Raw genomic sequence first — 57,671 nt, forward strand, 5'->3', positions numbered from 1 at the left:
GTGCAGTGTTGGCGACTTCCTCAAACGGAATGGAGTCGGTGGCGTCGAAAAGCACTGGCTCTTCTCCACCAAGCTCATTCAAGGCATCCTCGACCCAAGGCAGCATGCCGTTGTCGTCATCATCGCCCCACGTGACCTTTTCAAAACCAACCGGAACTTGACCCAAGGCAAGCGGAACTTCATGGTTCGACCAACCAATGGTGGCGATGCGCTCTGGCTTTGCTTCGATGGTGGTCTCACCGAATGCATGCTCGATGGTGACAGGGAAGGCCTCATTGGATACATCAGATCCAGCTTCGGAGCTCTGTGACGTCTGCGAACTTGTAGAATCCTGAGAACACGCAGCTAGGGACACAGTGAGGGTGGCGGCAAGGATGCCAGCTAAAACGCGAGTAGATCGCATAATGAGTATCACTTTCTCGAACATGGTTAGGTTAGGCTGTCCGACAGATTAGCACTGCTTTAGGCGTAGATAAAATGTCGCAAGTCACAAACTTTTGTATGGTGGCTACGTACGCACATTTGTTGCCTGCAATTGTGCCGGTGGAAGCGTTCTCCGATACTGTGTGCATACATGCACGAATCTGGAAAAAATCCCGTAAAGGTTGTCAACACCCAGACACCGCAAGGCAAGAGCGGACATATGAAACGTCGTCCGATTCCACGCCAAACGGAAATTTCCGAGATTCGTCGATATATCGTCATGACAGCCCTTGCACTTGGTGGCTTCGCCATCGGAGTCACAGAATTTGTCTCCATGGGCTTGCTCAGTGCAATTGCCTCCGACTTTGCGATCTCTGAAGATCAAGCCGGCCACATCATCACCGTCTATGCACTTGGCGTTGTGCTGGGTGCACCACTGATCACGGCATTTACAGGAAAACTTCCACGCAGAAGACTGCTGCTTATCTTGATGGCGTTCTTCGTGGTTGGAAATGCACTATCCACACTCAATGCCTCCTATGAAGTGCTCCTGCTGGCCAGGTTTATTGCAGGCCTTCCACACGGAGCGTATTTCTCTGTCGCTGGATTAGCCGCAGCATCCATGGCACCTGAAGGACAACGTGGTCGGGCGATCGCTTTTGTGGGAATGGGACTGTCAGTAGGCACCGTTGCCGGTGTGCCAGCAGCCCAAGCACTAGGCGATGCCTTTGGGTGGTCCATGGCTTATGTCCTTGTCACCGTCCTTGGCATACTCACCTTGGCTGCCCTGTGGTTCCTCATGCCACACATGTCAGAGATGCCCCCAACCAGTCCACTAACAGAATTAAGCGCACTGAAAAACAGCCAAGTGTGGTTAACGCTTGGAATTGGTGCCATTGGATTTGGTGGCATGTTTGCTGTTTATACCTATATCTCCTGGACAATGACCGACCAAGCCGGGATGCCAAGTTCCCTGATTTGGATTGTGTTGATGGCCTACGGTCTGGGCATGATCTGCGGAAACTACGTGGGTGGCCGTATGGCCGATTGGAATGTTGATAGAGGAATCCTACTGGCCTTAATCTGCATCGTGATTGCTTTGACCAGCTTCTATTTCTCCTCCAACAATGCGATTCTGGGCACCATCAACTTTGGCCTCGTGGGATTCTTTGCTTCTACACTGATCCCATCGCTTCAAATCCGACTCATGGATGTCGCTGGACGCGCACAAACCCTTGCTGCCTCACTGAACCACTCCGCACTCAACACAGGTAATGCCCTCGGTGCGGCACTCGGCGGTGTTGTCATCGGCGCTGGATACTCCTACAGCACCCCCGCACTAGCAGGAGCCGGCCTAGCTCTGCTTGCCATCTTGGTGTGGTTCCCCATGGTGGCATTGCGCAAACGTAAGTAGGGGTTTTAATAAGTAACCAACTAGTCTGACAGGCATGAGTTTTCACATCACTTCCGTCAATGTCAACGGCATCAGGGCAGCGGTCAAACAGCGGAGCGAAACAAATCTAGGTTTCCTTCCATGGCTTGAAGAAACTCGCCCGGACGTTGTTCTCCTTCAAGAAGTTCGCGCCAGCGAAAAAGACACTGCCACAGCACTGCAGCCTGCCTTAGACAACGGCTGGCATTATGTGGGGGCTCCAGCAGCCGCGAAAGGTCGCGCAGGAGTGGGAATCCTATCCCGACATGAACTAGACGATGTGAACATTGGTTTTGGATCCTTCCTTGATGCAGGTCGCTACATCGAAGCCACCATTAAAGAAACGACACTGGGTGTTCCAGTTACCGTGGCTTCTCTCTACCTGCCATCCGGATCAGCAGATACTGCAAAACAAGATGAGAAATACCACTTCCTCGACGAATTCGAAGAGTTCCTAGACTCCCGAGCCAAAGAACGCTCCCACATGGTCATCGGTGGCGACTGGAACATTTGCCACCGCCGTGAAGACCTAAAGAACTGGAAATCCAACCAAAAGAAATCCGGATTCTTACCCGACGAGCGCGCCTTCATGGACGCAGTGTTTGGCACATTCCCCGATGATGTCACCCAGGTAGCTGGCGCCGGTGACTTTATGGGGGCGGTGGATTATGAAGGTACAGGGGGGCGTCGAGAAGCAGCTACGGACCCTGCGTGGTTCGACGTGGCACGTCGCCTACAACCTGAAGGCGACGGTCCCTACACCTGGTGGACCTACCGCGGCCAAGCCTTTGACACCAACGCCGGATGGCGCATCGACTACCAAGCAGCAACCGCCGCGATGCTAGAACGCGCCGAGCGCTCCTGGGTAGACAAAGCCGCAGCCTACGACCTGCGCTGGTCCGATCACTCACCGCTCAACGTGGTCTACGCATAAAATGCTGCTGACAGTACTATGGGCCATCGGTATTACCGCCGAAGGCATGACCGGCGCGCTGGCCGCGGGCCGACAAAAAATGGACCTATTCGGAGTCTCAGTAATCGCATGCGTCACCGCAATTGGCGGCGGATCAATCCGCGATATGCTGCTAGGACACTACCCACTGGTATGGGTTGAAAAGCCGTTATATCTGCTGCTGATTATCGGCGCTGCGATTTTGACGGTATCGATATCCTTCCTCATGCAACACTTCCGCGTACTATTCCTCGTGCTAGACGCAGTGGGCTTATCAGCTTTCGCAGTGATCGGTACACAAATTGCCTTGGAAATGGGCTACGGATTTATCATCGCAGTCGTGGCATCCGTACTCACAGGTGTCTTCGGTGGTGTCATGCGCGACCTTTTGTGCGACCGCATCCCCCTTGTTTTCCAAAAAGAGCTCTACGCATCCATCGCATTCCTAGCCACCTGCGTCTACTTTGCCATGATGTATTTCGGAGCGTCTGAAAACGTCACCGTCATCGTCTCCGTTCTAGTTGCCTTCATCGTGCGCCTTCTGTCCATCTGGCGAGGCTGGAGCCTACCCGTGTTTGACTACCAAGAACGCGAATACAAACGCGACCCAAAGCAACGACTGTGGCGAATGTTCCGCAAATAATTTAGGGAAATCCGCTTCGGGAGAGCTTCTTCTAACCCCTAATTGGGGAACTTCCCCAAATTGCGGGTAAGGTCAAACCGGAAACTTTAATGAGGAACTACCAACTGCTTAAAGTTGGTGCGAAACGTAAGGATTGCATATGGGTAAGTCATTCGCCCTTCTTGTTCTTGGCGCCATCATCTTGGCTGCTGGTGTTTGGTACACAATCGAGGTTGGGCACTCAGTGATGGCCATTGTTGCCGCACTGATCATGGCTGCCGGAGGTGGCATCATCACCTGGGGACTCGCAGTCGCCGCTGATGTGCACTCACCAACCTCGCACAAGATTTAAAGGCCTTTATTTAAGGTATTTGTTTTCAAGGCGCGCGTTTTACTCTGACTTTTGGAGTAACACGTGCGCCTTTTGCCGTGGGTGAGGTGGAGGCCAAACCACGGGGCTTGGTTTTTGGAATTGAGCGCTTGGTTAGATTTGTCAGTCGAGTGCTTTGTTACGCCGAGTCACCCCGCGTCACGCCGAGTCACCCCGCGTCACGCCGCGTCACGTCGCGTCACGTCGCGCACCAAACATACGTGACAAGGTTTCGGATTTTTCGGGATTCTTGTCACGTATGTTTGGTCTCATCTGCGTGGCGGGAATTTAGGTTCCTGACCAAAAAAAATTAAAGGCTCCAGAATCGCCTCTAAGGGCTTATCGCGGACTGGCTCATACAAATGTTCCTCGCGGATTTTCGACGCCTTAAAAACGCTGTGAGGGCGTTGTGGTTAAAGTGCGATTTCTTAAGTTCGAGATCGCACTTTCGATACCTTGCGCTCAATTTCTTAAGCTCAATTTCAGTCGGTTTTTCGTCCAAAGCCGACTGGTATCGGTAGTGAGAAATTGAGTTTGCGGTATCGGAGTCGTGATCTCGGCGTCGTGATATCGAAAGTGCGATATCGAACTTAAGGGACTCAAAGGCTGGCCACACCACCCCGGGGCTGCATAAGTGCTATCGGGCGACTTCACGCTGGCGACTTTGCGTACTCAACTTCTCAACAGGCGACTTCAGTAGGGAAATCCAGGAAACCAGAGCAAAGTCGCACCATGAGAGGTCGCACCACGTGAAGTCGGTGTCCCACGTCACAAATCGTCCGCAGCCCTTAACTCAGCATCTCAGCGACTTGTTGCAAACCAGTGGTGATGTCAGTACCTGCGGTGACACCGGTGGTGACTGTGTCGGCGTAGAACACTTTGTTGTTTGCAATTGCAGGGACACTGGCTAGGGCTGGGTTTGCGAGGAAATCGGCGAAGTCTTCTCGGCCTTTACCTTGGAAGTCCTGGATGATGATGATCTCTGGTGCCATGGCGACAACTTGTTCAGGGTCGGCGGTGATGGTGCCTACTGCGCCGAGGGAATCTACAACTGGGGTGCCGCCGGCTTCGCGGATCAATCCGTTGATCATGGCGGATTCGGGCATGATCATTTGTCGTGGTCCGCGCTGCATCAAGGTCAACACGCGTGGTGAGGTTTTGGGTTTGGTGATTTCTACTCGGTTGGTGTCGATTTCTTTGATTGCTTCGGCGGCTTTTTCTTCTTCGCCTACTAATTCGCCAACAATCTCCAGGTGTTTGGTGATGGCATCGATATCGCTCCAAGCATCGGCGTCAAAGTTAACCACTGGAACGTTGAGGCCTTCCAAAATGTCAATGGTGCCTTGTTCGGTGTCGAAGCGTGCGCTCATGATTACCAAGTCGGGGTCGGCTGCAACGACTTGTTCAGGGTCTAAGCTGCCACCGTTTTTTACTTGGTATTCCACTTGAGAGGCTAGTGCTGCGGTGTCGGTGTCGGCGGTGTCCATTTCTGCGGTCATGACCACGCGGTCTGCGCCTGCAATGGGGAGCACAAGTGATGCTGCTTCGGGGGTGAGGACAGCGATGCGTTCTGGTTTGGATTCGAGGGTGATGGAGGAATCGTCGAGGTCAACGGTGCGCGGGAAGGCGCTATTTTCCGAGGTAACGCTGGTCTCAATCTCATTTGACTCTGTGGAGCAACCACTCAACACAAGAGCACAAACAACAATGGCGATGAATACTTTTTTCATGGGTGATCTTTCTCTAGGTAAAACTCTAAGTAAAATCTGGCTGGGGGATGACTCGAAGTGAGCTGGTTTCGGGGTCATCGCGCACAGCAATCGGCAGACCGTAGACGCGGGTCAACGTGGTGGGTTCTAGTACTTCAGCGATGCTTCCTTGTGAGACCACTTCGCCGTTGGACATGAGTACGGCGTGATCGCACCAGCGGGCTACGTGGTTGAGATCGTGCAGCACAACGATGACCGTGGTGCCGGCATCGGCGCGGTTACGAAGTAGCTGAAGGACTTCTACTTGGTGGCGAAGGTCGAGGGCGGAGACGGGTTCGTCGAGAAGCACTACGGCGGTGTCTTGGGCTAGTGCGCGGCCGATGTGGATGAGTTGCTGCTGGCCGCCCGAAAGTTCGTTGACTGGCTGCGCGGCGATATCTTCCGCGTTGATGGCGCGCAGAGCGGCGTTGGTGGCGCGTCGATCAGCGTCAGTTTCCACAGCAAAGCGGCCGCGGTGCGGGTATCTGCCCATCGCGACGACGTCGCGGGCACTAAAACCGATGCGCAACTCGGTGTTTTGCGGGACGAGTGAGAGCAGGCGCGCACGGGCTTTTGCGCTTGTCGACGCAACCCCCCTCCCACCAACCATGACCTCCCCGGTGGAATTTACCAATCCTGCAATAGCCGATAGTGCAGTGCTTTTCCCCGCACCATTGGGGCCAATTAGAGCAGTAACTTTTCCGGCAGGTGCACTAAAAGAAACATTTTTCACTGCATGTCGGGTAGGAAACTCAACATTGAGGTTTTTAACGTCAACTAATTGAGGCATTTTTTACAACCCCAATCCGCGTCGTTTGCGCATGCTGAGCAGAAGATACAAAAAGATGGGTGAGCCAATGAAGGCTACAACCACACCTGTTTGCAGCACGATGGGGGAGAAGATCATGCGAGCTACCGTGTCTGAGACGATGACAAAAGTTGCACCCAAAATTGCTGCTGCCGGAAGTAGCGCGCGGTGATCTGCTCCCAACACAATTCGAACCAAGTGGGGGACAACTAGTCCAACAAAAGTGATCGTTCCAGACACAGCAACGGCAGTGGCGGTAAGAAGGGCTGCTAAAGCTAACAACACGATGCGCGCTCGATTGACATTGAGCCCTGACGTTTGCGCGGTGGATTCTCCGAGCAACAACAAGTTCAGATCACGCGAGCCGCCGATTGCCAGAATTAATCCCAGGATAATCGGGATGAGAGCAACACCTACGTGCTCCCAGGTTCGAGACACCAGATCGCCGTTGAGCCAAAAAGTTACCGATCGAAGTTCTGAATCCTGTGGCGCATTCGCAGTCGCGCTGGCAATAACGGCACCTAAAAACGCGGTAATTGCCATGCCGACGAGGACGAGCGTGGCAGGATCAGCCCCGCGACCATCCATCGCACGAGAACTAGCGATCAGGTAAACCACGGCAACCGTTACTAATGCACCGACAAAAGCTGCAAAAGGAACAGTCCAGTGGCCAAGGAAGCTAGCACCGGTAACAATTGCTAACACTGCAGCTACCGCAGCGCCAGAAGAGACACCCACGATGCCTGGATCTGCCAAAGGATTATGAAACACCGTTTGCATGATCGCACCAGAGACAGCCAGCGCTGCACCGACTAATGCAGCAATAATAATTCGGGGAGCGCGAATATCGGTGACAACAGGATTTGTGGTCAGCTCATTCAAAGGGATTGTGACCGGACCCATCATGAGGGAGGCGGTGAAAGCGACAATCAACAATATGAGGGTGCCGATGATGACAACAGGAGTGGTGAGCTTTGGTTTTTTCTGTACACCTGTGCGCGACAAAACGACCCTTAATGAAAATTGTTATGACTTGTTTACTCCAGCAATACTAATCAACAGATTGACTAAAACCCTAAACTTTCGGGTGATGGTGCTCGCGATAGTTTCTCTACCCGCACTTTTAACCCTCGCCTAAGCAGAAAACCTCCGCACTAGATGACTAGACTGACTAACCATGACGACGCAGGATAAAGATCTCACCGCACAAACCGCTTCCAGAGTCCTTTCTGGAATTCAGCCCACCGCCGATTCCTATCACCTGGGCAATTATTTGGGAGCAGTCAAGCAGTGGATTGACCTGCAAAATTCCTACGATGCCTTCTACTTCATCCCGGATTTGCATGCGATTACCGTTGATCAAGACCCTGAGGAACTCCGCCAGCGCACTATTTCTGGTGCAGCGCAGCTTTTAGCATTGGGCATTGATCCAGAGCGTTCCACCTTGTTTGTTCAGTCCCATGTCCCAGCTCACGCAGAGCTGTCGTGGGTGCTTACTTGCTTGACTGGTTTTGGCGAGGCCTCCCGCATGACTCAGTTCAAGGACAAGTCATCCAAGCGTGGTGCGGATCGTACCTCTGCTGGCCTCTTTACTTATCCGATGCTGATGGCTGCAGATATTTTGCTGTACCGCCCACACCTTGTTCCAGTTGGTGAGGATCAGCGCCAGCACCTTGAGCTCACCCGCACCCTCGCCGAGCGTTTCAACAACCGTTTCGGCAAGGTTTTTGAGGTCCCAGAAGGTTTCATCCCAGAAGGTGCATCCAAGATTTACGATCTGCAAAACCCAACTGCAAAGATGTCTAAGTCAGGGGAGAATCCTAAGGGCATCATCAACCTCCTTGATGATCCAAGGGTTTCCTCCAAGCGCATCAAGTCTGCAGTTACCGATAACGACGGTGTGATCGCTTATGACCCTGAAAACAAGCCAGGCGTGTCCAACTTGCTGGTCATTCAGTCTGCGCTGACCGGAAAATCCATCGATTCGCTTGTCGACGCCTACCAAGGCGCGGGTTACGGTGCACTTAAGGGCGATACCGCCGAAGCGCTCGAGGCATTTACCACACCATTGAAGGCAAAGTACGACGACTACATGAATGATCGTGCTGAACTTGAGCGAGTTCTGGCGATCGGTGCGGAGCGCGCAACCGAAATCGCTAATGAAACCCTTGCTGATGTCTACGACAAGATTGGTTTCTTAGCGCCTCGCCGCTAGTTACAAAATCACTTTAATTATTACAATCCGGCTACTACCCAAGCGTTTGTAGCCGGATTTTTCTATCCTGGTAAGTATTAATGCTTCTTTAAAGGTCGGAGGATTTCCGTATGTCTACTAGAACAACGCCGCAAGACCGTAACACCGATGAGTACGGTATTGAACGTATCAACCAGGATGAACCCGGATTGGTAGATAAACTTCGGGATAAATACACCTGGTTCGATCACATTATGCGCATGAATGAGCGGTTTGGCTCCAAAGGTGGCAATCAGCTCTCTGCCGGTATTACGTATTTTTCCGTGCTGTCGATCTTCCCGATCGCCATGTTGATCTTCGGTATCGCAGGTGTCGTCTTAGCTGGAAACCCAGAAATGCTGACCAGGATCCAAGATGAGATCAATGGTTCACTGGATGGCGAGATCGGCGAAACCATCAACGGCATCATTGATTCTGCAATCGCCCAACGCGGAACCGTATTGGGCATTGGTGGTTTAACCGCTTTGTGGTCAGGTTTAGGCTGGATGGCTAATTTGCGTTTCGGAGTATCGCGCATGTGGGCTCTGGATCCAACAGATGGCAGCTTTATTAAAAAGAAGCTCACTGACTTAGTAGCTTTGATCGTGTTGATTCTTGCCCTGATCGTTGCGTTCGGTGTCACCGCGATTGGTGCTTCTGGATTAACCAGTAACCTTCTTGAGCTGGTGGGACTAGGGGATATCCCTGGTATCAGCTACATCACGTGGTTTGTTGCCGTCCTGATTGGTGTTTTAGCCAACTTCCTTGTCTTTGTCTGGTTGATATTCTCACTTCCTCGCACCAAAGTTCCTATGAAACCTGGTCTCCAAGCAGCACTTTTAGGAGCAATCGGATTTGAGGTTGTCAAGCAGGTGGGATCCCTTCTGGCATCTAATGCATTAAGTAACCCGGCAGGTGCAGCGTTTGGTCCGATCATCGGAATCATGGTGGTGCTGTATCTGATTTGGCGAATCCTGATGTACTGCTCTGCCTGGGCAGCTACGAGCGAAGAAGCACTACGCATGGCAGTTGTCCCAGCACCAGAACCCGCCGTTATTAGGGTCCGCAACGAAATCGATCCTGGTGGAGACGTATCCCAATCTGCCCGAAAGGTAGGCATTGGCGTGGCAGTTGGAGCAGCAACAGCAGGAGCCGTTGCATTACTGCGAAGAAAATAACGTAAAAAATTTTTAAGGGCATTCCCCGATTCCCAGGGAATGCCACTTTGTTTATGGTGGAGATATGAACACAAACCTACCCAACTTATATGACGCTTTCGGGCTTGACCGAAGCGAATCTTCTGAAGCATTAGGTATCTCACTTTCAGCTCGTGACCTCCGGTTAGAGCAAATGGGCATCTCACAGGAAGACCCACGACGTACCCAAACCGTTCAAGCTTTTGCTGTACTTGCAGATCCTGCAAAACGAGCAACCTACGATGCACAAATAGATGCAGGCACACCCCTTACCTGGGCGCAGATTCAACACTTGGGAAATTTCGGCACTCTGTCTAATTCAGCGCCGCCTCAGCAACCGCAGCCCCAGCCTTCACAGCAGTGGAATAGCGGACAGACCTACGCGTTTGGTGATCCAACAATGGATTATCAACCGCAGCAAAACTACGATCCGATGCAGCACCAAGTGAATTCTTCGATGTACGGGCAGCAACCTTTCGCCAGCGCACCTGCCCACATGTACAACAGCAATCAGGTGTTTAACAGACCACCATCAAGCACTCGTTTATGGATGGCAGTGCTGGATATGTTTTTCGCCAGCGTCGCAGGTTCGATTGTTGCCGGTATTTTCAGCTTCGGCTCAGAAACCTTGTTCGGCATCATCATGTTCCTGTTCACGATTGTCTACATCGTGGGAAGTGAAACTGTCTTTGGTTCCACCCCAGCGAAAAAGATCATGGGATATGAAACCCGCGACGTGGATACCCAGTCCAAGCTTTCTGCTGGAGCGTCAGTCAAACGCAACTGGTGGAAGCTGATCGGCTTTACCGGAATAGGCTTCGTGGTATCACTTGTCATGGCTGCGATTTACGGATCGTCCATTAATGAAAACAACCAAATGCGAGGATCACACGACCGATTGGCAAACGCAGAAGTGGTAAAGAAAAATTCTTAACGCCGCCTCTTTGAAGCTCGGAAAGTCCATGCGAGGGCCGCGATCAACAGCAGCACAATAACCGCGATGGGTACTGCGAGTTTCAGCAGATCGCTTACAGATCCACTGGAATCCTGGGTAGGGGTTTCAGTGGATTCTGGCATTTCGGGGGTTGCTGAGATCGCTTCTTGAGCGTCGTGCACGCCCAGCTGGCCCACGCCGGAGCCCGGGGTGATGGGGAGGGAGGCGTCGATAAGCAATCTTGCTTGTTCCCATGGGCGAATATCGCTGACCGTGGCGTCCAACAGGACAGCGGCGAGGCGGCGACCCTCTCGGTTGAGGCCGCCGACGAAGGTGTGGTTGGCATCATCGGTGAAACCAGTCTTGCCGCCGATGCCGTCGGGATCGTTCATGAACAGCGCGTTGTCATTCCAGACCTGGAATCCTTCGTTTTCGCCCCAACCAGGAAAATCAATGTGGTCGGTAGAAATAATGGCTTCAAAAGTAGGGTTTTGCCACGCATATTGATAGATCAGGGACATATCGTAAGTAGATGTTGACATTCCCGGCGCGTCCAATCCGGAATACGTAGCCGCGAATGTATCTTGGGTGCCTAACTGCTTGGCCAATGCGTTGACCTTTTCCAGCGCGACCTGATCACCGCCGAGCTCTTGAGCCAACAGATACGCAGCGTCGTTGCCACTGGCTAACAACAAACCGTGCAGAAGTTGATCGACAGTGTATTGGCCACCTTCACCAACTCCAACGCGAGATCCTTCGATATTGGCGGCCTCGTCAGAGCCAGTAACCACCGTTGCAGGGTCTAACTCATCAATGGCAACAAGACTGAGTAAAACCTTGATGATGGACGCCGGGCGGTAGCGGCCATGAGGATCTTTCGCAGCCATGATCTCGCCGGAATCAATATCAAACACCATCCAGGCAGAAGCAGTCAGATCATCTGGAAGTTCAAAACCATCAGGTGTAATCACACCACAAGTTGCTAGCTTGTCACCACCAGCTGGAACAGCAGGCACTGCCACAGGCTCCGGGGTGGTGGCACCAGGGGCTACAACCTCTGAAGTACTTTGCGCCGGTGAAGGTGATTCTTTATAAGGGCAAAGGTCTGTGTTGGGAGCTTCAGTTCGGGTGGTAGGTGTTGCCTCGCCGGAAGCTTCCGCGGCTTCTTCTGCTTCTTCGATGATGTCTTGTAGTGACTCTGCGTTACCGGCAGTGACCTCTGGGAGTTCTTCGATTGGCTCTTGTGCTACTGACGTGGCGGGTAAAAGCAGAGCCCACGATGTCAAAAGTGCAGTAAGTCCGTACCGAAGTGTTGTCCTCATGGGTTGGAAATAATACCTTTCCAACTCCGCGACGGTAGGCATCACCTTGTTTAAGGCGTGTCTTTGGCTAGGGGATACAGGGGCAGGTGTGCTGAGCATGAGGCAAATTAAAACCAGACACACGTGCCAAGGATTTCGAATTTCTGGAAACCTTGGCACGTGAGTCCGGTTTGAAGAGACGTAAATCAAACATATGTGCCAAAATTTTGGGATTTGGCGAATCTTTGTCACGCCAGTTTGGTTTACAGTTTGGTTTCTGCAATGAGTTTAGATGGGCATCTGAATCGCGAGGCGTTTATGGCTTGTTTAAGGCCTCGAGTTTTTCGAACAACTATTTGTGTGCAGAAGGTCTTCAAAACCTCTTAGACGCGCTTTTGGGGAGGTATGACTTTTGGGGTTAGCGCTAAAAAGAACACCCGACCAAACCAGGAAACCCAGAATCTGCAAAAATCCGGATGCTGGGTCTCCTGGTTTGGTATTCAGCGCGATACACCAAACCAGGAGACCCAACATCTTCAAAAATCGATTTACTGGGCATCTGTGTTTGGTCCCGAGCCCCAAGCAGAGCCCCGAGTCCCGAGCCGGTTAAGACCCGAAGCACCCCTAGAACTTGCTGAAACGCTTGATCAGAATTTCTTCCAATTCACGCCAGCTTTCAGAGTGGTCGTTGAAAGGTGCGTGAGGAACATAACCTGAGGTGTCGCTTCCACCCAGCATGTAGGAGATGTAATCCTGCATGCGTGGGTTGGCCAGGAAGTAGGAGTTCATGGAATCGTCGTCAGCCCAGTCGGCGGTGTCGGCCATGAGTTCGTAGGCGCGGCCCATTTGTTGGGTGTCGACAGCTTCGACGGAGGTGTTGATGTCTTTGACCAGACCGTTGAAGGAGTAGACATTGTCGCTGTGGACCTGGAGTTCGGTTTCGCCGGCGTTGATGCCAAGCATGAGGTCACTCCAGGTGGAAGCGCGAGCGAGGTCGTGGTCATCGTGTTCGACGAGCCAGCGTAGCAGTGATTTTTGGCTGTTGAAGGTGAAGATTTCGCCGAATTTTCCAAGGAATACTGGTTGTCCGCCGAGGTAGGTGCGCAGGGTGTAGACAGTGCGGCCGTCGATGGAGATTTTGATGGGGTCGATACCTGCAGCTGCCCATGGGGAGTTGTCGTAAGGATCAACCTTTTCGGCTTCTTCTTTGGCAACTTGTTCTTCGGCCTCGCGGGCTGCTTGTGCTGCAGCTTGTGCTTCTTGGATGCGGGTTGCGGCGTCTTCGGTGAAAAGTGAGTTTACTTCTTTGATGGTGATGGCGTCGTCGAGGGCGTCGACCACACCGTTCCAGTTGGTGGCAACTGCGCGTCCAACGGAGGTCCATTCGCTAAGACCGTTGGGGCCTGCGTAGTGTTCGGATCCGCGATCAACATTGTTTAAAACTGAGTGTGAGGAGAAGAAGACGGTTACTGGGGTGGCGGCGGTGACGTTTCCGAGGCTGCGCATGACGGCAAAAATCCGGGAGAGGGTTTTGACGTTGGCGTAGGAGGGGCGATCGGCAAGAAGTGCTGGTGCGCCGATGATGTCTAGTTCTGCGTTGGTGTTTGGGACAACGCGAGCGGCATCGCCTGAGTTGAATTTTTTCCACTCTGGGTGGGAGCTCAAATCGTGTTTCTCATCGGATTCTAGGAAGACTAGGAGTTCTTCGGGGGAGTTGAACACATAAAGGTCATCGTCCGCCCCGAGAAACGCTTGCCATTCATTGCCACCTTCTCGCCAACTTGGTGCCCACAGGGTATAAAAGTCACCTTCTGTGAGTGAGAGTTTAACGGGGACGATTCCTTTTTCAGCCATGGTGATAAATCCTAGCCGGTAGCGGTTTTCTTCGTCACGTATGAGGTAGCGCCTTAAGGATTTTCTTAGCCTGTGGGTCGATAATAGCCATGAAATGACATTCCCATGTTGGAGGTGCGGATGGGGTTTAGTTGCACGGGGTCGCCGGCTTCGATGATTTGCCCACCGCCTGCATACATGGCTACGTGGCCGTCCCAAATCAGCAGGTCGCCTTCTTGAAGTTCGTCGTAGGTTACTTGTCTGCCCACTGCTTGTTGATCGGCAACGCGAGGAATTTCCACCCCTGCTGCCCTCCAGGCCCACTGCGTTAAACCGCTGCAGTCAAAGCCGGAAAGGGTCGTGCCACCCCAGGAATATGGTGTGCCTAAAGCTTGCTTTGCGGCAGCTACTGCCTGTTGCCCCGCGGTCGCATCGCTAGATGAGGTCTGCGCTGCCATATAGGCCGGCGCAGGAGCGGGGGCAGGGTCGGCGGCTTCTTCCACGTGTAGCTCTTGTATCTGCATAAGCTTTTCGACGATCGGTTGCACCTCTTGGGTCATTACCTGCAGACGCTCTGCGGCTTCTGCAAAAAGTAATCCAGGAAGTGAAAGTAATTCAGTTCTTGCAGCAAAAGACTCTGCTGGGTTTAGAGAGAAACTTCGCATCACAAGGTTGGCGGCTTGGTGCAGGTAGTGCTGGGCGGAATTTGCGATGTCAAAACGTGCAGCATCGATGATGGGTGCTGCCTGAGTTAAGGCGCCAACAAGTAGATGATGTTGGTGGGAGGTGGCGTCGAAAAGCGATAAAAGGGTGGTGGGTTCGGCGTTGAACTCGCGCCCGAGCGCGATGGCGGCTGAAATGTCAGGCGCTTGCGGAATGGTTAGCGTGGGCAGTCGTGCAGGTTCTTGCGCGGCAAGGCGGGCAAGTGCGCCTAGTAATCCGATCATGTCAGCTGCTCCAATGCGTGGGCGAGTAGATCATCGGTGCTTTGTATTTCGTCCAAGCTCTTGAGTGCGCCGGTGCCTAGATTTTCCGCAGTTTGAGCAAGCAGTTTTAGGTTGTGGGCATACGCAGCAAGAGACCTGGTCAAAGCCTGATGAATATCAAAATGAGCCCCCGTTTCGGAGGGCAATTGGGGAACTGCAGGGGTGGGCAACATGCATAGTTCATGGGCAAGTTCTGTGGCGTGCGGCAAATTTATCCTCATACCTAGTTGGACTGGAAAACTCGCCATTTGGTTCCCAAAATCTGCAAAATAACCCGCGCGGATTTCTTTGGGCTCGTAATGATTTAACATGAGAGGTTATGGACATCACCATCGTCAACCACCCACTCGTTGCCAGCCGCCTAACCCTGTTGCGTGATGAGCGCAGCGACAACGCCGCCTTCAGGGCAGCAGCCAATGACCTCGGCGCCATGCTGATCTACGAAGCATCCCGCGACCTGGAGGTTGAACATTTCGACACCAAAACTCCCGTTGCCATCGCCGAAGGCACCCGCCTGAAGCAACCCCCAATTATCGTTCCCATCATCCGCGCAGGCCTCGGTATGATTGATCCCGCACTTTCGATGATCCCAGACGCACAAGTTGGCTTCATCGGACTTGCCCGTGATGAAGAAACACACGAGCCCGTTCCATACCTCGAGGCTTTGCCACAAGACTTAAGCAACCAGCCAGTCTTCCTCGTCGACCCAATGCTTGCCACCGGCGGTTCCTTGCTCCACGCCATCCGTTTGCTCGCAGACCGCGGCGCTACCGACATCACCGCTATCTGCATGGTGTCAGCTCAACCTGGCGTGGATGCACTCGCAGAATCTGGCCTGCCAGTACGCCTAGTCACCGCAACCATTGACCCATCTTTGAACGAACAGGCATACATCGTTCCTGGTCTTGGCGACGCCGGTGATCGTCTCTACGGACCACGAAACATCGATCTTTAAAAAACTTCGCAGATTGTTTGCGGAGCGCTCTGGCTGTGCTTTGGCCGAAATTTTTGCCCACTGTAGTGGGCGGTAGTGGGGTTGTTTCGTCGGCATTGTTATTTGTGTGTCGAAGGAAATGTCGGAAAAGCGGTGGTCAAGCTACGGCCACGCTTTTGCGAGCAGACTAAAAAGGCTTCGCACCCTGCGCGGATTTAGCCAAGAAGAGCTCTCAGATATCTCCGGGGTTTCCAGAAACACCATCTCTAACTACGAGCGCAACGAAAACAACAGCGGAAATGCCGTCGATCCGCAGCTTTCAAATATTTACAGGCTCGCCCAAGCGCTCGAAGTGCCACCCATCGCGCTCATGCCCGCAGGAGCCAAACCGGTAGCCAAAATCTGCGTCGATGAAACTGCAGCCATCGATGTCCGCTGGCCATCTGAAAACGATCCATTGCTTTTCGACGCCGACCTCCGCCTTACCCGCAACCGCGATAAGGAACCCGGCCAATAGGGAAATGGCTAAGGCAAAGCGGGCTTTTGTAGTGCATAGGGTGGTGCATTTCTAGAAACCAAACTGGTGTGCCAAGATTTCGGATTTTTATGAATTCTTGTCATGCCTGTTTGATGCAAGGAGCCGTAAACCAAACATAGGTGCCAAGGATTCGGGTTTCTCAGAATTCTTGGCATGCATGTTTGGTCTACCCGAAAATTTGGCATGGAGCCCTCAAAAAGTGACCCCACAGAATCGTTTTTAAGCGCCTTTGGAACCCGAAGTGATACAAATACCTATTCCGGAGAATTCAGACGCTTAAATCGCCCGTCTATAGAGCATCTCTAAAGCTTTGCCAACCAGCTTTGCACCTCATCTTCTAACTGATGCAGTAGTTGCGCAGCCTCATCATGTGAACTGGCCTGCCCAACTTCCAAATACAGCTTGGCTTTAGCCTCAGTGCCAGATACTCGAGCAATCGCACGGATATGTACTGGCCCCACCTGACCATGCAAAGCGATGCCTTGTTTTTCTGGAAGCGCAGTAGGGGTTACGGATACGCCAATGAGTTCCTGTTGAGGGTGGGCAATCCAATGATCAACAAGCTCCCTAGGATTAGTTGTCCGAACAGCAATTTGTGAGGACGCAAAATACCCATAGCGTCGATAAAGCTCATTGAGTTTATGCTGCAAGCTCGCACCTTGAGATTTCAGCTCTGCAGCCCACGCCGCCATAAACAAAGCGGTAGAAATTCCATCTTTATCGGGCACTAGATCTGGTGCTGGACATGTTCCTACCGCTTCTTCATATGCGAAAGTAAGCGGACCGTTGTGATCATCGGCAGCGCGGGAGAGATTCTTAAATCCGGTTAGGGTCTCGGAATAGTCCCAGCCTTTGTCCTCGGCGATGATGCTCAAAAGCTGCGAAGACACCACGGTGGTAGCAACAACGGGACGTACACCCTCGCCGGAATACTCAGGAACTAGGCGCGTGGCCAAAAGTGTGCCAACCTCATCACCAGAGAGCATCCGGTGCCCACCATCAGCTGTTTTAATACCAACCGCACAGCGATCTGCATCTGGATCAAGAGCAAATAAAATATCCGCGTTTTTCTCTTTAGCCCGTTGTAACAACAACTCAATAGCTGAAGGCTCTTCAGGGTTGGGGAAGGGAACAGTGGGAAAAGTAGGATCCGGATACTGCTGAGCCTTCACACCGTGAGTATGCGGGAAACCGGCAAATTGAAATGCGTTAGACATCGCTCGTCCACCCACGCCATGCATCGCGGTGTAGACCACCCTCAGATTTCCTCGCTCGGAATTAACCCGTAACAAGTCAGCCTGATCTGGCGTTACCAAAGCAACCAACTCATCAACGTATCTGCGCAACTGATCAGCCGTGGGACGCACCGTCACGCGAGGTACGCGAATGGGATCCTCAACAGCATCGATATGTGCTTCTAGGTCTGCCTCCAACTCGGAATACAGCTGACGACCATTGGATAAAAACACCTTGTAGCCATTATCTGCAGCACCATTATGGGACGCAGTAATCTGAACACCAGCGTCCAATCCATGTTTTTTCACTAACCACGGAATAAGTGGGGTAGGACCCGGTGCGGGAAGTAACGTGACCTCAAAACCTGCACCAGCAAATACCTCTGCGGTGGTCGCTGCAAAAGTATGCGAACCATACCTGGCGTCATATCCAACAACGACCCGTAGTGGACCATCTTGGGGATAAAGCGCCCGACCAATTCCTGTTTCTTCTTCAGGCACTAAATGCGGCACAGGATTAAGTGCTGCACGTTCGGCTAACCAGCTGGCAAGGCCTGCCGTTGTTCTGGTTACCTGCAAAACATTCATCTGATGGCGCGCCGGGCCAACTGGTGCACGTAACCCTGCCGTGCCGAAACTAAGCTGACGAGACTCGTCCATGGACACCCCGATCCTTTATTTTCGTGGGATCACTATTAGACTCGACTCTACCGCGCTGCAGGTTTTCCTGATATGCCTGCGGACATAACAGAAAGGTATTTCACGTGATGGAAATTGGTGCGCAGGTTGCCTCATGGATGGACCGCCACCATGATGAGGTCATAAAGTGGCGCAGACATTTGCATAGCCATCCAGAGCTCTCCCACATGGAATACCGGACCACGGAGTATTTGGCTTCCGTTCTTGAAGAGCACGGTATGAATCCCCACAGGTTTCCCGGTACTGGGTTGATGGTAGATATCGGCCCAGAAAGTGAATCTCGCCTGGCGTTTCGTGCTGATATTGATGCCTTGCCGTTGGTGGAATCAACAGGTCTTCCATTTGCATCTACCGCCACCGGGGTTGCGCATTCATGTGGGCATGATGTGCACACGGTGATTGCTTTAGCGCTTGCATGCGCTCTTAACACCATTGAGCTTCCCATCGGTATTCGTGTGATTTTCCAACCAGCCGAGGAAGTGATGACCGGTGGCGCAACTGATGTGATTGCTCACGGTGGCCTTGACGGTGTGGACGCGATTTACGCCATCCATGTTGAGCCCAAATTGAAGGTGGGGCGGGTAGGAATACGCGCCGGAGCGATCACTTCAGCCTCAGATGTGATAGAAATCAGAGTCAAGGGCGAAGGGGGACATAGCGCACGTCCACACTTGTCTGCGGATGTTGTCTATGCCTTGAGTAAATTGGTGGTTGATCTCCCCGGGTTGCTGTCCCGTCGTGTGGATCCACGCACCGGTACGGTGTTGGTCTTTGGAACCATCAACGCAGGCTATGCTCCAAATGCGATACCCGATTCTGGAAACGTGTCGGGCACTTTGCGCACCGCCGATATTGCAACCTGGCGGGATATGCGTCCTTTGATCGCTGAGCTGGTGGAACAGGTGCTAGCACCCACTGGAGTCAGCCATGAACTGATCTACAATCCGGGCGTTCCACCAGTGCTTAACGACGACGTAGCCACCGCTTTGTTGGCCAGCGCAGCGCGCGATATGGACACTCAATCAGTTGTTCAAGCGCCGCAATCTTCCGGTGGAGAAGACTTCTCGTGGTACCTAGAACACGTGCCTGGATCCATGGCTCGGTTGGGTTGTTGGTCGGGTCATGGGCCTAAACAAGACCTTCATCAAAGCGACTTAATGGTGGATGAAAGAGCCATTGGAGTCGGTGTCAGGTTGTTTGGATCACTGGTGCAGCAGTACAGCACCCGGTCCGAAGCATTCTTAAACGCCTAATGGGGGTAGTGTGTAGGGCTGGCTCTAAATTGCTGATACGTCACCCAGGCCGACTCAGCTTTAATCATTTAGACTTGAAACCGCGCATCAGAGGTTTCAACAATGCATTCACCCAGCTCACACGTGTGGAGGTGCCTTAATGGCAAAGAGGATCGTAATTATCGGCGGTGGACCTGCAGGCTATGAAGCTGCACTTGCAGGCGCTAAATACGGTGCAGAAGTCACCGTTATTGAAGATGTCGGGGTGGGTGGATCTGCCGTCACCATGGACTGCGTGCCATCCAAATCCTTCATTGCCGGTACCGGAATTAAAACAGACCTCCGCCGTGCTGATGACATGGGATTGAATCGTGGGCTTGGTAAAGCACACCTAGAAATTGACGCGCTCAATATTCGTGTCAAGGACCTAGCTAAAGCGCAGTCCGAAGATATCTTGGGTCAGTTGCAGCGTTCAGATGTCCGCATGATCAACGGTGTTGGACGCTTTGATGATTACAACACCAAGCAGACCACTCACTACATCAAAGTCACCCACAATGATGGCACCGAAGAAACCATTGAGTGCGATCTTGTTTTGGTAGCTACGGGTGCAACACCTCGCATCCTTAAAGGTGCCGAGCCAGACGGTGAGCGCATTCTAACCTGGCGCCAAGTCTATGACATTGACGAACTACCAACCCACCTCATTGTCGTTGGTTCTGGTGTCACTGGTGCGGAGTTTGTCTCAGCTTTTGCTGAACTCGGTGTCAAAGTCACCATGGTTGCATCCCGCGATCGCATTTTGCCTCATGATGATGCCGATGCTGCAGACGTGTTGGAAACGGTTCTGGCTGAGCGTGGAGTTTCTCTAGAAAAGCACGCTCGTGTGGAATCAGTAACGCGCACTGACGACGGTGGCGTGTGTGTCCGCACCTCTGATGGCCGTGAGATCTACGGTTCCCATGCGTTGATGACTGTTGGTTCCATTCCAAATACCGCCGATCTAGGTTTGGAAAATATTGGTGTTGAGCTGGCACCATCTGGCCACATCAAGGTTGACCGCGTGTCCCGCACCAACATCTCTGGTATTTACGCAGCCGGTGACTGCACCGATTTGTTCCCACTTGCTTCTGTGGCAGCGATGCAGGGCCGTATAGCGATGTATCACGCACTTGGTGAAGGTGTTAGCCCCATCCGGTTGAAGACCGTTGCTACTGCAGTGTTTACCCGCCCAGAGATTGCTGCTGTGGGTATTACTCACGCGCAGGTTGATTCAGGCGAAGTATCGGCACGCGTGGTTGTGCTGCCTTTGGCAACCAACCCACGCGCCAAGATGCGTTCCTTGCGCCACGGTTTTGTCAAGCTATTTTGCCGACGCAATTCCGGCTTGATCATCGGTGGTGTCGTTGTGGCACCTACGGCCTCTGAGCTGATTTTGCCGATTGCTGTTGCGGTAACCAACCGATTGACAGTTGCAGATCTAGCGGAAACCTTTGCTGTGTATCCATCCCTGTCCGGCTCTATTACAGAGGCGGCTCGTCAGCTGGTACAGCATGATGATCTAGGCTAAATTTTCTAAAAATACAAAAACCCGGGACCGCTTTCTAGCGTGCCCGGGTTTTTGTATTTGTTAAGCACATACTGATGATTTTGCTAATTTTGCAAAGTTCTGAAAATTCTTAAGACGTCAGATGTCTGCAGGTGGGGGCGGTTAAATGCGTCAAAGTTGGCCAGCTTTGGCAACCTTGGCTAACTCGAATGGGGCGACGGGGTTAGAAATTGGGGGGTTTATTTCATGCGGCATGATGAGTAGTTGTGCAGGTCAGGGGGAGTCTGGGTGGGAAACCTTAAATCCAAAACGGAAATCGATGTTTGATTGGGGGAATCGGGGGTTACGATATGGGGACGAAGTGACTGCTATCACCCTTGGTGGTCTCTTGTTGAAAGGAACAATTACTCTAGTGTCGACTAACACATCTTCCACGCTTCCAGCATTCAAAAAGATCCTGGTTGCAAACCGCGGTGAAATCGCGGTCCGTGCTTTCCGTGCAGCGCTTGAAACAGGTGCAGCCACGGTGGCGATTTACCCTCGAGAAGATCGTGGATCATTCCACCGCTCGTTTGCTTCTGAGGCTGTCCGTATTGGTACTGAAGGATCACCGGTTAAGGCATATTTGGACATCGATGAAATTATCGGTGCTGCCAAGAAAGTTAAAGCAGATGCCATTTACCCCGGTTACGGCTTCTTGTCTGAAAATGCTCAGCTAGCGCGCGAATGCGCTGAAAACGGCATTACCTTTATCGGCCCAACCCCAGAGGTTTTAGATCTCACTGGCGATAAGTCTCGTGCAGTTACCGCTGCGAAGAAGGCTGGATTGCCAGTTTTGGCTGAATCTACCCCCAGCAAAAACATTGATGAGATCGTTAAAAGTGCTGAAGGCCAGACTTATCCACTTTTCGTTAAAGCGGTTGCTGGTGGTGGTGGACGTGGAATGCGTTTTGTGCCAACCCCAGAAGAACTTCCTAAACTAGCTACAGAAGCATCCCGCGAAGCAGAAGCTGCTTTTGGCGACGGGTCAGTTTATGTCGAGCGTGCGGTTATTAACCCTCAGCACATCGAGGTGCAGATCCTTGGTGATCATACTGGAGAAGTTATTCACCTGTTCGAGCGTGATTGCTCGTTGCAGCGTCGACACCAGAAAGTCGTAGAAATTGCACCAGCACAGCACTTGGATCCAGAACTACGTGATCGCATTTGTGCTGACGCGGTGAAGTTCTGCAAGTCCATTGGTTACCAAGGTGCCGGTACGGTGGAATTCCTGGTTGATGAAAAAGGCAACCACGTTTTCATCGAGATGAACCCTCGTATTCAGGTTGAACACACTGTGACTGAAGAGGTCACTGAAGTAGACCTGGTCAAGGCTCAGATGCGTCTGGCAGCTGGAGCAACCTTGAAGGAATTGGGTCTGACCCAAGATAAAATCAAGACTCACGGTGCAGCCTTGCAGTGCCGAATTACCACCGAAGATCCAAACAACGGCTTCCGCCCAGATACCGGAACTATTACCGCATACCGTTCCCCAGGTGGAGCCGGAGTTCGTCTTGATGGTGCAGCTCAGCTCGGTGGTGAAATCACCGCGCACTTCGATTCCATGCTGGTGAAGATGACCTGCCGTGGATCTGACTTTGAAACTGCAGTAGCTCGTGCGCAGCGTGCGCTGGCTGAATTCACCGTTTCAGGTGTGGCCACCAACATTGGTTTCCTCCGTGCTTTGCTGCGTGAAGAGGATTTCACCTCCAAGCGTATTGCTACTGGATTTATTGCAGACCATCCTCATTTGCTCCAGGCTCCACCTGCTGATGATGAGCAAGGTCGAATTCTGGACTACTTGGCAGATGTTACGGTCAATAAACCACACGGCGTCCAGCCTAAGAATGTGGCAGCTCCGATTGACAAGTTGCCAAATATTAAAGATTTGGCGCTGCCTCGTGGTTCCCGTGATCGCCTCAAGCAACTGGGGCCAGAAGCTTTTGCTCGTGACTTGCGTGAGCAGGATGCGCTAGCGGTTACTGATACCACCTTCCGTGATGCACACCAGTCGCTGCTGGCGACCCGCGTCCGCTCGTTCGCGCTGATTCCTGCGGCGGAGGCCGTCGCAAAGCTAACTCCTGAGCTGTTGTCCGTGGAGGCCTGGGGCGGAGCTACCTACGATGTGGCCATGCGCTTCCTCTTTGAGGATCCTTGGGCGCGACTTGATGAGCTGCGCGAGGCAATGCCGAATGTGAATATTCAGATGTTGCTGCGTGGACGCAACACCGTGGGATACACTCCATACCCAGACTCCGTGTGTCGTGCTTTTGTTAATGAAGCAGCTAATTCTGGTGTCGATATTTTCCGCATTTTTGACGCGCTCAATGATGTTTCTCAGATGCGCCCAGCAATCGATGCTGTCTTGGAGACCGGAACTTCTGTGGCAGAAGTGGCCATGGCATACTCTGGTGATCTTTCCGATCCGAATGAGAAACTCTACACCCTTGACTACTACCTGAAGATGGCAGAAGAGATCGTCAAATCTGGCGCTCATATTCTTGCCATTAAGGATATGGCAGGTCTGCTTCGACCAGCGGCAGCAACCAAGCTTGTGACCGCGCTGCGCCGTGAATTTGATCTACCTGTTCACGTGCACACCCACGACACCGCTGGTGGACAGCTAGCAACCTACCTGGCTGCAGCTCAAGCTGGTGCCGATGCAGTAGATGGTGCATCTGCGCCACTGTCTGGTACCACCTCACAGCCTTCATTGTCTGCCATTGTGGCTGCATTCGCACACACTCGTCGCGATACGGGCTTAAGCCTTGAAGCTGTTTCTGACCTGGAGCCATACTGGGAAGCAGTACGCGGACTCTACCTACCATTTGAGTCTGGCACCCCAGGGCCAACCGGACGTGTTTACCGCCACGAAATCCCAGGCGGACAGCTATCCAACCTGCGTGCACAAGCCACCGCGCTGGGCCTTGCAGATCGCTTCGAACTGATCGAAGACAACTACGCAGCAGTAAATGAAATGCTGGGACGACCAACCAAGGTCACCCCATCATCTAAGGTTGTTGGCGATCTAGCTCTGCACCTTGTTGGCGCAGGTGTTGATCCTGCAGACTTTGCCGCAGATCCACAAAAATATGACATCCCAGATTCTGTCATCGCGTTCCTTCGCGGTGAACTGGGTAACCCTCCAGGTGGCTGGCCAGAACCACTGCGCACCCGCGCACTCGAGGGACGTTCTGAAGGCAAGGCACCGTTGACTGAAGTGCCAGCCGAAGAACAACAGCACCTGGACTCGGATGACTCCACTGAGCGCCGAAACAGCCTAAACCGTCTGTTGTTCCCGAAGCCAACTGAGGAGTTCTTAGAGCACCGCCGTCGCTTCGGCAATACTTCAGCGCTTGATGATCGTGAGTTCTTCTACGGTTTGGTTGAGGGTCGTGAAACCTTAATCCGTCTGCCGGATGTTCGCACCCCACTGCTGGTACGCCTGGACGCGATTTCCGAACCAGACGACAAGGGCATGCGCAATGTCGTGGCAAATGTCAACGGTCAGATCCGCCCAATGCGTGTGCGCGATCGCTCTGTTGAGTCAGTTACCGCAACCGCTGAGAAGGCCGATACCTCCAACAAGGGCCATGTTGCTGCACCATTCGCAGGTGTGGTCACCGTGACCGTCGCTGAAGGTGATGAAGTCAAGGCTGGAGATGCAGTGGCAATCATTGAGGCCATGAAGATGGAAGCAACCATTACTGCTTCTGTTGATGGCAAGATTGACCGCGTTGTTGTTCCTGCAGCAACCAAGGTTGAAGGTGGCGACTTGATCGTCGTCGTTGCCTAACCTGTTGGTAAAAGCTCCGTTCCTTCTGTGCAGTCGGCAGAAGGGGCGGAGCTTTTTCTCTGTTTGATATGGTGGTCTGGTTGGGGCAGTTGCCGCCAACCGGCATATACGGCCAAATCCGTGTGTGCTTCCGAGGTGTTTGGTCGCCAGATCAATTTTGTAGGCCGGGAAACGATCGTATTTGACCAAAAGTTTCCACAGCATAAGCCGGTTTGGTCGTCAGATGAAATGAAGCGCGAAACTTATGAAAGAGGCCTAAAAAAGTGACCTCACAGATTCGCGTGTAACCCGGGGTGATGCAAATACCTATCCGGAATTTTCGGCTACTTAAATGACTTGTAAAACATGATTACTGAAAGCCTCTGTTGGTTGGTTTTTGCGATCTGGTTGGGGTAGTTTCCACCAACCGTCAAATACGGCCAAATCCGTGTGTGCTTCCGAGGTGTTTGGTCGCCAGATCAATTTTGTAGGCCGGGAAACGATCGTATTTGACCAAAAGTTTCCACAGCATAAGCCGGTTTGGTCGTCAGATGAAATGAAGCGCGAAACTTATGAAAGAGGCCTAAAAAAGTGACCTCACAGATTCGCGTGTAACCCGGGGTGATGCAAATACCTATCCGGAATTTTCGGCTACTTAAATGACTTGTAAAACATGATTACTGAAAGCCTCTGTTGGTTGGTTTTTGCGATCTGGTTGGGGTAGTTTCCACCAACCGTCAAATACGGCCAAATCCGTGTGTGCTTCCGAGGTTTTTGGTCGCCAGATCAATTTTGCTGGCCGGGAAACGATCGTATTTGACCAAAAATTGTCCTCAGAAAGGCTTGCTTGGTCTCTAGGTGAAATTAGCCGCAAGGTCGGAGAAAGCGGTTAGAAAAAGCGACCTCATAGAATCGTCTCTCAAGGCTTTGTAGATCCCCGATGATGTAAATGCACCCTCTCAAAATCTGGCCGCTTAAACGGGCTGTAAAAGGCGTCAGCCACCATTATTGAAAATCATTACTATTAGCGAGTATGGAAAACCATGTTCACGATTCTTGCTCACCAACATTGCGCCGAGATCTAGAAGTCACCGGCCACATCCCACCACAAGGGGTAGTTGAAATAGCCGCTCCTGAAGAACGGAAACTGGCTGAAATTACGCAGGTGACCTCTGCGAGCCTTAAAACTGCAGTGGAAGATGCATCGCGTTCGATTGATGTGGTGGTGATAATCGGCAATTCGCTGTTGCCCACATTTTCAGAGTTGCAGCGAGATATTGTGCAGTTCCAGCAAAATAACCGCGGCCGGTTTGTCATTGCCATCGTCGATCCAGATCGCAGTGCAGACGTGGTGGCTAGGTTTAAACCACGACAGATCCCGGTGGTGTATGTGGTAAAAGATGGGGCCAGTATTGCAGAATTCAACGTGTTTAACACTCAAGAGGTAGAGCAGTGGCTTGATCATTTCGTGTCAAGGGAAAAGTTGGTGGAGGTGGAGGAGGGAGGCGTCGATAAGCAAAAAGACCCGCGCCTGTGGCGGGCGGCGGAGTTGGTGAACGCCGGCGAGTTTGCAGCTGCGTTGGTGTTGTATGAGCAATTACCGCAGGATGTCACCGTGAAGCGGGCGCACGCGGCGGTGTCGGTGTTGGCGCGGATGGCGGCGGATCGAGCATCAGATCCAATTGAACAGTCGCGCCGGGATCCGGGCAATGTGGGCAAGGCGCTGGCGGCGGCGGATATGTATGTGTTGATGGATCAGCCGGATGCTGCGCTTAAGTACCTCGTTGGATTTTTGTCACAGCCGGAGGCTATCCAGCGGATCGTTGAGCTATTGCATTTGTTTGATCCGCTGGATCCTGTGGCAGTGGAAACCCGGGCGCGGCTAGCGAACGCGATGCATTAAACCAAAGCGGCTACTTCCTCGTCGGTGAGTACTGCGGCTTGCAGCAGTGCGAGGAGGGCTGGGCCGTCGATGTGAGTTCCGATCAACACCAATTCTGTGCCGGGGGTGATCTCTGAATTAGACCAATATGTGGCTGGACGAATGCTTAAATTGGGGCCTGCTTGGTGCCAGACTTGGACGATATCTAGGTGGTCAGTGATCCAGCAATAACCTTTCGACCTCACGAGCCCGGTAGTGGAACGAAGCGCGTGAAGGAGGCGGTCTTTGTGGAAAGGTCGATCGGAGCGAAATACCACGGAACTGATGCCGTATTCTTCGGTTTCTGGGGTGTGCGGGTTTTCTAATTCTTCGGTGTAGCCCTCGTAGATGCGGGCGGTGGCTTCGTCGTAGAGAAATGCGCCAAGGATATCGTCGGTGATCAGGCTGCCTGACGTGCTGAGACCGTCGATGAGCAGGTCGATGCGGGCGCGCGGGTTCATGCTGGCGATCAGTGCCCGGGTTTGCTCAAGGTGGCTGCGATCTACCAGGTCAGATTTGGTGATGTAGATGCGGTCGGCGAATTCAACTTGATCGATAAGAAGGTCTGCGATGGTGCGTTCATCATCTTCGGTTGCGCCCATATCGGCGTCGTTAAGCGTGGTGTTCTTGCGGATTAAATCAATAAATTGGGTGGCATCAACGAGTGTGACCATGGTGTCGATGGGGGCTTTGTCTGCCAGGCGGGTGCCGTCTTCCCATTGCCATTCGAAGGTCGCAGCCACGGGCATTGGCTCGGAGATTCCGGTGGACTCAATGACGATGTGATCAAATCGTCCACTGCTGGCAAGCTCCCCGACGGAATCCACCAGATCTTCACGCAGGGTGCAGCAGATGCATCCATTGGTTAGTTCGACGAAGCGGTCTTCGCCGCGGGTGAGGTGACCTTCGGCTGCGATGAGGGCTGCATCAATGTTGATTTCTGAAAAATCGTTGACGATAACTGCGATCTTTTTCGAGCCTCTGTGCTTGAGAATTTGGTTCAGCAGAGTGGTTTTTCCGGATCCGAGAAAGCCTGAGAGCACTGTCACTGGGGTGGCGCGCAGCATGAGAAACTCCTGTTCTTGGGAATGGTTTTCAATAATCCTTGGGCAAGTGTACTCTTTTATTGCACATTGTTTTCAATAAGGCTGTTTAGGCCTTTCCCTATCTAGGAGCACCCATGTCCTTGGACCTAATTGATGTCGCCATCGTCGGCGCCGGCCCCGCAGGGCTCGCCGCCGCGGTCGCACTTGGCCGGTCGCTACGCAGCGTCACCGTAATCGATGCAGGTCAGCCACGAAACAGATTTGCCCACGCAGCGCACAACACGCTCGGCCAAGAAAGCATCGCGCCAGCCAAGCTGCTAGAAAAAGGACGCGCCGAAGCGCGCTCATATGGGGTGAGCATTAAGCCCGGGCGCGTAGCAAAGGTACAGCGTACTGGTTCCTCCTTCGCCATAACGCTTGACGACGCCTCCCTCCTTCATTCCCGGCGCGTGATTTTGGCACACGGCGCGGTAGATGACATTCCAGATGTTGAAGGTCTGAATAAGCTGTGGGGAAACAAGGTGTTGCACTGCCCGTACTGCCACGGATACGAGGCACGAGATTCGGAGATCGTCGTTCTGGGTACTTCTCCGATGTCTGCACACCAGGCTTTGATGTTTTCGCAGTTGTCTTCAAAAGTCACTTTTGTGGGCACAGTTGAGCTTGATGAACAATCAAAAATCAACCTTGATCGCGCGGGCGTGCGCGTTGTAGGCACTGATGTTGTTCGGGTAGGGGATGCAGGCGAGAAATTGAATGTAGAACTGGCTAGTGGTGATGGTCTGGTGTGCGATCACATCGTGGTTGCTACACGCCCACTTGTCGATCCCACCTTGTACACCCAGTTGGGTGGTGACCTGGAAGAAAATGACTTTGGGCGATTCATTCCGGCTTCGCAAAGTGGGCGCACTCCCATCGAAGGCGTATGGGTTGCCGGAAATGCTCAAGCACCCATGGCCATGGTGTATGGCTCGGCTGCCCAAGGTGTGATGGCTGGGGCAGAGATCAACTTTGATTTAATCCAAGAAGATCTAGCCGGAGGCTCACATGAAAACTAAAGTGATGGGTTTGGTGCTGGTCGCGATTTTTGGGTTGGCTTCATGCTCATCAACACCAGACGGACCGGCTTTAGCAGTCAGTGAAGCAGAAAATATTGTTGCTGAAAATATTGTTGTGCTCTCAGGTGATGCCTCAGTACTCGTAGAAGAACTCGTATCGGCTGAACGCATTGTGGCAACCACCGACCGTGGAGCAGGCACACCAGCAGTTGAAACAGTGCTGCCAGCTGGGGGAACGGTTGATCCGGAACAAATCTTGTCCTTGGATCCTGACTTGGTGCTACTGACATCACGGCATGAATCAGAAGATGATACCGCCGATATCCTTAATCAGGCTGGTGTGCAGGTGGCTAGTTTTGAGTCGAGTAACTGGTCCGATATTGATTCCTTACTGGATACTTTTACTGACATCGCCCAGCTTGTAGGCGAGGAAGATAAAGCCGATCGTTTAGTAGAAGAGATTAAGGCGCAACGAGCTGAAGTAGATACAGCAGTGGATAAAACACGACAACCCAGAGTGCTGAGCTTGATGGCTAGGGGTGGACAAAGATTTTTTGTACCCACATCAGCAATGCTTAACGGTCTGGTTGAAGAAGCAGGCGGTTATTCAGTCAACGGAGAACTGGGGGCAGTGGGAACAGTAGCTGCTGATCCAGAACAGATCCTTGCGCTTCAACCCGATGTGATCTTGGTAGAAGATTTCCGTGGGCAAGGACGAGCAGATTTTGCAGACCTTCTAACCAACCCGGCTCTTGCCGAAGTTCCTGCGATTACGAATGCCAACGTGGCATATCTTCCCCAAAGCGAGATTGGATCAGCTGCGGGACTAAAAATAGTGGATGGTTTGAAGCTTGTTGCAGCCTCGATTGGGACCTTCTCTTAGTGAGATTTGTCTGCGAGATTCAGTCCAAGGAACCCTTCAGCCCACCGAATGATCGTATCGCGGCCCTCTAACACAGCATCACCAATGGTTTTGGGAGCAAGCACCGGATCATTGGGCAGCTGCGTATCCAGGTCACCTGCTGGCAGGACGTCCAGAGTGCGCTTTTTAAGATCCAGTCGTGCAAGGGCTAAAAGCTCGACACTTGTTTGTTCACAAATCGCCCACGTATATTCCCTGTCTTCGTGCCAGGCATCGGCAGCCCCCGCGATGAATTCCGAGGCATCGGGGCGGATTAATGATAGCGCTGGAACGTCGTCGATCCTGTTATCTGAGGTGAGCTTGCGGGCATAAAAGCGCCCACCATTTAAATCCATGGGTTCCATAATGTTATGCGTTTCCTTTAGCGGGGAAGTAGTTGATCAGGGACAGGGCGAATCGAATCCTTCCCCGACGGAGGGAAAGCTCGTTGCACACAGTTTTCTCGTGGGCAGATCCTACACCCAGGGCCGATCTGTGCAGCTGATTCCGGATCCAAATTCAGCCCTTGGGAATACACAAGACCAGGGGCTTCGCTGATATCGCACCCAAGACCAATGGCAAATTCCGCGACAGGATTCCCAAAACCATGCGTGCGGCCTTTAACTGAACGAGCAATCCACAAATAAGTGCGCCCATCGGGCATCCTGGCAACCTGTCGGGTGATATCCCCTTGACGTTCAAATGCGCGGTGCAGTGCCCACAGTGGGCATGTCCCATCCGTCCGTGAAAAATGAAAGGTTGCTGCGGATTGGCGTTTGGAAATATTTCCTGCCCGATCTGAGCGTACAAAGAAGAAGGGGATACCTTCTGCCCCTAAGCGTTGCAAAGTGGATAAACGGTGGCAGGCAGATTCAAAAGACACTCCAAAGGCTTCAGAGATCAAATCGATGTCGTAGTTTTTGTCCCGTGCAAAGTTGAGGAAACGGGTATACGGCATGACCAAAGCTGCGGCAAAATACTGAGACAGCCCAACTTTTGCAAGCCGTACTGCAGCCTCAGTAGGAAGCTCTGGTTGATCGGTGGTGAGCGTATCTAGGAGATCCGAATGAGCTAGGAACGCTAATTCTTCAGCCAATTGGAAACACTGCTGCGCCTCGGTGAGATCTTGTCGCAACAGAATTTGGCGGGACAATGGATCAAAATGCCTTCGGCTGGATAAGTCACTTGCCCGAAACCGTACTGTGATGTTGTAGTCATCATCAAGTAACTGCGCGAACCTGGTGACCCGAAGTCCCGGTTGGCCAATGACTGCCGCTAGTTCTTCCCCAAGACGATCCAAAGAATCGATGTGATTTTTGTGGGTAGAAAAATAGTCCCGAACAAAGTCATGTGCTGAACTGTGTGTGGGATCAACATCTGCGGGTTGGATGATGTGTTGAGCCAACTGAGGGAAACGATCCGTGAAATCCAACAAATCGTCCATCGACATCGTGGGGCCTTGGTTGATTGCCAAAGTTTCAGCGAGCCTGGTAGCAATCGCAGTGTTTCGATCGGGGGAGAAATAACTGGCCTCAACATCAAAAACGTCCATCAGTTGAAGCAGTACTGTTGCGGTGAGCGGACGCCCGTCGTTTTCTAATTGGTTGAGATAGCTCGTGGATAGATCCAACTTTTTTGCCAGTGCTGCCTGCGTGAGCTTTTGGCTTCGACGCAGCGCATTGATCCGAGCCCCTGCATAGAGTTTTGACATTCGTGGCAATCCTCCTCAAAAGCTTCTAGACCTCGAGGTTTAACTATTTCTACATAAACCCTAAGGCCAACACCACACAATTACACAAATTTTAGCTTGTGCTTTCGCCACAGTCTGGTGATTGGCAAAGAAGACCAAAACCGGGTGCCATCTGAAACCTCAGATAGCACCCGGTTTTAATTAAAGTGAGAAAGGGTTACTTGATCTCGAGGAGAACAGCGCCCTTGTTCACGCCTTCACCTGCGGCGACAGCAAGGCCGGTAACAGTTCCGGACTTGTGAGCCTTCACAGGGTTTTCCATCTTCATGGCTTCAAGAACGATGACGGTGTCACCTTCGTTGACTTCTGCGCCTTCTTCAACGTTCACCTTGATCACAGTGCCCTGCATTGGAGCTGCAACAGCGTCACCGGAAACACCAGATTTTGCGCCACCTGCGCGACGCTTCTTGGCCTTCTTCTTTGGACCGGTGGAGCCACCGCCTAGTGCTAGATCACCTGGGAGAGCAACCTCAACGCGACGGCCGTTGATTTCAACAACAACCTTTTGCGCTGGGGTCTTCTCGTCTTCGTCGTCAGCTTCAGAAGCATCAACGTATGGCGCGATTGGGTTGTCCCAGACTTCTTCAATCCACTTGGTGTAGATCTCGAAGCCATCCTCATTACCAACAAAGGCTGGGTTTTCCACGATGTGCTGGTGGAATGGGATAACAGTTGGCATGCCTTCGACAACGTACTCAGCAAGGGCACGGCGGGAACGCTGCAGAGCTTGCTCGCGGGTGTCGCCCCACACGATCAGCTTCGCCAGCATGGAGTCGAACTGTCCAGAGATTTCCGAACCTTCAACAACGCCGGAATCCATGCGGACACCAGGTCCTTGTGGTTCGCGGTAGCCGGTGATCTTGCCTGGTGCAGGCATGAAGTTGGAGCCGGCATCTTCACCGTTGATACGGAACTCAAAAGCGTGTCCGCGAGGTGTTGGATCTTCCTTGATGGACAGCTCATGGCCTTCAGCGATGCGGAACATTTCACGCACCAAGTCAATGCCAGTGGTTTCTTCGGTGACTGGGTGTTCCACCTGGAGACGGGTGTTTACCTCGAGGAAGGAGATTAGTCCGTCAGAACCAACGAGGTACTCAACGGTACCTGCGCCGTAGTAGCCAGCCTCCTTGCAGATTGCCTTTGCAGAGGAGTGCAGACGTTCACGCTGCTCATCGGTGAGGAATGGTGCTGGTGCTTCTTCAACAAGCTTCTGGAAACGGCGCTGCAGGGAGCAGTCACGGGTTCCGGCGACCACAACGTTGCCGTGCTTATCTGCAATGACCTGGCACTCGACGTGGCGTGCCTTGTCCAGGTAGCGCTCCACGAAGCACTCACCACGACCGAAAGCTGCAGTTGCTTCACGAGTTGCGGACTCGAAGAGGTCAGCGACTTCTTCCATCTTGTAGGCAACCTTCATGCCACGTCCGCCGCCACCGAAAGCTGCCTTGATGGCAATTGGAAGACCGAACTCTTCAGCGAAAGCTACAACTTCTGCTGCGTCTTTTACTGGTTCCTTGGTGCCAGGGGCCATTGGTGCCTTGGCGTTGTCTGCGATGTGTCGAGCTGTGACCTTGTCGCCGAGGGAACGGATGGATTCAGGTGATGGTCCAATCCAGATCAGACCTTCGTTGATGACTGCTTCTGCAAAGTCAGCGTTTTCAGCCAGGAAGCCGTAGCCTGGGTGGATGGCGTCTGCGCCGGACTTGCGGGCAGCGTCGATGATCTTGTCAATGACAAGGTAGGACTCGGCGGAAGTTTGACCACCGAGGGCAAAAGCTTCGTCAGCATAAGCAACGAAAGGTGCGTCTGCATCTGGCTCTGCGTAGACAGCGACAGATCCGATGCCTTCATCGCGAGCTGCACGGAACACGCGGATTGCAATCTCACCACGGTTAGCGACAAGTACCTTGGTGATCTTCCTAGTCTCGACTGACACTAATAACTCCTGATTTAAATTGATGACTCAGTGGGTCGGCACATAGTTGCCTGACCAATAGTGATTATTCTTGCACATTCACCCGCGAAGAACTTAACCAGATATGAGGATTTACTCATATTCTGAAGAAATTTTCTGGATTTAGGCAGAAAAATAGGTGGTTGATCAGGCAAAAGACGATATGTGCATTTTACGACACCAAAAAGTTATTTTTCGGTGTTCTCGCCAGTTTCGATCGGCATGCGAACCATATTGCCCCATTCAGCCCATGAACCGTCGTAGTTTCGCACGTTGTCAAAACCGAGCAGATACTTGAGCACGAACCAGGTGTGGGAGGCACGATCACCAACCTGGCAGTAGACAACAGTGTCATCGCTTGGGTTGAGCTCTGCGTACAGCTTGTCTAATTCTGCACGCGTGCGGAAATTACCGTTGGGAAGCACAGCATCGGACCAATCGAGGTTGACTGCACCTGGAATGTGTCCACCGCGAAGGACTCCCTGGCCAGAAGTTGGGTTGCCGTATTCATCCAATCCAGAAAACTCCGAAGCGGTCCGTACGTCGATAAGCTTTAAACCCTTTGACGCCTCAAGCGAGCTGAGCACCTCAGCCACAAACGCGCGCTGGCCTTCGTCGACACGCTCTACAACGGGGTAGTTGGCAGAAGGGTACTCCGGGACCACATAAGAGGTATCGCGTTCCTCGGCCATCCACGCGTCGCGGCCGCCATTGAGCAGGCGAACGTCCGAGTGTCCGAACAGCTCAAAAACCCACAGCGTAAACGCAGCCCACCAGTTGGACTTGTCGCCGTAGACAACAACGGTGTCATCGCGAGCAATGCCCTTGCGGTTCATCAACTCCGCAAACGCCTCGCCGTCAATGAAATCACGGGTGAGGGGATCGTTGAGGTCCTTTGCCCAGTCAATGCGCACAGCTCCTGGGAGGTGTCCAATATCATAAAGGAGGGAATCTTCATTGGACTCCACAACCTTTAGACCAGGTGAACCCAGACGAGCGGAAAGCCACGATGCGGAGACAATCCTTTCAGGGTGTGCATACTCCTCGAACGCGGGAAATGGATCAAATGGTACTGCCATGTGGGGTCGCTGCCTTCCATAAACGGGTGAAACTCTAATACTGTATCCCAGCATATTGCTTAACGTCCTTTGTGTCCTTAATTACTAGTAGAGTGGTTGGGCAGCAAAGAACATGAATCGTGCTTTATTGTCTATCTTGTCAATGTGAAAATACCCAACGTTTAAGCTCACTTTTTGGTGTTTTAAGATTTGAGGGTTTCCCACGTTGAACTAGTAAAACGTGTTAAAAATTCAGTGTTTAAAATTTAGTTTTTAACGCAGCTGATCACCTCTTGAAACGCTCAACCCGCAAACGTTTCAAGTTATGAGAAAGTGAAATCCACCACCCATGAACAAGAGCATCGTTGTTTTTGAAGTCGAAGGCGGCTCCGACAAGTACTTCGACGGACACCGTAAAGACACCATGCCCATCGTCAACTCCATCAAAGATGCCGGATGGCACGCAGAGGTTGTTTACTACCGGCCCGAGTGGACAGAAAACCTCTTTGAGTATGTCTCCGAAAATTTTGATGGTTACATTTCACGCGTAAACCCCGGCAACATCCCCGGCGGCGAGCGCGGCTACTTTGATCTGCTGACCCGTCTGACCGAAGCCGGGCTAGTGGGAATGTCCACGCCTGAGGAAATGATGGCGTATGGCGCAAAAGATGCGCTGGTAAAGCTGTCGCAAACTGACCTCGTTCCAACAGATACCGAGGCCTATTACGATGTGGAAACCTTCCACAAAGTTTTTCCCACGTCACTGTCCTATGGTGAGCGCGTGCTCAAACAAAACCGTGGATCCACAGGTTCTGGTATCTGGCGCGTCCAGCTGGCCGATAAAAAATTAGCCGCATCAATTGAGCCAGGCACAGCACTCCCGCTCGACACCGAAATCAAATGCACGGAAGCAGTGGATAACCACACCGAAATCCGCCAGCTGGGTGAATTTATGGACTTCTGCGACCAATACATCATCGGCGAAAACGGCATGCTGGTTGATATGCGCTTTATGCCCCGCATCGTCGAAGGTGAAATCCGCATCCTCCTAGTCGGCCCGCACCCAGTTTTTGTAGTGCACAAAAAACCCGCCGAAGGCGAAGACAACTTCTCCGCCACACTGTTCTCCGGGGCGCAATACACCTACGACAAACCAGAACAGTGGCAAGATTTGATCGATCTATTCGCCGAAGCGCGCCCCGTCATCGCCGAAAAGCTAGGTGGCGACAACATTCCACTGATCTGGACAGCTGATTTCATGCTCGGCGACGTCGTTGACGGCCAAGACACCTACGTGCTCGGCGAGATCAACTGCTCCTGCGTCGGCTTTACCTCCGAGCTCGATATGGGCATCCAGCAGCTAGTTGCCTCCGAAGCGATCAAACGCATTACGGCTTAAAGATTTTGCTTTTCGACGCCTCCCTCCCACACCTTGCCACTTCAAATCAGCGCATTCGTGTGGTGGGGTTTGGTCGGGTTTGGCTGTCGAGTGCCTTGCACCAACCTTGCACCAAACATAGGTGACAAGAATTTTGATTTCTATGAATTTTTGTCATCCCTGTCTGGTTTAAGTTTGTAAAGTGTCAGCACGTTGTGCACACTCAATATCTACTCTTTGTGCACGTTCTACCTCACTAGGTTGTGCACACACTGATCCGCAGCGGTGTGCACACCAACCCCTGGCTTTAGTACCAGTTTTAGTGCAGTAGATCCCCCGGGCTCGAGTGAGTTGAATCGATGCTTTGCCTCATCACGTTTACGCTGCCACAGCGGTGGCGGGTGGCTTATCCACACTCCACGAATGCTGCAGCAAATTGATGTGAGACCCACCCTTGGCAAGAACAGTAGCCCGCTCATGGAATCGATGGTTCACATTCGCTCAGTGGGCTGACTTGGCCTTGGGAAACTATCCGTTGTGCCAGTCGGGCAGGAACAGCCTTCCGGGGGAGGTTCTAAGCCGACTTCAGAACCCTGTGATTGATGGACTGCGCGGGGTATATGGGTCGAATGTGATGATCGTGTACCTCTGAGCGCCTCAGGTAGGTATCAATCTATTGTCAGCAGCCTGGGATTATGCCTGTGGTGGGGTCTTAGGGTGTGCACAATGTCATGACACTGTGCGTGCATAAGGTCATGACATTGTGCGTGAACAAGGTCATGACCTTAAGCGTGCACAACGTCTTGACCTTAAGCGTGCACAACGTCTTGACACAGAACAGTCTGGTTTAAGTTGAGGTAAACCAAACATACGTGCCAAAAATTCGGGTTTTTGGGATTTCTTGTCACGTATGTTTGGTCGCATCTGTGTGGAGGGAATTTTGGCGCCTGGGCATGAAAATCATGGGGCTCCAGAAGCGCTTCTAAGAGCTTTTTAGGGCCCTACCCATATCAATGCGCGTTGCAGATTTTGGACGTCTTAAAAACGCGGTGAGCGAGTTGGGGTTAAAAGGGCGATTTCTTAAGTTCGATACCAGTTGGATTTCCCCCTAAAACCGACTGGTATCGAAGTTAAGGTGGCGACAAACCCCAAGAATTTTAAGCGTCCAGAAGGATTGCCACGGACTCTGGATCGGCATCGGAAAGCATTTGGCGGCAACGGTCATACTCGTTGGTCTCGCTAATAAGCTTTGCGGCCAATGCGAGGGAAGCGATAGCCCTCAACACACCCTGGTTAGGTTCGTGGGAGTAGGGGACAGGACCCCAACCTTTCCAACCATTTGCCCTCAAACGGTCGAGGCTGCGATGGTAGCCCGTGCGTGCAAAAGCATAGGCTTGGATCTTTTCTTCATCATTTGAGGCAGTTTTGATAAGCTGTTCAGCTCTATGTGCCCACACCAATGGGCTGTCAGGATGTTCCAGTGCGGTGGAGGTAAGAGTTGGATCTGCACCGAGTGCTGGATCCTCCGGAAGTTTCACTGGAGGAGGGGCAAGCATGTCATTAATTTGAACCATGTCCCTAATCCTAACTTCAAAGGCAAATGTGAGAAGATCGTTAAGCTGAGCAGGATAACGAAATGAGGTTTTAGGTGGGACCGGCCAAAGGACTTTCCGAAGTTCTAAAAGAAGCCAGACAACGTGGCAAGCCCACTTCACCTACCCAAAAAGTGCCGAGATCCGGTTACAGATATGACCTCGATGGACTGCGTGGCATTGCTATTGCCTTTGTGGTGTTATTCCACGTTTTCGTAGGAAAAGTTTCCGGTGGCGTTGATGTGTTCTTGCTGCTTTCTGGATATTTCTTCCTTGGGTCGCAGTTGCGTTACGCCGATCGGTCGGATTCCTCCATCAACCCGTGGTGGCCTTTTTGGCGTACCTTGCGCAGGTTACTTCCCGCATTAGTTTTGGTGTTGGGCGTATCCATGGCGGTCATCATGCTGTGGGTACCAAGGCTGCAAAGAATAGAAATAGCTAACCAAGCTGTAGCGAGTATTTTCTATGTTCAAAACTGGGAATTGGCAGCGCAAGGTGCATCTTATGAGGCGGCATCGGCAGAAGTAAGTCCGTTCCAGCATTTGTGGTCGATGGCAGTGCAGGGGCAGTTTTATCTCTTTGCCATTGTTTTAAGCATGGCGATCATCTTGATTCGTCGTTACCGACCGGAGTATTCGGCTGTGCAGTTGGCTACTCCGGTGCTTGCAGTGCTTACGTCGGTCTCGTTTTTTGCTGCGATTGTGTGGTACTTCGTTGATCAATCGGTCAACTACTATTCCACTTTTACTAGGTTCTGGGAGCTTGGTCTTGGTGCGTTGTTAGTACTGCATGCGCCTCGGATTTTCCTAACGGCACGGACGAAATCGATCCTTGCTGGTGTGGGACTATTCATGGTGCTTTCCACTGGTTTCCTCATGGATGGTGCGCACACGTTCCCTGGAATCCCAGCGCTGTATCCAATCCTGGGAGCTTGTTTAGTGATCCTGGGTGATGGCAAGGTTTCTGTTTTCTTATCCAGCAAATGGATGCGTTGGCTAGGTGATATCGCCTATCCGTTGTATTTGTGGCACTGGCCTTTGCTGATTATTTTCACGGCAATGCTCAACCAAGATGAGCCTTCAATATGGCTGGGTATCGCTGTGATTGTTTTATCGGTTGGGTTGGCTCAACTGACGAACAGATACGTCGAAAAGCCTATGCAGCAGCAAGGCAAGCGCCCGGTGTTTAGGGAATCCCGTAGTGCTGAGGCGTTGAAAAAGCTTCGCGGCAGTAGGCCGGCACGCATGCGTGCTTACGCTGGTGCCGCGGTTGTGGTGGTAGCGCTGGCATTGACATCGTCACCACAATTGCTTTACCAACGAGTGTTAGATACCCAAACCAGTGATCTTGATCCAGCGATTTACCCCGGAGCCCTGGCTCTGACTGGATTTGATGCGCCTGAGGTAGATCCACAGCCGAATCCTTATGTTCTCGCCGATACGGTGTCACCAGCGTGGGCAAAGGGCTGTATGTCTGTGTTTGGTGATGATCCGTCCGAACTGATGCCAGATAACTACGATCCAGAATTTTGTACCTTCGGCGACCCGAATTCCACCGTGGAGGTCTACCTGGTGGGCGGATCCCACGCCGAGCAGTGGATGGCGCCGCTGGACTCTTTGGGCAAACAACACAACTTCAAAGTAATCCCTCTGGTGCGCCAATCCTGCCCGACTTTCGCCTATGAGCTTGATGGAATTTTCAGCGAAGAATGCATCGAATTCAACGAAAAAGTCATTGAACGCCTCGCCGAAGTTCAACCAGACTTGGTGATCTCAAACTCCACGCGCCCACTGCTAGAAAAAGGCCGAGGCATTGACGAAGTTCCAGAATCCTATATCACCCTCTGGGACTTTCTAGAAGACCACAACATCCCATTCATGGGGCTTCGCGATAACCCATGGTTTATTGAGCCCAGTGGGCAAGGCTGGATGGTGTCTCAATGTTATGAGGAAGAACGCTCGCTAGTTGATTGCTCAATAACCCGGGATAATTTCTACGCACCAGTTGATCCTGCAGAAAAGGAACTTGCTGCTAGAAACAACATGTTGGCGGTAGATACCTCCCGGTGGTTCTGCCCAGATGATCTGTGTATTCCTGTGATCGGCAATATTTACGTCTACCGCGATGGCAACCATATGTCTGATGAGTACGCGCAGTCGTTGGCCCCATTCTTATGGAGCAATATGCGCAGACTGCTCGTGGCCTAAAAACTGAGACATTTGGTGGACACGAGGATTTGAGAGGCGATTTTAAAGGGGTGCTCTTCTGGCCCTACTTCACCTGGTGACCAAAACTGCTCCGGGAATAGACGTTCTTGGTCGCATATGTCGTTTTTGAGGACTGCAAAATTGTTCTGGTGACCAAGGAAGCTTGAAGCACCTATGGATTTGGTCGAGTATGACGGCGCTCGTTTGCCAAGAAGCTTTACCAGGAAGCTGAACACTGATGGCATGAAAATTAGCGATAGGCATTTATCGTTTGTTTAAGGCCTCGAGTTTTCTAAATGAGCTTATGCATGCACGAGACCTTGAAAACCCGTGAGAAGCGCTTCTGGGGAGGTATGACCTTTCGGCTCCAAGGGCAATTTTTAGACCCGACCAAACCAGGAGACCCAGAATCTTCAAAAACTTAAATGTTGGGTCTCTGTGTTTGGTACCTAGCGCGATACACCAAACCAGGAGACCCACAAACTTCGAAAACTTAGATTTTGGGTCTCCTGGTCTGGTTCATGCCGGGTCCAGGGACGCAACCTCTTAAACGAGCATATTTCGGCACTAATTTGACCCAAGTCGGGGCGAGGGATTGCCCAACCCCCAACCATGTCTCACCAGGCGAAGCGCCGTCTTGAATAAGTCCTTGCGCTAGGAAAGAGTAGGTGCATGACCTCTATTAGTGAAGAAAATGCGGCATTACGGGCCTAAAATAAGGAATTGAAAGCCCAAATTGAGGCCGCTAAGGCAGAGAATGAGGCCGCAAAGATCAAACAAGAAAAGCTGAAGGAGCAAAAAGAGTCACTGACTCAAGCAGCGGATTCGTTAAAACAAGCAATCGCCCGCATCACCAAAGAAGACGGGAAATTCTAGGCCCGATTCCAGAAATCGCTGGCGTTGAACCCCAATTGGTATAGGGCACGGCGAACAACCGGCAGGGATAGTCCGATGACGGAGGAAGGATCGCCTTCAATCGAATCGATAAACCATCCACCAAGAGCTTCTAGCGTGAATGCTCCTGCGCATTCTAACGGCTCACCAGAGGCGGCGTATCGCTCGATGTCGGTATCACTGGCATCGGCGAAGTAAATGGTGGTGGCAGAAGACTCGGTGATTACGGTGTCGCCGTAGATGATGGCGTGGCCGGTGATCAGTGTGGCTTGTTTGCCGCGTTGTTGTTTCCATCTTTCGATGGTGGCTTCGCGGGTGTGGGGTTTGCCTTGGAGGGTGGCGTCGATAAGCAGCATGGAATCGCCACCGATGACCACGTCGCCCGGATAGGACGGCGCAACCACTTTGGCTTTAGCCAGCGCGAGCTGGCGGACGATCTCCTCCGGCGCGGCACCGTTAAGGGAGCGGATGAGCGCGTCTTCATCCACGTCGGCTGGGTGGATGAGGGGCTCAACGCCCGCCGAGTTTAAAATCTGGCGGCGGGACGGGGACTGCGAAGCGAGAACGATCTGCATTGATTAGAAGAAATTCACATTCTGAAATGCGCTGGGGTTGAAGGTGGTTGGGCGGTTCAGACGCTCTTCCAGGTTGCCCCAGTTGTTGCGGTTTTTGCTTGCCGACGCCACCTGCTCTGCCGCTGCAGCCTTAGCCAAACCAGCAAACACCATGGTCAACGCGGCAACCTCTTGGTCGGTTGGGTTGCCGGAAACGATCTGCAGGAATGGTTTTTCTGCAGCTTTTATATCCTGAGTGGTTTCTTCAGACATGGTTCTCCTTTAAAAGTTTTTTATAGTGGAATGTTGCCGTGCTTTTTAGCAGGCACATTGACTACCTTGCGATCCAGCAGACGCAGACCTTCGATGATCTGGCCGCGGGTTTCAGAAGGTGGAATGACGGCATCGACAAGTCCACGCTCGGCTGCAACATAAGGGTTAACCAGCGTGTCTTCGTATTCTTGCTCGTAGCCCTTCATGAGCTCAGCAACGTCTTTGCCTTCGGTGGCAGCTTGCTTGAGTTCCTTGCTGTAGATTGCCGCGACGGCACCTGCGGCATTCATCACTGCGATTTCTGCGGTAGGCCACGCAAATACTAGGTCAGCGCCCAAATCCTTGGAACCCATCACGCAATATGCGTCACCGTAGGCCTTACGGGTGATCACAGTGATCTTGCCGACGGTGGCTTCAGCATATGCATATAGCAGTTTCGCGCCGCGGCGGATAGCGCCGTCGAATTCTTGGGTGGTGCCAGGCAAGAAACCTGGAGCATCCACGAACTCAACAAGTGGGATGTTAAACGCATCGCAGGTGCGGATAAAACGAGCTGCCTTTTCTGATGCCTTGATATCTAAGCAACCAGCAAACTGGGTGGGCTGGTTAGCCACAATGCCAACTGAACGTCCCTCAACGCGGGCAAATCCACACAGGATGTTCTCGGCATAGTTTGCCTGGACTTCAAAGAATTCGCCTTCATCGACAACTCGGGAAATAACGTCCTTCATGTCATAAGGCTGGTTCGAGGAATCAGGAATGATGTTGTCTAGCTCTAAGTCCACATCGTTGATGTTTTCCTTAACGGAGCCGATCATGATGTCAGCTGTGCGGCGTGGGGCTTCAGCACGGTTGTTGGATGGAAGGTAGGAGGTAAGCTCACGAACCCAATCCAAAGCCTCAGCATCAGTTGCAGCGGTGTAGTGCGAGGTGCCGGAAGTAGCCATGTGGGTGTGTGCGCCACCGAGTTCTTCTTCAGTGACCTCCTCGCCAGTGACAGTCTGGATTACTTCAGGGCCGATGCTAAACATCTGGGATGTTTGATCAACCATGACTACAAAATCTGTCAGGGCAGGGGAGTACACATGTCCACCAGTGCAGGCCCCCATGATCAAAGAGATCTGCGGGATCAGACCAGAGGCCTGAGTGTTGCGGTAGAAGATCTGTGAGTACATACCCAAAGACACAATGCCTTCTTGGATACGTGCGCCTTCGCCCTCATTGATGCCAATCAGTGGCACACCAGTTTTGATGGCTAGATCCATAACTTTGACGATCTTCTCGCCATAAACCTCACCCAATGCGCCGCCGAAAACAGCGCCATCCTGGGAGAAAACACAGACCTTGCGACCATCGATGGTGCCATAACCTGTCACCACACCATCTGTAGCTGGGCGCTTTGCATCCAAACCGAAACTCTTGGAACGGTGGCGCGCCAAGGCGTCGATCTCTACAAAAGAATCCTCATCCAGCAGGTATTCAATGCGCTCACGGGCGGTTTTCTTACCAGCTGCATGAACTTTTTCTACAGTGGCCTCACCCATTGGAGCTTGTGCCTCTGCAAGGCGGGATCGAAGATCCGAGAGCTTTCCAGCGGTGGTGGTGAGATCAGGTTTGGTCTGTGCTGCAGTCATGGTTTTTTAGTCTAAATCCTTAAGGGCAAGAGTGAATAATGCGCATGGTTGACATCGATAAAGTATTTCAGACATTCTGCGCAGCTTCTTAAAAAAGTAGTGCACATGCTGAAAGAAAATCGACCTACGAATTAACCTATGAAGACTAATCGTTTAACTAACCGGCGATGTTAGCGTCATGTTAACCCAGCGCCACCCCTATGTCTTAAAAGCAGGGTGTAAAGAGCAAACCACCATGTTAAGTGGTTTGCTCTTTACACCTAAAACATTTGTGGGATTTATAGTGGCATGTTTCCGTGCTTGCGAGCAGGGCGGGTGACGTTCTTGTGCTTTAGAAGGCGCAAGTTACGTGCGATCTGACCGCGGGTTTCGCTTGGCAGGATCACAGCATCAATCAGGCCACGCTCTGCAGCATGGTAAGGGTTGAGCATGTGGTCTTCGTACTCGCGCTCAAAGGACTTAGCCAGTGCAACGGTGTCCAGACCCTTAGCCTCGGCAGCCATGAGCTCCTTGCGGTAGATAAATCCAACAGCACCAGCAGCACCCATGACGGCGATCTGTGCGGTTGGCCACGCAAGGTTCACGTCAGAGCCCAAGCCCTTGGAACCCATCACGCAGTATGCTCCGCCGTAGGCCTTACGCATGGTGACGGTGATCTTTGGAACGGTTGCTTCGCCGTATGCGTAGAGCAGCTTTGCGCCGCGGCGCAGAATGCCGCCATATTCCTGGCCAGCTCCGGGGAGGAAGCCTGGGACGTCGACAAGCATGACGATTGGAATGTTGAACGCATCGCAGGTGCGCACGAAGCGTGCGGCCTTCTCGGAGGAATCGATGTCGAGGCAGCCAGCGAACTGGGTTGGCTGGTTGGCGACGAATCCAACGGACTGGCCTTCGATGCGGCCGAATGCAATAACAACGTTTTCTGCGCGGTCTGCCTGGATTTCAAGGTACTCGCCGTCGTCGGTGAGGCACTCGATGACATCGCGCACGTCATAAGGAACGGTTGCAGAATCTGGGATGATCTCATCTAGCTTGAGGTCATCAGCGGTGATGTTGTCTTCAACGCCGCCTTCTTCCTCATCGAAATCTTCCATTGGTGCCATGGAGCGGTTGTTGGAAGGCAGGAAAGAGACCAGGTCCTGAACCCAATCGAGAGCTTCCTCATCGGTTGCTGCGGTGTAGTGGGAGTTACCAGCGGTGACCATGTGGGTCGTTGCGCCACCGAGTTCTTCCTGGGTGATTTCCTCACCGGTAACGGTCTTGATCACATCAGGGCCGGTGACGAACATCTTGGAGGTCTTGTCCACCATGACCACGAAGTCGGTGAGAGCTGGGCCGTAAGCGTTACCGCCGGCACATGCACCCATGATCACGGAGATCTGTGGGATCACACCAGATGCCTGGATGTTTTGGTAGAAGGTCTGGGAAATAAAGTCCAGGGAGACAGCGCCGTCCTGGATACGTGCGCCCGCGCCTTCGTACAGGCCGATCAGTGGGCGGCCGGTATCAATAGCCAGCTCCATAATCTTGATCATCTTTTCGCCGTATACTTCACCAAGGGCGCCACCAAACACGGTGCCGTCCTGGGAGAAGATGCAGACTTCGCGGCCGTCAATGGTGCCCCAGCCGGTCACGATGCCATCGGTTGCTGGGCGCTTAGCGCCAAGTCCGAAAGCAGTGGTGCGGTGGCGAGCCAGCTGATCGGTTTCGATGAAGGAGCCTTCATCGAGGAGGTAATCCAGACGCTCACGGGCAGTGAGACGGCCAGCAGCGTGGACCTTCTCTACTGCCTTTTCGCCCATGGGGAGTTGGGCTTCCGCGCGGCGAGCCTTAAGGTCGGCGATCTTGCCGGCAGTGGTGTTGATGTCTGGCAGGTTGGCGACGTCAATCAAAGGTGAGGAAATGGTCATGTTTTGAAATGGTAGCCGTAGGCGGGGGTAGCGTCCACAATCTTTTCCCGGTGATTTACATCACTAATCGGGTTTGCGCTGCTTAGGGGTGATTTTTTAAGGTAAAACTTTTTGGGCGTGTCGCGCCCAAAGCACGCTTTTCGACGCCACCCCACTACATTGGCTTCCATGAACTTTGATATATCCCGATCGAGAACGCCTTTGGATGCGACACTTCTGAGGGAAGAATTGTTGAAAAATGGTGACTTTGGCCAGGTGATTTATGGAAAAGTGACGGGCTCCACCAATGCTGATCTACTCACGCTTGCAGGAGAAGGTGCGCCAAATTGGACCGTGAAAACCGTAGAGTTTCAAGATCACGCCCGTGGACGATTGGGCCGACCATGGACTGCCCCTGAAGGTTCCCAAGCTATTGTTTCTGTGCTTGTACGCATTGAACCTGCCCATCTTGATCACATTGGGACCATCCCACTGGCGGCGGGTTTGGCGGTGATGGACGCTTTGGCGGATTTGAACGTGCAAGGTGCTGGATTGAAATGGCCCAACGATGTCCAAATCGACGGCAAAAAACTGTGCGGAATTTTAGTGGAAGCCACCGGCTTTGATTCCACTCCGTCGGTAGTAATAGGAATGGGCATTAATATCAGCCTGACTAAAGAGGAGCTCCCGGTCCCTCACGCAACATCGCTTGCATTAGAAGGTGTTGAAGTCGACAGAACTGGCTTCCTTATTAATATGCTCACATATCTGCGCCATCGAGTGCAGCAATGGCAAGGCCCTAGCGTGGAGTGGATTGATGATTACCGCGCAGTATGTTCCAGTATTGGCCAAGATGTTCGAGTGGTTTTACCTGGGGATAAAGAACTTCTAGGTGAAGCTATCGGTGTTGCATCCGGCGGAGAGATCCGGGTTCGTGATGCCCAAGGCACTGTACATACCCTGAACGCCGGTGAAATAACACACCTTCGTCTGCAGTAGGGTGACCGTATGGGGAATTCACTTGAGAAACATATTGCAGAAGGAGACCGGATCCACGTCGATCTCACGTCACCTTTGTCTGCGATGTTATTCCCAATCCTCGAACTCATCGTGATCACCGGAATCTGCTGGATGGGAATTGGTTTCCTTGATCAACTCCCAGGAATCGATGGCACCAACCCGGCAGATAGCTTTCCAGAAGGAACCCGGAATCTGCTCGTTGGTGTGTGGGCACTTCTTGCTGCATGGCGATTTGGGATTCCTTTAATAAGGCAACGTCGATTCCGCGTGATCTTGAGCGACCGCAAACTGCTGGTCCGACGCGCGGGACTGCGCACCGGGTTTGATTCCATCCCGTTGAGCTACATTCAGCGAGTGCAGCGCCGACGAAACACCCTGGTCCTAGGCGTTGGTGGACACCATCGACCCTATGTAATCAACCAGGTTCCCAAGGCTAAAAAAGTGGAAGCGCTGCTTAAAGATTTTCAATATTGGTGAACGCGTTATAGTTAGGACTTGTGACTTCTACAGGAAACCAAGCCCACGCTCCAGGAATGCCCATCGTCGCAGTAATTGGTGACGGCCAATTAGCACGCATGATGCAAACCTCCGCCATCGAACTCGGACAATCTTTAAGAGTTTTAGCAGGAGCACCGGATTCCTCAGCAGCCCAAGTTGCTGCAGACGTTGTGCTAGGCGATTACACCAATATTGAAGATCTACGTGTTGCCGTAAACGGCGCCGATGTCATGACCTTCGACCACGAACACGTCCCCAACGAACACTTGCACCAATTAATCTCTGAAGGTGTTAACGTTCAGCCTCGCCCAGAAGCGTTGGTCAACGCCCAAGACAAACTGGTCATGCGCAAGCGACTACGTGAACTTGGCGCGCCAGTTCCACCGTTTGCTGCTATCGAATCAGTTGACGATGCAGAAGGATTCTTTAAGGCAGTAGATGGCCAAGTCTGTCTTAAAGCACGTCGCGGTGGCTACGACGGCAAAGGCGTGTGGTTCCCAGCAGACGTCGAGGAGCTAAAAACCCTCGTCGAAAAGCTTCTCGACGACGGCACCCCACTGATGGCCGAAAAGAAAGTAGCGCTAAACCGCGAACTTTCCGCCATGGTCGCCCGCACCCCAAGTGGTGAAACCAAAGCGTGGCCCGTTGTTGAATCCGTCCAGAAAAACGGTGTGTGCGCCGAAGCGATCGCCCCAGCTCCTTCACTATCTGCGGCGCTTCAAGAATCCACCATGGGACTCGCACAAAAGATTGCCACAGAACTTGGCGTAACCGGAGTACTCGCAGTCGAACTTTTTGAAACCCTCGACCACAACGGCCAGCCTGAGATCTTTGTCAACGAACTAGCCATGCGTCCGCACAACACCGGACACTGGACCCAAGATGGCTGTGTCACCAGCCAATTCGAACAACACCTGCGCGCGGTCCTTGACTACCCACTAGGTGCCACCGACACCCTGGCAGATGTCACCGTCATGGCAAACGTATTGGGTGCAGATACCGATCCTGAGATGCCCATGGCAACACGGATGGCAGAAGTGTGGCGCAAATACCCCGACGCCAAAATTCACCTCTACGGCAAAGGCCACCGCCCAGGACGCAAGATTGGCCATGTCAATATGGTTGGCCAGGACGTTGAAAACACCCGCGCTGCAGCGCTTGCCTGTGCGTATTTCCTGGTTAATGCACGGTGGGACTAAAGTTGGAATTTGGGCTTGGCCTCGGGTGAATATGTGATACAGCTAGGAAAATCGTAGATCTATAAAAAATTTCCTAGCATTTCCTCGGCGTCGGGAGCATGCTTAACCGCATGAAAAATCCGCGACTAACCTCAGTCGCCCCGAAATCGGGACACATCTTACTAACTCTCGGCGCCTTAGGTGTCGTATTTGGTGATATCGGCACCAGCCCGCTGTACTCACTTCACACCGCGTTTAGCATGGAGCACAACAAGGTTGAAGTCACGCCAGAAAATGTCTACGGCATCATCTCCATGGTGTTGTGGACCATCACTTTGATTGTCACCATCAAATATGTTGTGCTTGTCACCCGTGCTGACAACCAGGGACAGGGTGGAATTCTTGCTCTGGTGGCATTGCTGAAAAACCGCAGGCGTTGGGGAAAAACTGTGGCGGTGGCTGGCATGCTTGGCGCAGCGTTGTTCTACGGGGACGTGGTGATCACCCCGGCGATCTCTGTTCTTAGCGCAACAGAAGGGTTGACGGTTGTCTCGCCAAGTTTTGAGCGCTTCATCTTGCCACTATCTTTGGCAGTGTTGATAGCTATTTTTGCTATCCAGCCTTTGGGTACTGAAAAAGTAGGCAAAGCCTTTGGACCCATCATGCTGTTGTGGTTTATTACCTTGGCAGTGTTGGGAATTCCGCAAATCGTGTCCCACCCTGAAATTCTGCAAAGCTTGTCTCCACTGTGGGCACTGCGCTTGATTGCGGAGGAACCTTTCCAAGCATTCGTCTTGCTGGGAGCCGTGGTACTAACCGTCACAGGAGCAGAAGCCCTATATGCAGATATGGGGCATTTTGGTGCTCGTCCCATTCGAGTGGCGTGGTTTTGCGTCGTCATGCCTGCGTTAATCTTGACCTACTTGGGGCAAGGCGCTTTGGTGATCAAGCACCCTGAAGCGGTCAGCAACCCCATGTTCTACCTCGCGCCTGAAGCATTGCGGATTCCGTTGGTTATTTTGGCAACGATTGCCACAGTGATTGCATCGCAGGCGGTGATTTCAGGAGCGTATTCTCTCACCAAGCAGGCAGTGAGCCTGAATCTTCTGCCTCGAATGGTCATCCGCCATACCTCCAGTAAAGAGGAGGGCCAGATCTATATGCCGTTGGTAAATGGTTTCCTGTTTGTGTCGGTGATGGTTGTTGTGATGGTTTTCCAGAATTCCGAAAGTCTTGCCAGTGCCTATGGCCTGGCTGTTACCGGAACGTTGGTGCTGGTGAGCGTTTTGTATCTTCTTTATGCTCACACTGCCTGGTGGAAAACAGCGCTGTTTATCCTGTTCATTGGGGTGCCTGAACTATTATTGTTCGCCTCCAACACGACAAAGATCCACGATGGCGGTTGGCTTCCACTTCTTATCGCTGTTGTGTTGATCGTGGTGATGCGAACCTGGCAGTGGGGAAGCGGTCGCGTTAATCAGGGACGTGCAGAGTTGGAAGTCCCGATGGCTGCATTCTTGGAGAAACTCGATCAGCCACACAACATTGGGTTGCGCAAAGTGGCTGAAGTTGCAGTATTTCCACACTCGGTCAGCGATACAGTGCCTTTGTCATTGGTGCGGTGTGTAAAAGACCTCAAACTTTTATACCGAGAGATCGTGATTGTCCGCATTGTCCAAGAACCCGTTCCACATGTGCCACCGGCGGAACGCGCAGTGATAGAAGTGCTCCACCACGCCCCAATCAGAGTGGTTCGTGTGGATTTACATCTTGGCTACTTTGATGAACAGAATCTGCCGAAGAATCTTCATGCCATCGATCCAACATGGGATAACGCCACCTATTTCCTTTCCGCTTTAACACTTCGCAGCAGGCTTTCTGGAAAAGTTGCCGGGTGGCGGGATCGCTTGTATCTATCGATGGAACGTAACCAGGCGTCTCGTACCGAATCATTTAAATTGCAACCAAGCAAAACCATCACGGTGGGAACAGAGCTGCACCTTTAGCCAGGCGCTATCACACCAACTGAGTTAGCCTGAAGCGATGAAGAAGAATCCTTTGGTGGAGTGGGTCTGGGTCATGGATGAACTCGGAGTTGGTTGGTGTCAGTGCGAGAAAGACCCCGTTACTGGAAAAGCACCACATCCTGTGAACAAACCACTGGTCACCAAATCCATCATTAGTGCACTTGGCCAAGTCCCAGAGGTGATGAGTAACCAAGATATCAGCCTTGTGGTGGTGGATCTATGGAAATTTGAGACCATTACTCCACCGATTGCAGAATCTTTGATGAGGTCTGTGAAAGCCGTGAACGGAGAGATGCATCCGCAATATCCCACTGCGACAGCAATGGCAGCGATTAAGCATTTCTCCAATACTTTTGATGGTCAGATCCGTGTTTAAAACAGTGCTGAAAACCCTGCGATAGACTAATGAACCGTTAAGCTTTTAGGCGTTGAAGGAGAAAAATAGTGGGACCTCAAGTTGGATTGATCATGGGCTCGGATTCAGATTGGGATACTGTAGCGCCTGCTGCAGAAGTTCTTGCAGAATTCGGAATTCCTTTTGAGGTCGGTGTGGTTTCTGCACACCGCACTCCTGAAAAGATGCTCAACTATGCCAAAACGGCCCATGAGCGTGGCGTCAAGGTGATTATTGCCTGCGCAGGTGGAGCAGCACATCTTCCTGGCATGGTTGCTGCGGCTACACCTCTTCCTGTCATTGGTGTTCCACGAGCGCTTAAAGATCTAGATGGGTTGGACTCTTTGCTCTCTATCGTCCAGATGCCAGGTGGAGTTCCCGTTGCTACCGTTTCCATTGGTGGAGCGAAGAACGCTGGTCTGCTTGCCGTTCGTATCCTTGGTGCGGGGGATACTTCCTTGATTTCAAAGATGGCCGATTACCAAGACAACATGGCTAAAGAAGTTGAAGCCAAGGATGAAGCTCTAAAGAAGCGTCTGCTGGGCTAATGAATCCAATCGTGGTGCTGGGATCGCAGGTAGTAGATGGTCAAGTGACTGATCTATTAGCGTCAAGGTTGGATAAAGCCATTGAGGTTTCAGCCCGGCACCCGGATTCACCTGTCGTGGTCAGCGGTTTCGGTGAAGCTGCACCCATGGCTGATTATCTTCGAAGCCACGGTGTTGCCAATATCGTGGAAGAACCATGGGCCACTAGTACTAATGAGAATTTGGAAAACGCCCACGCTTTGTTTCCTGACACCCTACGGTGGATTGTAGTGACCAGCGGTTTCCATGCCTGGCGGACCTATTTATGGGCCTGGCATTTGGGAATACCCATTAAAGTTGTCACTGCGTCCACCCCAGCAAACAAGCGATTGGGCATGGCGTTGAGGGAGTGTGTAGCGTTGTCGCATTCTGCTCTCCGGGTGTTGTGGCGCAAGCTGAGAACTCCACACAACTAATCTACAAAGTGAGGTATTCCCATGTCAGGTGCGTACTTTTTAGCGCGTGGAAACAATACGTATTCTCCCTCGCAATATTCTGGTGGCGCGTGGCGTGATGATGAGCTCCACCTTGCACCTGTTGCCGGTTTGGTTATTCACCATATGGAACGGTGGCGCAAAGAAGTCGCGGGCAATGTGTTGATGTTTAGCCGTTTCAGCATGGATATCTTAGGCCAGATTGCTCGCGATGATATTTCATTGGAAACAACAATCCTTCGTCCCGGGCGCACCATTGAACTTGTGGAAACGGTGGCAGAGATCAATGGTCGAGCCACGATTCGTGCACGTGGGTGGTTGCTAAAAACCTCAGATTTAGCAGAGATTGCTGGCGATACTTTCGATGCGATGCCACCGATGGAGGAGTGCTTAGATTCTAAAATTGTGCTGCCGTGGTCTGGCGGGTTTATGGACAGCATCGTGTGTGTAGAAGATTCCGGAAAGATTCCTGGAAAAAATCGCGCATGGGTGACAAGTGACATCCCATTAGTACACGGTGAAGATCCGGAACCACTAGCTGAGTTTTCCAAATTTTTAGATGTAGCCAATGGGGTGGCAGCTCGGGAAGACCCTACACAGTGGATGTTCCCGAATGTGGATTTAACCTTCCACTTATTCCGCCAGCCGGTGGGAACCAAAGTCGGGTTTAATACCCGCGTGGCGTTTGGCCCCACTGGCATTGGAATTACAACCTCAGTAATTCACGATGCCAATGGTCCAGTGGGAACACTTAATCAATCATTGACAGTGCGCCCGATTGCTGAGTTGAACAAGTAGCTGAATTAGTAACTGAATAAGTATCCGTATCAAACAGGTGACCACGCAGAGTACTGTGTTGGTACTCGGTGCGGAATCGTCCGCGTCGCTGTAATTCAGGGACAACCAGCTCAACAAAATCATCGAGGCTGTGGGGTAGTACCGGTGGCATGAGGTTGAATCCATCGGCACCGCCTTGGTCAATCCAGCGTTCGATTTCATCAGCGATGCTTTCCGGCGTGCCAATGAATGTGGCATGCCCACCGCCGGCTGCCAGGTAACCTAAAAGTTCACGCACAGTTGGTGAGGTGGATTCGATGATCCGCAACACCGTTTCGTACCTCCCCTTCGGCCCGGAAAATTCCTCCAGCGGTGGCAACGGTGGGGGAGGAGCATCCAAATCCCACGTCGAGCAGTCTTGACCCACAAAGAAACTCAGCTGATTCAGTGAGTCTTTAACCGGCAACAATGCATTGAGAGCCTGCTGCTTTGCACGCGCTTCTTCCACGGTCTTGCCAACATAGGTCACCAAACCAGGAAGCACCGGCATGGGCTCTCGCCCCAATGCTGCAGCGCGGGCATGAATATCGGAGCGGTAATCTTGCGCTTGGCCTAAATCCCACGCCACTGAGTAAATCGCCTCGGCATACTGTGCCGCGATCTCTCGTCCCTGCGGTGAGGATCCCGCTTGGAAAAGCACTGGCCTACCCTGCGGAGTACTTGGAATATTCAGCGGGCCTGCGACCTGGAAAAACTCACCATCATGATCGATCGGCTTAATCAGTGCAGAATCCGCAAATTTTCCAGCGCGATCCCGAACTAAACTTTCCACAGGCCAGGAATCCCACAAAGCTGTGATCGTGTCGATAAATTCCGCCGCGCGCGCATAGCGAACATCATGATCCGGCAACTTATCCATGCCATGATTGCGCGCCTCTGCATCAGTCATCGAGGTCACCACATTGATCCCAGCACGCCCACCAGAAATGTGATCCAAACTAGCCACCATCCGCGCTGCATGAAAGGGAGGCCAAAACGTACTAGAAATCGTGCTGATCAAACCAATATTGTTTGTTGCACGCGCCATCGCAGTCAATGCCGTCAACGGTTCCAAAAACCAACCCGGCCCGTTTTCCAAACCAACCGGATTAATCGCCTGGCCATCGGCCAAAAAGACCGCATCCAGCTTGCCGCGCTCAGCGGTGCGCGCGAGCTCCTCCCACCAGGAAATTAGACCCAGCTTATCGACGCCTCCCTCCTCACACCGCCACGCCGCCGCATGGTGCCCAGCGCCGAAAGCAAAAAGATTGAGGTGAATGTGTTGGGAATTCATCAGTTAAAGACCAACCCACCATCGACGACCAAGTTTTGGCCAGTTACTGCTCGTGACCAGGGAGAGGCGAAGAAGAGGGAGGCGTCGGCAAGCTCTTGTGGCGTCGTGACAGACCCCAGTGGCGTGCCTGCGGCGATGAAATCAAAGACTTCCTCGGGCGTGGCGGCGCTGGCGCCGGTGGTGCGCAGCAGGCCGCCGCTGACCATGTTGACCGTGATGTGGCGCGGACCCAGATCCTTGGCAAATGTGCGGGTCAGGGACAACAGTGCAGCCTTCGCAGCGGTGTAATCGTGGTAGGGGACAGTCGGATTCTGGAAAAGATTCGTGCCGATGTTGATCACACGACCACTTCCCACCTCCTCAAAACCAGGCAACGCCTCCTGAATGGTGTTCAACGCGCCCGCGATTGCGCTGGTGTATTGCTGATCAAAACGCTCAATCGTGATGTCTTCTGCCTTGGGGCGCGCATCGCCATCAAAGCTGAAATCCGCCAAAGCGCTGTTGACCACAGTGGTGATCGGGCTACCGAAATGTTCCTTGGCCTGCTCAAACATGCCTTTCACCTGGCTGCGATCACGAACATCAGCCTGAATCGCCACTGCGTTTTCACCAGCCAACTCTGCAGCAGCATCAGCCGAACGGTGATAATTCACCACAACACGAGCACCCTCGCGTAAAAAAGACTCAGACAACGCACGACCAAGTCCGCGTGCACCGCCGGTGACCAAAACAATTTGCTCAGAAAATTCAAGCATGAAAAAACGCCCTTCTTGGGTTGGGGCGAAGGGCAAAGAGACCTATCCCATGGTAGGTAGGCTTTGCGACAGTCCCTTCGCCAGTACTAACTGGATCAGGTTCGACGGGTGTAATCTCAGCGAAAGCTTTTTTAAAGTGCTTTTGCACCCCGTGTCACTAGTAGCCGAGGGTATCAGTTTGTTGTCGCACGTGGGGTGAGTTGGTACCGCCACGTTTAAGTTGGTGTCATCCTTGCGCATGAGCGCGATAGCTTTTCCCAACGTATCGATTGCTTGTTTAAGTTCCTCGACTTGATTGTCTTTCCCAGTTGATCCTGCGTTGGGATGCTTCGGCAGACAAACTCGGGCTTGATTAAGCATTTTTCTATCTGAGCAAGTTTGCTTCAAGCTCTTGATTGCGTTGTTGCATCAAGGTGAGTTCATGGATGCCATTGGTGGTCATAGTGCCAGTTTTGTGCAGAACGATGTCGAGCCCAGACTGCGCTATTTTTGCGAGTGCAAATTGAGGTGGCTGTTCGTGGAGTATTTGATGCATGTAGCCCTATTTCCATGTGTTTCACCGTCTTCTTTAGTTTGGTATTGGGGTCGCTTAAATACCCTGAATAGGCATAAAAGTCAGTAGCCAAAAGTTATCTTTTTATGTGATGTTTGCCATGTCTATAACGGGGGTGAAAATCCACGAATATCTGTTTTACCCGCAGAACTAATGATGTTTTCAGGTTAGGGTCAGTTTGTTCACATTATGTAGAGACGACAGGAATATGTGAATGAAACTGTTTCCCAAGGCTGTAGGTGTTATTGCCACAGCACTGCTTATTACAGGGGGTGCAGACGTTCCAGGGTGGGCGAGTGTATCGCAGCCCGGTTTTGGAGGGGTTCCAGGTTGCTAGTATTAATGGGCTGATTTTGGATCGTTGGCTTGCGCTGGGTGGTCCTAACAGTGTACTTGGTTTCCCTATCGCGGATGAAGCAGTAGCTTCAGATGGGGTTGGCCGTTTTTCTGTTTTTCATAATGGAGTTATCTATTGGCATCCCAGCTTCGGGGCATGGGAAGTCTATGGTGATTTTGAGAGCATGTGGATGACCTCTGGTGGAATAGATGGCTTGTATGGTTATCCCACGGGTGGCTTTACTTCCGATTCGACAGGGAAGTGGCAGAATTACGAAGGTGGGCAGATATTCCTACCTTCAGATTCGGGTTCGAAGAATTATGCGTGTATGGATGTTGTGGGGTTGATTCTTCAACGACTTGGCCGCGAGGATGCGCCAGTTGATTTTTACTGTGATAACCAGGGTGCGACTATCTCTCTGGATGGTGGAGAGAGTCATTTTTATGCGCCAACTAGGGAAATGCTTGTGACGACTTCATCGAGTTCACTTGCTCCACAAGCTCGTGCTTTGCCAGACGTTGAATGCAACAGTATCGGCTTTGTTGATGCCAGCCCAGCTATACGGTTGAGTGCATACTCGGTGAGGAAAAATATTGATACATGTGTGGGTAAGGCTGTAGATGGTATTCCTGAGTGGTCAAAGGAGTTTTCTTATTCGATTAAGCACACGTTGACCCAGCGTAGGCTTCACAAAGTTGAACTTACTATTGAAAGTTTGACATTCCCATCTAGAGTGTTCCAGCAAAACTACGAGCTTAAAGAGGATCGAAAGTGGCAGATTGATCCGACGGTGCCGGATGGGAAACTTTATACGGCGAACGGAGGCACGAATACGGCTGCAAGTGTTTCGAGTGGCCCGATACCGGAAACGCGCGGTACATATTATCTTCAGGCGACTACTTTCACATTAAAGATCCCGTCGAAAGACTATGATATTACAGGGGAGAAATGGAATGGTGCTCGACTAAATATTGGGCGTTTTAAGTGTGATCCTTTTGACGAGAGAAATCCATCTAGTAATAGGTTGTGCGAGTTCACCAATCCTGTGGATGATAGATAGATGGGAAACACGCATTTTGACCCAGTCGGAAGATGGGTGGCTGCTAATATTCACTGTGATCTGGAAGAATATCCGGTCACACATGATGAGGCTCTTTGGTGGGCTCTCATGTTCGGGCGTGATCATCAGAAATTAGAATATCGCATTGCTGGTTCTCTCAAACATAATGGGCAAGATCCCAGTTCGTTTTCATTTCGATTTAATCCACGGACCTGGGCTGAGCACAAGGTAGTAAGGTATACCAATGGTGAAACGAGGGAGATTTTTGATACTCCTGAACTGACTACTGATGGTTGGTTCGAACCAGGTCAATTCGTTGTTCGTTCTTCATTGCTAGGTACTCCTAACATGATGGTGATGTGGAGAGATTTTCTTATTCGAGAGCTGCTCCCTTTATCGCCTCCATGTGGATTTTCAATGACGACACATAATCTTCGGTATTTGAAGATTACGCAAGAACCTACAGATGAAGATGCTGGTTGGGGTCTTTATGTTGACCTTCAAACCGATTGTGCTCTGTATTACTGCCAGTACAGCATGCAGCACGTGATGCATAAGGAAATAGAAGTATCCTCGGTTCATCTGCTCTTTTCGGGGGAGACTAGTTTTCATAAGTTCGAGCGCAATGATGTCGGTGAGCTAATGCGTGTGGATTCAGCTGCTGGTTAGTTCATACAAGACATCCTAGATTGACACTTCCCCATGTTTGAAGCCGGGGGATTCTCATCATGGATGTGTTGTAGTCTCGAAAGCGGTGGAGTCTGATTACCATTTCGGATGGTGGGGTGAAATCAGCCGACTAACGGATGTTTAAGGCTGCGTTAACAATGCGGCTTATGTAAAACTGCAATGCCTACAGGTAAATATCCGTATGCTGAGTCCAAATGCTGACTGGCCCTCGTTGGTCGTAGGTTTTCTATAGAAGGTAGAGGTATGAATGCACTATTAAAAGCTGCGTCTCTCGGATTACTATGTGTGACTACCACGCTCTTGGCTGGATGTGGAAATTTGATCACTGCTGACGTCAGAGGGCAGGTGGGATTAACGCGGGCAAATGATGGTGCGATTTCTATTGTGGTGCAACCCTGCGGCCTTGAGATAGATTTGGTTACGATTAATGGTCCTCTTAAGAATCCTTCCGTTGAAAATGTGAGTTATAGGCGATATAGCACAGAAAGTCCTGAGTCCGACTTCTTTCGTATTGACCTTGATAATCCAGATGAAAAGTGGATTGTTGAGGTCTCTGATCCACTTCCTGAATATGCTAACGGTATGCTCCTTGTTAGTGCCTGGGTGAGTGGGAAAGATGCTCAAGTGCATCAACTGACGACAACTGTTGGTGATGTGAGTGAGTTGGATGAGGGGTGGGTTGTGGTTGGGAGATCATCGTCGTTGCAGACGATTGAGGATTTTCACCAGTGCCGTACGCCCGTCAGTTAAGTGCCTTGTGCACTTTTCGTTGAAACCACCTTGCTGTGTGCAGGGTGGTTCTCGCATGGAAGTCGCAGGTGTTTCTCGGTTTGCATAATCAAGGTCGGGGTCCGGCCCAAACGCTGAGTTCAGTGGCTTGTGTCCTATCAAGAAGAGCTCCCTTGTGGCTTCAGGGGGGGGTAGGTGGTGTGGGAATTATTCTTATCTTGATGGGAATCTATTTCAGGGTAACTCAGCCTGATGGAATTCTAACTGGATATTTAATACCGGTTGGTTTTGGGTTTTTTCTCGCAGAAGCAGCTGTGGCAATGGAGCGTTATTGGCATCGCAGAAACCAAA

The 57,671-nt window shown here is 52.0% G+C and carries 51 protein-coding genes and 1 riboswitch (1 of these 52 cut by a window edge); of the genes, 29 read left to right on the forward strand and 22 right to left on the reverse strand.

The features are described 5' to 3' along the window. Nucleotides 1–403, reverse strand: the beginning of a protein-coding gene (locus N24_RS04130) for an iron-siderophore ABC transporter substrate-binding protein (RefSeq protein ID WP_096454587.1). It extends 644 nt beyond the left edge of the window; 403 of the gene's 1,047 nt are visible here — the first part of the coding sequence; the start codon lies at nucleotides 401–403; its stop codon lies off the left edge, out of view. A gap of 171 nt (nucleotides 404–574) precedes the next feature. Here N24_RS04130 and N24_RS04135 point away from each other — a divergent pair, with 171 nt between their 5' ends. The 4 genes from N24_RS04135 (at nucleotide 575) to N24_RS04150 (ending at nucleotide 3,781) form a co-directional block, all read left to right on the forward strand. After that, nucleotides 575–1,837, forward strand: a complete 1,263-nt coding sequence (locus N24_RS04135) for an MFS transporter (protein ID WP_096454589.1) — start codon at nucleotides 575–577, stop codon at nucleotides 1,835–1,837. Nucleotides 1,838–1,871: 34 nt separating this feature from the next. After that, nucleotides 1,872–2,789, forward strand: coding sequence for an exodeoxyribonuclease III (locus N24_RS04140; protein WP_096454591.1), 918 nt, complete (start codon nucleotides 1,872–1,874; stop codon nucleotides 2,787–2,789). Nucleotide 2,790: 1 nt separating this feature from the next. Continuing rightward, nucleotides 2,791–3,450: a trimeric intracellular cation channel family protein gene (locus N24_RS04145; protein ID WP_096454593.1), complete on the forward strand. Its 660-nt coding sequence runs from the start codon at nucleotides 2,791–2,793 to the stop codon at nucleotides 3,448–3,450. A 139-nt stretch (nucleotides 3,451–3,589) separates the two neighbouring features. Then, a complete protein-coding gene (locus N24_RS04150; protein ID WP_077311267.1) occupies nucleotides 3,590–3,781 on the forward strand; it encodes a hypothetical protein in 192 nt (63 codons plus the stop codon). An 806-nt stretch (nucleotides 3,782–4,587) separates the two neighbouring features. On the opposite strand, the gene N24_RS04155 is transcribed toward N24_RS04150, so the two are convergent. Genes N24_RS04155 through N24_RS04165 form a run of 3 tightly spaced genes read right to left on the reverse strand, consistent with a single transcriptional unit; the run spans nucleotide 4,588 to nucleotide 7,360 of the window. Beyond that, nucleotides 4,588–5,529, reverse strand: a complete 942-nt coding sequence (locus N24_RS04155; protein WP_096454595.1) for an ABC transporter substrate-binding protein — start codon at nucleotides 5,527–5,529, stop codon at nucleotides 4,588–4,590. A gap of 25 nt (nucleotides 5,530–5,554) precedes the next feature. Continuing rightward, nucleotides 5,555–6,337: an ABC transporter ATP-binding protein gene (locus N24_RS04160; RefSeq protein ID WP_096454597.1), complete on the reverse strand. Its 783-nt coding sequence runs from the start codon at nucleotides 6,335–6,337 to the stop codon at nucleotides 5,555–5,557. A gap of 3 nt (nucleotides 6,338–6,340) precedes the next feature. After that, nucleotides 6,341–7,360 carry a FecCD family ABC transporter permease gene (locus N24_RS04165; RefSeq protein ID WP_096454599.1) on the reverse strand — a complete coding sequence of 340 codons (1,020 nt, stop codon included), beginning with the start codon at nucleotides 7,358–7,360 and terminating at the stop codon, nucleotides 6,341–6,343. A 172-nt stretch (nucleotides 7,361–7,532) separates the two neighbouring features. On the opposite strand from N24_RS04165, the gene trpS reads away from it, so the two are divergent. From trpS to N24_RS04180, 3 genes are all read left to right on the forward strand, one after another. Next, nucleotides 7,533–8,570, forward strand: coding sequence for a tryptophan--tRNA ligase (gene trpS / locus N24_RS04170; RefSeq protein ID WP_096454601.1), 1,038 nt, complete (start codon nucleotides 7,533–7,535; stop codon nucleotides 8,568–8,570). 110 nt (nucleotides 8,571–8,680) lie between these two features. Further along, on the forward strand, nucleotides 8,681–9,766 hold the full coding sequence (locus tag N24_RS04175) for a YhjD/YihY/BrkB family envelope integrity protein (RefSeq protein WP_096454603.1): 1,086 nt from the start codon (nucleotides 8,681–8,683) through the stop codon (nucleotides 9,764–9,766). A gap of 64 nt (nucleotides 9,767–9,830) precedes the next feature. Further along, on the forward strand, nucleotides 9,831–10,718 hold the full coding sequence (locus N24_RS04180; protein WP_096454605.1) for an RDD family protein: 888 nt from the start codon (nucleotides 9,831–9,833) through the stop codon (nucleotides 10,716–10,718). On the opposite strand, the gene N24_RS04185 is transcribed toward N24_RS04180, so the two are convergent. The 4 genes from N24_RS04185 to N24_RS04200 all read right to left on the reverse strand — a co-directional run bounded on the left by N24_RS04185 (nucleotide 10,715) and on the right by N24_RS04200 (nucleotide 15,086). After that, entirely contained in the window at nucleotides 10,715–12,040 is a 1,326-nt protein-coding gene (locus N24_RS04185) for a D-alanyl-D-alanine carboxypeptidase family protein (RefSeq protein WP_096454607.1), read from the reverse strand. The genes N24_RS04180 and N24_RS04185 overlap by 4 nt on opposite strands. A 603-nt stretch (nucleotides 12,041–12,643) precedes the next feature. Continuing rightward, complete coding sequence (locus N24_RS04190) at nucleotides 12,644–13,873, reverse strand: hypothetical protein (protein WP_096454609.1); 1,230 nt, start codon at nucleotides 13,871–13,873, stop codon at nucleotides 12,644–12,646. A 65-nt stretch (nucleotides 13,874–13,938) separates the two neighbouring features. After that, entirely contained in the window at nucleotides 13,939–14,799 is an 861-nt protein-coding gene (locus tag N24_RS04195; protein WP_096454611.1) for a C40 family peptidase, read from the reverse strand. Beyond that, nucleotides 14,796–15,086, reverse strand: coding sequence for a hypothetical protein (locus N24_RS04200; RefSeq protein WP_231910864.1), 291 nt, complete (start codon nucleotides 15,084–15,086; stop codon nucleotides 14,796–14,798). The genes N24_RS04195 and N24_RS04200 overlap by 4 nt, the downstream gene beginning before the upstream one ends. Before the next feature lie 71 nt (nucleotides 15,087–15,157). Here N24_RS04200 and upp point away from each other — a divergent pair, with 71 nt between their 5' ends. Both upp and N24_RS04210 read left to right on the forward strand, forming a co-directional pair. Further along, on the forward strand, nucleotides 15,158–15,793 hold the full coding sequence (upp, locus tag N24_RS04205; protein ID WP_096454613.1) for a uracil phosphoribosyltransferase: 636 nt from the start codon (nucleotides 15,158–15,160) through the stop codon (nucleotides 15,791–15,793). A gap of 118 nt (nucleotides 15,794–15,911) precedes the next feature. Beyond that, the gene (locus N24_RS04210) at nucleotides 15,912–16,289 is read left to right on the forward strand and encodes a helix-turn-helix domain-containing protein (protein ID WP_096454615.1); all 378 of its coding nucleotides are present in this window, start codon (nucleotides 15,912–15,914) and stop codon (nucleotides 16,287–16,289) included. A 323-nt stretch (nucleotides 16,290–16,612) separates the two neighbouring features. Here N24_RS04210 and N24_RS04215 read toward each other — a convergent pair whose 3' ends face one another. Beyond that, nucleotides 16,613–18,205 carry a phospho-sugar mutase gene (locus tag N24_RS04215; protein WP_096454617.1) on the reverse strand — a complete coding sequence of 531 codons (1,593 nt, stop codon included), beginning with the start codon at nucleotides 18,203–18,205 and terminating at the stop codon, nucleotides 16,613–16,615. 107 nt (nucleotides 18,206–18,312) lie between these two features. On the opposite strand from N24_RS04215, the gene N24_RS04220 reads away from it, so the two are divergent. From N24_RS04220 to N24_RS04235, 4 genes are all read left to right on the forward strand, one after another. Then, nucleotides 18,313–19,497: a M20 family metallopeptidase gene (locus tag N24_RS04220; RefSeq protein ID WP_096454619.1), complete on the forward strand. Its 1,185-nt coding sequence runs from the start codon at nucleotides 18,313–18,315 to the stop codon at nucleotides 19,495–19,497. A 139-nt stretch (nucleotides 19,498–19,636) separates the two neighbouring features. Beyond that, nucleotides 19,637–21,046 (forward strand): NAD(P)H-quinone dehydrogenase, encoded by a 1,410-nt coding sequence (locus tag N24_RS04225; protein WP_096454621.1) that lies wholly within the window; start codon nucleotides 19,637–19,639, stop codon nucleotides 21,044–21,046. Between the two features lie 391 nt (nucleotides 21,047–21,437). Further along, complete coding sequence (locus N24_RS04230) at nucleotides 21,438–24,860, forward strand: pyruvate carboxylase (protein WP_096459706.1); 3,423 nt, start codon at nucleotides 21,438–21,440, stop codon at nucleotides 24,858–24,860. Nucleotides 24,861–25,872: 1,012 nt separating this feature from the next. Further along, nucleotides 25,873–26,742, forward strand: coding sequence for a YbbN family protein (locus tag N24_RS04235; RefSeq protein WP_096454623.1), 870 nt, complete (start codon nucleotides 25,873–25,875; stop codon nucleotides 26,740–26,742). On the opposite strand, the gene N24_RS04240 is transcribed toward N24_RS04235, so the two are convergent. Continuing rightward, on the reverse strand, nucleotides 26,739–27,827 hold the full coding sequence (locus N24_RS04240) for a GTP-binding protein (RefSeq protein ID WP_096454625.1): 1,089 nt from the start codon (nucleotides 27,825–27,827) through the stop codon (nucleotides 26,739–26,741). The two genes, N24_RS04235 and N24_RS04240, sit on opposite strands and share 4 nt — an antisense overlap. Before the next feature lie 113 nt (nucleotides 27,828–27,940). Between N24_RS04240 and N24_RS04245 the strand changes: the two genes are divergently transcribed. Together N24_RS04245 and N24_RS04250 are read left to right on the forward strand one after the other, a co-directional pair. Continuing rightward, nucleotides 27,941–28,864 carry an NAD(P)/FAD-dependent oxidoreductase gene (locus tag N24_RS04245; protein ID WP_096454627.1) on the forward strand — a complete coding sequence of 308 codons (924 nt, stop codon included), beginning with the start codon at nucleotides 27,941–27,943 and terminating at the stop codon, nucleotides 28,862–28,864. After that, a complete protein-coding gene (locus N24_RS04250) occupies nucleotides 28,854–29,747 on the forward strand; it encodes an ABC transporter substrate-binding protein (protein ID WP_231910866.1) in 894 nt (297 codons plus the stop codon). Before N24_RS04245 ends, N24_RS04250 begins: the two co-directional genes overlap by 11 nt. On the opposite strand, the gene N24_RS04255 is transcribed toward N24_RS04250, so the two are convergent. The 4 genes from N24_RS04255 to N24_RS04270 all read right to left on the reverse strand — a co-directional run bounded on the left by N24_RS04255 (nucleotide 29,744) and on the right by N24_RS04270 (nucleotide 34,548). Then, nucleotides 29,744–30,130, reverse strand: a complete 387-nt coding sequence (locus N24_RS04255; RefSeq protein WP_096454629.1) for a hypothetical protein — start codon at nucleotides 30,128–30,130, stop codon at nucleotides 29,744–29,746. The genes N24_RS04250 and N24_RS04255 overlap by 4 nt on opposite strands. Before the next feature lie 17 nt (nucleotides 30,131–30,147). Further along, entirely contained in the window at nucleotides 30,148–31,476 is a 1,329-nt protein-coding gene (locus tag N24_RS04260) for a helix-turn-helix domain-containing protein (RefSeq protein ID WP_096454631.1), read from the reverse strand. A gap of 196 nt (nucleotides 31,477–31,672) precedes the next feature. Then, nucleotides 31,673–33,451 (reverse strand): acetyl/propionyl/methylcrotonyl-CoA carboxylase subunit alpha, encoded by a 1,779-nt coding sequence (locus N24_RS04265; RefSeq protein WP_096454633.1) that lies wholly within the window; start codon nucleotides 33,449–33,451, stop codon nucleotides 31,673–31,675. Between the two features lie 206 nt (nucleotides 33,452–33,657). After that, nucleotides 33,658–34,548, reverse strand: a complete 891-nt coding sequence (locus N24_RS04270) for a sulfurtransferase (protein ID WP_096454635.1) — start codon at nucleotides 34,546–34,548, stop codon at nucleotides 33,658–33,660. A gap of 328 nt (nucleotides 34,549–34,876) precedes the next feature. Between N24_RS04270 and N24_RS04275 the strand changes: the two genes are divergently transcribed. Further along, entirely contained in the window at nucleotides 34,877–35,926 is a 1,050-nt protein-coding gene (locus N24_RS04275) for a Cj0069 family protein (protein ID WP_096454637.1), read from the forward strand. 1,136 nt (nucleotides 35,927–37,062) lie between these two features. Here the strand turns inward: N24_RS04275 and N24_RS04285 are convergent. Beyond that, nucleotides 37,063–37,479, reverse strand: coding sequence for a DUF3151 domain-containing protein (locus N24_RS04285; protein WP_096454641.1), 417 nt, complete (start codon nucleotides 37,477–37,479; stop codon nucleotides 37,063–37,065). 74 nt (nucleotides 37,480–37,553) lie between these two features. On the opposite strand from N24_RS04285, the gene N24_RS04290 reads away from it, so the two are divergent. Next, nucleotides 37,554–39,704, forward strand: coding sequence for an acyltransferase family protein (locus N24_RS04290; protein WP_096454643.1), 2,151 nt, complete (start codon nucleotides 37,554–37,556; stop codon nucleotides 39,702–39,704). Nucleotides 39,705–40,427: 723 nt separating this feature from the next. Beyond that, the gene (locus N24_RS16205; RefSeq protein WP_157736395.1) at nucleotides 40,428–40,580 is read left to right on the forward strand and encodes a hypothetical protein; all 153 of its coding nucleotides are present in this window, start codon (nucleotides 40,428–40,430) and stop codon (nucleotides 40,578–40,580) included. On the opposite strand, the gene N24_RS04295 is transcribed toward N24_RS16205, so the two are convergent. From N24_RS04295 to N24_RS04310, 4 genes are all read right to left on the reverse strand, one after another. After that, nucleotides 40,577–41,173, reverse strand: a complete 597-nt coding sequence (locus N24_RS04295; protein ID WP_096454645.1) for a Maf family protein — start codon at nucleotides 41,171–41,173, stop codon at nucleotides 40,577–40,579. The genes N24_RS16205 and N24_RS04295 overlap by 4 nt on opposite strands. A gap of 3 nt (nucleotides 41,174–41,176) precedes the next feature. After that, nucleotides 41,177–41,425: an acyl-CoA carboxylase subunit epsilon gene (locus N24_RS04300; RefSeq protein WP_096454647.1), complete on the reverse strand. Its 249-nt coding sequence runs from the start codon at nucleotides 41,423–41,425 to the stop codon at nucleotides 41,177–41,179. Nucleotides 41,426–41,445: 20 nt separating this feature from the next. Continuing rightward, entirely contained in the window at nucleotides 41,446–43,059 is a 1,614-nt protein-coding gene (locus N24_RS04305; protein ID WP_096454649.1) for an acyl-CoA carboxylase subunit beta, read from the reverse strand. A gap of 278 nt (nucleotides 43,060–43,337) precedes the next feature. Continuing rightward, nucleotides 43,338–44,969 carry an acyl-CoA carboxylase subunit beta gene (locus N24_RS04310; protein WP_096454651.1) on the reverse strand — a complete coding sequence of 544 codons (1,632 nt, stop codon included), beginning with the start codon at nucleotides 44,967–44,969 and terminating at the stop codon, nucleotides 43,338–43,340. A gap of 111 nt (nucleotides 44,970–45,080) precedes the next feature. Between N24_RS04310 and N24_RS04315 the strand changes: the two genes are divergently transcribed. From N24_RS04315 to N24_RS04350, 8 genes are all read left to right on the forward strand, one after another. Continuing rightward, nucleotides 45,081–45,947: a biotin--[acetyl-CoA-carboxylase] ligase gene (locus N24_RS04315; RefSeq protein WP_167382023.1), complete on the forward strand. Its 867-nt coding sequence runs from the start codon at nucleotides 45,081–45,083 to the stop codon at nucleotides 45,945–45,947. Between the two features lie 9 nt (nucleotides 45,948–45,956). Continuing rightward, nucleotides 45,957–46,445 (forward strand): hypothetical protein, encoded by a 489-nt coding sequence (locus N24_RS04320; protein ID WP_167382024.1) that lies wholly within the window; start codon nucleotides 45,957–45,959, stop codon nucleotides 46,443–46,445. Between the two features lie 20 nt (nucleotides 46,446–46,465). Beyond that, nucleotides 46,466–47,665 carry a 5-(carboxyamino)imidazole ribonucleotide synthase gene (locus N24_RS04325; RefSeq protein WP_096454654.1) on the forward strand — a complete coding sequence of 400 codons (1,200 nt, stop codon included), beginning with the start codon at nucleotides 46,466–46,468 and terminating at the stop codon, nucleotides 47,663–47,665. A 110-nt stretch (nucleotides 47,666–47,775) separates the two neighbouring features. After that, complete coding sequence (locus N24_RS04330) at nucleotides 47,776–49,650, forward strand: potassium transporter Kup (protein ID WP_231910868.1); 1,875 nt, start codon at nucleotides 47,776–47,778, stop codon at nucleotides 49,648–49,650. Between the two features lie 37 nt (nucleotides 49,651–49,687). Continuing rightward, complete coding sequence (locus N24_RS04335) at nucleotides 49,688–50,047, forward strand: hypothetical protein (RefSeq protein WP_096454658.1); 360 nt, start codon at nucleotides 49,688–49,690, stop codon at nucleotides 50,045–50,047. A 68-nt stretch (nucleotides 50,048–50,115) separates the two neighbouring features. Beyond that, nucleotides 50,116–50,613, forward strand: a complete 498-nt coding sequence (gene purE / locus N24_RS04340) for a 5-(carboxyamino)imidazole ribonucleotide mutase (RefSeq protein ID WP_096454660.1) — start codon at nucleotides 50,116–50,118, stop codon at nucleotides 50,611–50,613. Then, entirely contained in the window at nucleotides 50,613–51,068 is a 456-nt protein-coding gene (locus N24_RS04345) for a YdcF family protein (RefSeq protein WP_096454662.1), read from the forward strand. Before purE ends, N24_RS04345 begins: the two co-directional genes overlap by 1 nt. 21 nt (nucleotides 51,069–51,089) lie before the next feature. Continuing rightward, on the forward strand, nucleotides 51,090–51,884 hold the full coding sequence (locus N24_RS04350) for a thioesterase family protein (protein WP_096454664.1): 795 nt from the start codon (nucleotides 51,090–51,092) through the stop codon (nucleotides 51,882–51,884). Here the strand turns inward: N24_RS04350 and N24_RS04355 are convergent. The 3 genes from N24_RS04355 to N24_RS16330 form a co-directional block, all read right to left on the reverse strand. Next, nucleotides 51,838–53,196 carry an LLM class flavin-dependent oxidoreductase gene (locus N24_RS04355; RefSeq protein WP_231910870.1) on the reverse strand — a complete coding sequence of 453 codons (1,359 nt, stop codon included), beginning with the start codon at nucleotides 53,194–53,196 and terminating at the stop codon, nucleotides 51,838–51,840. The two genes, N24_RS04350 and N24_RS04355, sit on opposite strands and share 47 nt — an antisense overlap. After that, nucleotides 53,196–53,951 carry a 3-oxoacyl-ACP reductase gene (locus tag N24_RS04360; protein ID WP_096454666.1) on the reverse strand — a complete coding sequence of 252 codons (756 nt, stop codon included), beginning with the start codon at nucleotides 53,949–53,951 and terminating at the stop codon, nucleotides 53,196–53,198. Before N24_RS04360 ends, N24_RS04355 begins: the two co-directional genes overlap by 1 nt. 54 nt (nucleotides 53,952–54,005) lie before the next feature. Beyond that, nucleotides 54,006–54,113: riboswitch (TPP riboswitch) on the reverse strand. Nucleotides 54,114–54,315: 202 nt separating this feature from the next. After that, nucleotides 54,316–54,486, reverse strand: a complete 171-nt coding sequence (locus N24_RS16330) for a hypothetical protein (protein WP_167382025.1) — start codon at nucleotides 54,484–54,486, stop codon at nucleotides 54,316–54,318. Nucleotides 54,487–54,776: 290 nt separating this feature from the next. On the opposite strand from N24_RS16330, the gene N24_RS16440 reads away from it, so the two are divergent. The 3 genes from N24_RS16440 to N24_RS04375 all read left to right on the forward strand — a co-directional run bounded on the left by N24_RS16440 (nucleotide 54,777) and on the right by N24_RS04375 (nucleotide 57,341). Next, nucleotides 54,777–55,901 carry an LGFP repeat-containing protein gene (locus tag N24_RS16440; protein WP_269457477.1) on the forward strand — a complete coding sequence of 375 codons (1,125 nt, stop codon included), beginning with the start codon at nucleotides 54,777–54,779 and terminating at the stop codon, nucleotides 55,899–55,901. After that, the gene (locus N24_RS04370; protein ID WP_096454668.1) at nucleotides 55,902–56,570 is read left to right on the forward strand and encodes a hypothetical protein; all 669 of its coding nucleotides are present in this window, start codon (nucleotides 55,902–55,904) and stop codon (nucleotides 56,568–56,570) included. Nucleotides 56,571–56,834: 264 nt separating this feature from the next. Next, nucleotides 56,835–57,341, forward strand: a complete 507-nt coding sequence (locus tag N24_RS04375) for a hypothetical protein (RefSeq protein WP_096454670.1) — start codon at nucleotides 56,835–56,837, stop codon at nucleotides 57,339–57,341. The last annotated feature ends 330 nt before the right edge of the window (nucleotides 57,342–57,671 follow it).

The sequence above is a fragment of the Corynebacterium suranareeae genome, from assembly GCF_002355155.1.
Lineage (GTDB): Bacteria > Actinomycetota > Actinomycetes > Mycobacteriales > Mycobacteriaceae > Corynebacterium > Corynebacterium suranareeae.

Bases quoted from the DNA above. Each gene is read 5' to 3' on its own strand.
- N24_RS04375 (WP_096454670.1), top strand. From the start codon at position 56,835: ATGAATGCACTATTAAAAGCTGCGTCTCTCGGATTACTATGTGTGACT.
- N24_RS04335 (WP_096454658.1), top strand. From the start codon at position 49,688: ATGAAGAAGAATCCTTTGGTGGAGTGGGTCTGGGTCATGGATGAACTC.
- N24_RS04320 (WP_167382024.1), top strand. From the start codon at position 45,957: ATGGGGAATTCACTTGAGAAACATATTGCAGAAGGAGACCGGATCCAC.
- N24_RS04220 (WP_096454619.1), top strand. From the start codon at position 18,313: ATGGAAATTGGTGCGCAGGTTGCCTCATGGATGGACCGCCACCATGAT.
- trpS (WP_096454601.1), top strand. From the start codon at position 7,533: ATGACGACGCAGGATAAAGATCTCACCGCACAAACCGCTTCCAGAGTC.
- N24_RS04245 (WP_096454627.1), top strand. From the start codon at position 27,941: ATGTCCTTGGACCTAATTGATGTCGCCATCGTCGGCGCCGGCCCCGCA.
- N24_RS04255 (WP_096454629.1), bottom strand. From the start codon at position 30,130: ATGGAACCCATGGATTTAAATGGTGGGCGCTTTTATGCCCGCAAGCTC.
- N24_RS04260 (WP_096454631.1), bottom strand. From the start codon at position 31,476: ATGTCAAAACTCTATGCAGGGGCTCGGATCAATGCGCTGCGTCGAAGC.
- N24_RS04135 (WP_096454589.1), top strand. From the start codon at position 575: ATGCACGAATCTGGAAAAAATCCCGTAAAGGTTGTCAACACCCAGACA.
- N24_RS16330 (WP_167382025.1), bottom strand. From the start codon at position 54,486: ATGCATCAAATACTCCACGAACAGCCACCTCAATTTGCACTCGCAAAA.
- N24_RS04160 (WP_096454597.1), bottom strand. From the start codon at position 6,337: ATGCCTCAATTAGTTGACGTTAAAAACCTCAATGTTGAGTTTCCTACC.
- N24_RS04195 (WP_096454611.1), bottom strand. From the start codon at position 14,799: ATGATCGGATTACTAGGCGCACTTGCCCGCCTTGCCGCGCAAGAACCT.
- N24_RS04140 (WP_096454591.1), top strand. From the start codon at position 1,872: ATGAGTTTTCACATCACTTCCGTCAATGTCAACGGCATCAGGGCAGCG.
- N24_RS04175 (WP_096454603.1), top strand. From the start codon at position 8,681: ATGTCTACTAGAACAACGCCGCAAGACCGTAACACCGATGAGTACGGT.
- N24_RS04275 (WP_096454637.1), top strand. From the start codon at position 34,877: ATGAACAAGAGCATCGTTGTTTTTGAAGTCGAAGGCGGCTCCGACAAG.
- N24_RS04190 (WP_096454609.1), bottom strand. From the start codon at position 13,873: ATGGCTGAAAAAGGAATCGTCCCCGTTAAACTCTCACTCACAGAAGGT.
- N24_RS04145 (WP_096454593.1), top strand. From the start codon at position 2,791: ATGCTGCTGACAGTACTATGGGCCATCGGTATTACCGCCGAAGGCATG.
- N24_RS04200 (WP_231910864.1), bottom strand. From the start codon at position 15,086: ATGGCGAGTTTTCCAGTCCAACTAGGTATGAGGATAAATTTGCCGCAC.
- N24_RS04235 (WP_096454623.1), top strand. From the start codon at position 25,873: ATGGAAAACCATGTTCACGATTCTTGCTCACCAACATTGCGCCGAGAT.
- N24_RS04270 (WP_096454635.1), bottom strand. From the start codon at position 34,548: ATGGCAGTACCATTTGATCCATTTCCCGCGTTCGAGGAGTATGCACAC.
- N24_RS04350 (WP_096454664.1), top strand. From the start codon at position 51,090: ATGTCAGGTGCGTACTTTTTAGCGCGTGGAAACAATACGTATTCTCCC.
- N24_RS04185 (WP_096454607.1), bottom strand. From the start codon at position 12,040: ATGAGGACAACACTTCGGTACGGACTTACTGCACTTTTGACATCGTGG.
- N24_RS04305 (WP_096454649.1), bottom strand. From the start codon at position 43,059: ATGACTGCAGCACAGACCAAACCTGATCTCACCACCACCGCTGGAAAG.
- N24_RS04355 (WP_231910870.1), bottom strand. From the start codon at position 53,196: ATGAATTCCCAACACATTCACCTCAATCTTTTTGCTTTCGGCGCTGGG.
- N24_RS04330 (WP_231910868.1), top strand. From the start codon at position 47,776: ATGAAAAATCCGCGACTAACCTCAGTCGCCCCGAAATCGGGACACATC.
- N24_RS04295 (WP_096454645.1), bottom strand. From the start codon at position 41,173: ATGCAGATCGTTCTCGCTTCGCAGTCCCCGTCCCGCCGCCAGATTTTA.
- N24_RS04300 (WP_096454647.1), bottom strand. From the start codon at position 41,425: ATGTCTGAAGAAACCACTCAGGATATAAAAGCTGCAGAAAAACCATTC.
- N24_RS04360 (WP_096454666.1), bottom strand. From the start codon at position 53,951: ATGCTTGAATTTTCTGAGCAAATTGTTTTGGTCACCGGCGGTGCACGC.
- N24_RS04150 (WP_077311267.1), top strand. From the start codon at position 3,590: ATGGGTAAGTCATTCGCCCTTCTTGTTCTTGGCGCCATCATCTTGGCT.
- N24_RS04155 (WP_096454595.1), bottom strand. From the start codon at position 5,529: ATGAAAAAAGTATTCATCGCCATTGTTGTTTGTGCTCTTGTGTTGAGT.
- N24_RS04225 (WP_096454621.1), top strand. From the start codon at position 19,637: ATGGCAAAGAGGATCGTAATTATCGGCGGTGGACCTGCAGGCTATGAA.
- N24_RS04345 (WP_096454662.1), top strand. From the start codon at position 50,613: ATGAATCCAATCGTGGTGCTGGGATCGCAGGTAGTAGATGGTCAAGTG.
- N24_RS04240 (WP_096454625.1), bottom strand. From the start codon at position 27,827: ATGCTGCGCGCCACCCCAGTGACAGTGCTCTCAGGCTTTCTCGGATCC.
- upp (WP_096454613.1), top strand. From the start codon at position 15,158: ATGGACATCACCATCGTCAACCACCCACTCGTTGCCAGCCGCCTAACC.
- N24_RS04210 (WP_096454615.1), top strand. From the start codon at position 15,912: ATGTCGGAAAAGCGGTGGTCAAGCTACGGCCACGCTTTTGCGAGCAGA.
- N24_RS04370 (WP_096454668.1), top strand. From the start codon at position 55,902: ATGGGAAACACGCATTTTGACCCAGTCGGAAGATGGGTGGCTGCTAAT.
- N24_RS04285 (WP_096454641.1), bottom strand. From the start codon at position 37,479: ATGGTTCAAATTAATGACATGCTTGCCCCTCCTCCAGTGAAACTTCCG.
- N24_RS04215 (WP_096454617.1), bottom strand. From the start codon at position 18,205: ATGGACGAGTCTCGTCAGCTTAGTTTCGGCACGGCAGGGTTACGTGCA.
- N24_RS04310 (WP_096454651.1), bottom strand. From the start codon at position 44,969: ATGACCATTTCCTCACCTTTGATTGACGTCGCCAACCTGCCAGACATC.
- N24_RS04180 (WP_096454605.1), top strand. From the start codon at position 9,831: ATGAACACAAACCTACCCAACTTATATGACGCTTTCGGGCTTGACCGA.
- N24_RS04250 (WP_231910866.1), top strand. From the start codon at position 28,854: ATGAAAACTAAAGTGATGGGTTTGGTGCTGGTCGCGATTTTTGGGTTG.